General features: G+C 69.6%; 54 protein-coding genes and 1 pseudogene (2 of these 55 cut by a window edge). 26 read left to right on the top strand and 29 right to left on the bottom strand.

Annotated features, from left to right (window positions below; translation table 11 throughout):
• The 5 genes from ABT061_RS30130 to ABT061_RS30110 all read right to left on the bottom strand — a co-directional run.
• Positions 1 to 530, bottom strand: the 5' end (the start) of a protein-coding gene (locus ABT061_RS30130) for a carbohydrate binding domain-containing protein (protein ID WP_350924272.1). It extends 1,138 nt beyond the left edge of the window; the window shows 530 of its 1,668 coding nt (coding positions 1–530); its start codon is at positions 528 to 530; its stop codon lies beyond the left edge, outside the window.
• 218 nt (positions 531 to 748) lie between these two features.
• On the bottom strand, positions 749 to 2,308 hold the full coding sequence (locus ABT061_RS30125; protein ID WP_350924269.1) for a cellulose binding domain-containing protein: 1,560 nt from the start codon (positions 2,306 to 2,308) through the stop codon (positions 749 to 751).
• Positions 2,309 to 2,341: 33 nt separating this feature from the next.
• Positions 2,342 to 4,174 carry a cellulose binding domain-containing protein gene (locus ABT061_RS30120; protein ID WP_350924267.1) on the bottom strand — a complete coding sequence of 611 codons (1,833 nt, stop codon included), beginning with the start codon at positions 4,172 to 4,174 and terminating at the stop codon, positions 2,342 to 2,344.
• A 690-nt stretch (positions 4,175 to 4,864) separates the two neighbouring features.
• On the bottom strand, positions 4,865 to 6,007 hold the full coding sequence (locus ABT061_RS30115) for a YeiH family protein (RefSeq protein WP_350924265.1): 1,143 nt from the start codon (positions 6,005 to 6,007) through the stop codon (positions 4,865 to 4,867).
• Positions 6,007 to 6,141, bottom strand: a complete 135-nt coding sequence (locus ABT061_RS30110; RefSeq protein ID WP_350924263.1) for a hypothetical protein — start codon at positions 6,139 to 6,141, stop codon at positions 6,007 to 6,009. Before ABT061_RS30110 ends, ABT061_RS30115 begins: the two co-directional genes overlap by 1 nt.
• Positions 6,142 to 6,317: 176 nt before the next feature.
• Here ABT061_RS30110 and leuE point away from each other — a divergent pair, with 176 nt between their 5' ends.
• Complete coding sequence (gene leuE, locus ABT061_RS30105; RefSeq protein WP_350924261.1) at positions 6,318 to 6,971, top strand: leucine efflux protein LeuE; 654 nt, start codon at positions 6,318 to 6,320, stop codon at positions 6,969 to 6,971.
• Here the strand turns inward: leuE and ABT061_RS30100 are convergent.
• On the bottom strand, positions 6,952 to 7,299 hold the full coding sequence (locus ABT061_RS30100) for a luciferase domain-containing protein (RefSeq protein ID WP_350924259.1): 348 nt from the start codon (positions 7,297 to 7,299) through the stop codon (positions 6,952 to 6,954). The genes leuE and ABT061_RS30100 overlap by 20 nt on opposite strands.
• Positions 7,300 to 7,592: 293 nt before the next feature.
• Here ABT061_RS30100 and ABT061_RS30095 point away from each other — a divergent pair, with 293 nt between their 5' ends.
• The 3 genes from ABT061_RS30095 to ABT061_RS30085 all read left to right on the top strand — a co-directional run bounded on the left by ABT061_RS30095 (position 7,593) and on the right by ABT061_RS30085 (position 9,632).
• Complete coding sequence (locus ABT061_RS30095) at positions 7,593 to 8,237, top strand: VC0807 family protein (protein ID WP_350924257.1); 645 nt, start codon at positions 7,593 to 7,595, stop codon at positions 8,235 to 8,237.
• A 65-nt stretch (positions 8,238 to 8,302) separates the two neighbouring features.
• Positions 8,303 to 8,761, top strand: a complete 459-nt coding sequence (locus ABT061_RS30090; protein ID WP_350924255.1) for a TspO/MBR family protein — start codon at positions 8,303 to 8,305, stop codon at positions 8,759 to 8,761.
• Positions 8,762 to 9,002: 241 nt separating this feature from the next.
• Positions 9,003 to 9,632, top strand: coding sequence for a DedA family protein (locus tag ABT061_RS30085; protein ID WP_350924253.1), 630 nt, complete (start codon positions 9,003 to 9,005; stop codon positions 9,630 to 9,632).
• A gap of 48 nt (positions 9,633 to 9,680) precedes the next feature.
• Here the strand turns inward: ABT061_RS30085 and ABT061_RS30080 are convergent, their stop codons facing one another.
• Positions 9,681 to 10,082, bottom strand: a complete 402-nt coding sequence (locus ABT061_RS30080; protein ID WP_350924251.1) for a lipocalin-like domain-containing protein — start codon at positions 10,080 to 10,082, stop codon at positions 9,681 to 9,683.
• Positions 10,083 to 10,292: 210 nt separating this feature from the next.
• On the opposite strand from ABT061_RS30080, the gene ABT061_RS30075 reads away from it, so the two are divergent.
• The 4 genes from ABT061_RS30075 (at position 10,293) to ABT061_RS30060 (ending at position 14,319) form a co-directional block, all read left to right on the top strand.
• Entirely contained in the window at positions 10,293 to 11,123 is an 831-nt protein-coding gene (locus ABT061_RS30075) for a DMT family transporter (protein ID WP_350924249.1), read from the top strand.
• 8 nt (positions 11,124 to 11,131) lie between these two features.
• Positions 11,132 to 12,370 (top strand): glycosyltransferase, encoded by a 1,239-nt coding sequence (locus tag ABT061_RS30070; protein ID WP_350924247.1) that lies wholly within the window; start codon positions 11,132 to 11,134, stop codon positions 12,368 to 12,370.
• Positions 12,371 to 12,538: 168 nt separating this feature from the next.
• On the top strand, positions 12,539 to 13,264 hold the full coding sequence (locus ABT061_RS30065) for a DUF998 domain-containing protein (protein ID WP_350924245.1): 726 nt from the start codon (positions 12,539 to 12,541) through the stop codon (positions 13,262 to 13,264).
• A gap of 122 nt (positions 13,265 to 13,386) precedes the next feature.
• Positions 13,387 to 14,319 (top strand): acyl-ACP desaturase, encoded by a 933-nt coding sequence (locus ABT061_RS30060; RefSeq protein WP_350924243.1) that lies wholly within the window; start codon positions 13,387 to 13,389, stop codon positions 14,317 to 14,319.
• A 49-nt stretch (positions 14,320 to 14,368) separates the two neighbouring features.
• Here the strand turns inward: ABT061_RS30060 and ABT061_RS30055 are convergent, their stop codons facing one another.
• Together ABT061_RS30055 and ABT061_RS30050 are read right to left on the bottom strand one after the other, a co-directional pair.
• Positions 14,369 to 15,640: an ATP-binding protein gene (locus ABT061_RS30055; protein WP_350924241.1), complete on the bottom strand. Its 1,272-nt coding sequence runs from the start codon at positions 15,638 to 15,640 to the stop codon at positions 14,369 to 14,371.
• Between the two features lie 480 nt (positions 15,641 to 16,120).
• Positions 16,121 to 16,975, bottom strand: a complete 855-nt coding sequence (locus tag ABT061_RS30050) for a helix-turn-helix domain-containing protein (protein WP_350924239.1) — start codon at positions 16,973 to 16,975, stop codon at positions 16,121 to 16,123.
• Between the two features lie 151 nt (positions 16,976 to 17,126).
• Here ABT061_RS30050 and ABT061_RS30045 point away from each other — a divergent pair, with 151 nt between their 5' ends.
• Entirely contained in the window at positions 17,127 to 17,732 is a 606-nt protein-coding gene (locus ABT061_RS30045; protein ID WP_350924237.1) for an NADPH-dependent FMN reductase, read from the top strand.
• Between the two features lie 80 nt (positions 17,733 to 17,812).
• On the opposite strand, the gene ABT061_RS30040 is transcribed toward ABT061_RS30045, so the two are convergent.
• Together ABT061_RS30040 and ABT061_RS30035 are read right to left on the bottom strand one after the other, a co-directional pair.
• Positions 17,813 to 19,030, bottom strand: a complete 1,218-nt coding sequence (locus tag ABT061_RS30040) for an MFS transporter (protein ID WP_350924235.1) — start codon at positions 19,028 to 19,030, stop codon at positions 17,813 to 17,815.
• Between the two features lie 238 nt (positions 19,031 to 19,268).
• Positions 19,269 to 20,114 (bottom strand): helix-turn-helix transcriptional regulator, encoded by an 846-nt coding sequence (locus tag ABT061_RS30035; RefSeq protein ID WP_350924233.1) that lies wholly within the window; start codon positions 20,112 to 20,114, stop codon positions 19,269 to 19,271.
• 133 nt (positions 20,115 to 20,247) lie between these two features.
• Between ABT061_RS30035 and ABT061_RS30030 the strand changes: the two genes are divergently transcribed.
• Together ABT061_RS30030 and ABT061_RS30025 are read left to right on the top strand one after the other, a co-directional pair.
• Entirely contained in the window at positions 20,248 to 20,508 is a 261-nt protein-coding gene (locus ABT061_RS30030; protein ID WP_350924231.1) for an Atu4866 domain-containing protein, read from the top strand.
• Positions 20,505 to 21,239, top strand: coding sequence for an SDR family oxidoreductase (locus tag ABT061_RS30025; protein ID WP_350924229.1), 735 nt, complete (start codon positions 20,505 to 20,507; stop codon positions 21,237 to 21,239). Before ABT061_RS30030 ends, ABT061_RS30025 begins: the two co-directional genes overlap by 4 nt.
• A 265-nt stretch (positions 21,240 to 21,504) precedes the next feature.
• Here ABT061_RS30025 and ABT061_RS30020 read toward each other — a convergent pair whose 3' ends face one another.
• Positions 21,505 to 22,968, bottom strand: a complete 1,464-nt coding sequence (locus tag ABT061_RS30020) for an MFS transporter (RefSeq protein ID WP_350924227.1) — start codon at positions 22,966 to 22,968, stop codon at positions 21,505 to 21,507.
• Positions 22,969 to 23,112: 144 nt separating this feature from the next.
• Here ABT061_RS30020 and ABT061_RS30015 point away from each other — a divergent pair, with 144 nt between their 5' ends.
• Complete coding sequence (locus tag ABT061_RS30015) at positions 23,113 to 23,622, top strand: MarR family winged helix-turn-helix transcriptional regulator (protein ID WP_350924225.1); 510 nt, start codon at positions 23,113 to 23,115, stop codon at positions 23,620 to 23,622.
• 213 nt (positions 23,623 to 23,835) lie between these two features.
• Entirely contained in the window at positions 23,836 to 25,005 is a 1,170-nt protein-coding gene (locus ABT061_RS30010) for an ATP-binding protein (protein ID WP_350924223.1), read from the top strand.
• 106 nt (positions 25,006 to 25,111) lie between these two features.
• On the opposite strand, the gene ABT061_RS30005 is transcribed toward ABT061_RS30010, so the two are convergent.
• Positions 25,112 to 26,359, bottom strand: coding sequence for an MFS transporter (locus ABT061_RS30005; RefSeq protein ID WP_350924221.1), 1,248 nt, complete (start codon positions 26,357 to 26,359; stop codon positions 25,112 to 25,114).
• A gap of 54 nt (positions 26,360 to 26,413) precedes the next feature.
• Between ABT061_RS30005 and ABT061_RS30000 the strand changes: the two genes are divergently transcribed.
• A complete protein-coding gene (locus ABT061_RS30000) occupies positions 26,414 to 27,634 on the top strand; it encodes a LacI family DNA-binding transcriptional regulator (protein ID WP_350924219.1) in 1,221 nt (406 codons plus the stop codon).
• Between the two features lie 19 nt (positions 27,635 to 27,653).
• Here the strand turns inward: ABT061_RS30000 and ABT061_RS29995 are convergent, their stop codons facing one another.
• A complete protein-coding gene (locus tag ABT061_RS29995; protein WP_350924217.1) occupies positions 27,654 to 28,763 on the bottom strand; it encodes an acyltransferase family protein in 1,110 nt (369 codons plus the stop codon).
• Between the two features lie 689 nt (positions 28,764 to 29,452).
• Between ABT061_RS29995 and ABT061_RS29990 the strand changes: the two genes are divergently transcribed.
• Both ABT061_RS29990 and ABT061_RS29985 read left to right on the top strand, forming a co-directional pair.
• Complete coding sequence (locus tag ABT061_RS29990; RefSeq protein WP_350924215.1) at positions 29,453 to 29,599, top strand: hypothetical protein; 147 nt, start codon at positions 29,453 to 29,455, stop codon at positions 29,597 to 29,599.
• Positions 29,600 to 29,715: 116 nt separating this feature from the next.
• On the top strand, positions 29,716 to 30,438 hold the full coding sequence (locus tag ABT061_RS29985; RefSeq protein WP_350924212.1) for a helix-turn-helix domain-containing protein: 723 nt from the start codon (positions 29,716 to 29,718) through the stop codon (positions 30,436 to 30,438).
• On the opposite strand, the pseudogene ABT061_RS29980 reads toward ABT061_RS29985, so the two are convergent.
• The 3 genes and pseudogenes from ABT061_RS29980 to ABT061_RS29970 form a co-directional block, all read right to left on the bottom strand.
• Positions 30,429 to 30,576, bottom strand: a pseudogene (locus ABT061_RS29980) (IS256 family transposase); the annotation flags it as partial. The gene ABT061_RS29985 and the pseudogene ABT061_RS29980 sit on opposite strands and share 10 nt — an antisense overlap.
• A 164-nt stretch (positions 30,577 to 30,740) precedes the next feature.
• A complete protein-coding gene (locus tag ABT061_RS29975) occupies positions 30,741 to 31,445 on the bottom strand; it encodes a CPBP family intramembrane glutamic endopeptidase (RefSeq protein ID WP_350924210.1) in 705 nt (234 codons plus the stop codon).
• Positions 31,446 to 31,840: 395 nt separating this feature from the next.
• Positions 31,841 to 32,284, bottom strand: coding sequence for a winged helix-turn-helix transcriptional regulator (locus tag ABT061_RS29970; protein WP_350924208.1), 444 nt, complete (start codon positions 32,282 to 32,284; stop codon positions 31,841 to 31,843).
• Positions 32,285 to 32,363: 79 nt separating this feature from the next.
• On the opposite strand from ABT061_RS29970, the gene ABT061_RS29965 reads away from it, so the two are divergent.
• The 3 genes from ABT061_RS29965 to ABT061_RS29955 all read left to right on the top strand — a co-directional run bounded on the left by ABT061_RS29965 (position 32,364) and on the right by ABT061_RS29955 (position 34,849).
• On the top strand, positions 32,364 to 33,287 hold the full coding sequence (locus ABT061_RS29965; protein WP_502991497.1) for an aldo/keto reductase family oxidoreductase: 924 nt from the start codon (positions 32,364 to 32,366) through the stop codon (positions 33,285 to 33,287).
• A gap of 169 nt (positions 33,288 to 33,456) precedes the next feature.
• Entirely contained in the window at positions 33,457 to 34,293 is an 837-nt protein-coding gene (locus tag ABT061_RS29960) for an alpha/beta fold hydrolase (RefSeq protein ID WP_350924206.1), read from the top strand.
• A complete protein-coding gene (locus ABT061_RS29955) occupies positions 34,286 to 34,849 on the top strand; it encodes a TetR/AcrR family transcriptional regulator (protein WP_350924204.1) in 564 nt (187 codons plus the stop codon). The genes ABT061_RS29960 and ABT061_RS29955 overlap by 8 nt, the downstream gene beginning before the upstream one ends.
• A gap of 19 nt (positions 34,850 to 34,868) precedes the next feature.
• Here the strand turns inward: ABT061_RS29955 and ABT061_RS29950 are convergent, their stop codons facing one another.
• Positions 34,869 to 35,231, bottom strand: coding sequence for a hypothetical protein (locus ABT061_RS29950; RefSeq protein ID WP_350924202.1), 363 nt, complete (start codon positions 35,229 to 35,231; stop codon positions 34,869 to 34,871).
• 102 nt (positions 35,232 to 35,333) lie between these two features.
• On the opposite strand from ABT061_RS29950, the gene sigJ reads away from it, so the two are divergent.
• Together sigJ and ABT061_RS29940 are read left to right on the top strand one after the other, a co-directional pair.
• The gene (sigJ, locus tag ABT061_RS29945; protein WP_350924199.1) at positions 35,334 to 36,266 is read left to right on the top strand and encodes an RNA polymerase sigma factor SigJ; all 933 of its coding nucleotides are present in this window, start codon (positions 35,334 to 35,336) and stop codon (positions 36,264 to 36,266) included.
• Between the two features lie 143 nt (positions 36,267 to 36,409).
• On the top strand, positions 36,410 to 36,961 hold the full coding sequence (locus ABT061_RS29940; RefSeq protein ID WP_350924197.1) for a hypothetical protein: 552 nt from the start codon (positions 36,410 to 36,412) through the stop codon (positions 36,959 to 36,961).
• Between the two features lie 241 nt (positions 36,962 to 37,202).
• On the opposite strand, the gene ABT061_RS29935 is transcribed toward ABT061_RS29940, so the two are convergent.
• From ABT061_RS29935 to ABT061_RS29920, 4 genes are all read right to left on the bottom strand, one after another.
• Positions 37,203 to 37,532, bottom strand: a complete 330-nt coding sequence (locus ABT061_RS29935; RefSeq protein WP_350924195.1) for a hypothetical protein — start codon at positions 37,530 to 37,532, stop codon at positions 37,203 to 37,205.
• Between the two features lie 294 nt (positions 37,533 to 37,826).
• A complete protein-coding gene (locus ABT061_RS29930; protein WP_350924295.1) occupies positions 37,827 to 38,042 on the bottom strand; it encodes a PIN domain-containing protein in 216 nt (71 codons plus the stop codon).
• Positions 37,954 to 38,139, bottom strand: a complete 186-nt coding sequence (locus tag ABT061_RS29925) for a type II toxin-antitoxin system Phd/YefM family antitoxin (RefSeq protein WP_350924193.1) — start codon at positions 38,137 to 38,139, stop codon at positions 37,954 to 37,956. Before ABT061_RS29925 ends, ABT061_RS29930 begins: the two co-directional genes overlap by 89 nt.
• 398 nt (positions 38,140 to 38,537) lie before the next feature.
• Positions 38,538 to 39,140 (bottom strand): ATP-binding protein, encoded by a 603-nt coding sequence (locus tag ABT061_RS29920; RefSeq protein ID WP_350924191.1) that lies wholly within the window; start codon positions 39,138 to 39,140, stop codon positions 38,538 to 38,540.
• Between the two features lie 325 nt (positions 39,141 to 39,465).
• Between ABT061_RS29920 and ABT061_RS29915 the strand changes: the two genes are divergently transcribed.
• Positions 39,466 to 41,076 carry an NsdA family TPR-like regulatory protein gene (locus ABT061_RS29915; RefSeq protein ID WP_350924189.1) on the top strand — a complete coding sequence of 537 codons (1,611 nt, stop codon included), beginning with the start codon at positions 39,466 to 39,468 and terminating at the stop codon, positions 41,074 to 41,076.
• Between the two features lie 45 nt (positions 41,077 to 41,121).
• Here the strand turns inward: ABT061_RS29915 and ABT061_RS29910 are convergent, their stop codons facing one another.
• Both ABT061_RS29910 and ABT061_RS29905 read right to left on the bottom strand, forming a co-directional pair.
• Positions 41,122 to 41,697: a GNAT family N-acetyltransferase gene (locus tag ABT061_RS29910; RefSeq protein ID WP_350924187.1), complete on the bottom strand. Its 576-nt coding sequence runs from the start codon at positions 41,695 to 41,697 to the stop codon at positions 41,122 to 41,124.
• Positions 41,698 to 41,789: 92 nt separating this feature from the next.
• The gene (locus ABT061_RS29905) at positions 41,790 to 43,025 is read right to left on the bottom strand and encodes an NAD(P)/FAD-dependent oxidoreductase (RefSeq protein WP_350924185.1); all 1,236 of its coding nucleotides are present in this window, start codon (positions 43,023 to 43,025) and stop codon (positions 41,790 to 41,792) included.
• Positions 43,026 to 43,545: 520 nt separating this feature from the next.
• On the opposite strand from ABT061_RS29905, the gene ABT061_RS29900 reads away from it, so the two are divergent.
• Together ABT061_RS29900 and ABT061_RS29895 are read left to right on the top strand one after the other, a co-directional pair.
• Positions 43,546 to 44,202, top strand: a complete 657-nt coding sequence (locus ABT061_RS29900; RefSeq protein WP_350924183.1) for a hypothetical protein — start codon at positions 43,546 to 43,548, stop codon at positions 44,200 to 44,202.
• Between the two features lie 217 nt (positions 44,203 to 44,419).
• Positions 44,420 to 47,206: a PEP/pyruvate-binding domain-containing protein gene (locus ABT061_RS29895; RefSeq protein WP_350924181.1), complete on the top strand. Its 2,787-nt coding sequence runs from the start codon at positions 44,420 to 44,422 to the stop codon at positions 47,204 to 47,206.
• 28 nt (positions 47,207 to 47,234) lie between these two features.
• Here ABT061_RS29895 and ABT061_RS29890 read toward each other — a convergent pair whose 3' ends face one another.
• A complete protein-coding gene (locus ABT061_RS29890) occupies positions 47,235 to 48,836 on the bottom strand; it encodes a CocE/NonD family hydrolase (protein ID WP_350924179.1) in 1,602 nt (533 codons plus the stop codon).
• A gap of 91 nt (positions 48,837 to 48,927) precedes the next feature.
• Positions 48,928 to 50,634, bottom strand: a complete 1,707-nt coding sequence (locus ABT061_RS29885; protein WP_350924177.1) for an amidohydrolase — start codon at positions 50,632 to 50,634, stop codon at positions 48,928 to 48,930.
• A 110-nt stretch (positions 50,635 to 50,744) separates the two neighbouring features.
• Between ABT061_RS29885 and ABT061_RS29880 the strand changes: the two genes are divergently transcribed.
• Both ABT061_RS29880 and ABT061_RS29875 read left to right on the top strand, forming a co-directional pair.
• A complete protein-coding gene (locus ABT061_RS29880; protein ID WP_350924175.1) occupies positions 50,745 to 51,434 on the top strand; it encodes a TetR/AcrR family transcriptional regulator in 690 nt (229 codons plus the stop codon).
• A complete protein-coding gene (locus ABT061_RS29875; protein ID WP_350924174.1) occupies positions 51,431 to 52,084 on the top strand; it encodes a phosphotransferase in 654 nt (217 codons plus the stop codon). The genes ABT061_RS29880 and ABT061_RS29875 overlap by 4 nt, the downstream gene beginning before the upstream one ends.
• A 437-nt stretch (positions 52,085 to 52,521) precedes the next feature.
• On the opposite strand, the gene ABT061_RS29870 is transcribed toward ABT061_RS29875, so the two are convergent.
• The 3 genes in view from ABT061_RS29870 to ABT061_RS29860 are tightly spaced (at most 59 nt apart) and all read right to left on the bottom strand, a layout consistent with a single transcriptional unit that may run on beyond the window.
• Entirely contained in the window at positions 52,522 to 53,625 is a 1,104-nt protein-coding gene (locus ABT061_RS29870; protein ID WP_350924172.1) for a serine hydrolase domain-containing protein, read from the bottom strand.
• Between the two features lie 3 nt (positions 53,626 to 53,628).
• Entirely contained in the window at positions 53,629 to 54,939 is a 1,311-nt protein-coding gene (locus ABT061_RS29865; RefSeq protein WP_350924170.1) for an amino acid permease, read from the bottom strand.
• Between the two features lie 59 nt (positions 54,940 to 54,998).
• A protein-coding gene (locus ABT061_RS29860; RefSeq protein ID WP_350924168.1) for an enoyl-CoA hydratase/isomerase family protein crosses the window boundary here: on the bottom strand, positions 54,999 to 55,583 show its 3' portion. Its footprint extends 198 nt past the window's final position; only the last 585 of its 783 coding nucleotides appear in the window; its start codon lies beyond the right edge, outside the window; the stop codon is at positions 54,999 to 55,001.

Here is a 55,583-nt window from a genome sequence, read left to right as displayed (position 1 = left end):
TTCCCCGGCACGGTCGGCGGGGTGGTGTCGTTGGGCGTGCCGGTTCCCGGCGGGCCGTCGAGGACCACGTCGTCGGCCTGGTAGGCGCCCTGGCCGTACCAGCCGCTGGTGTAGATCGTCACCGAGGTGGTCGAGGCGCCCGTGGTGAAGGTGCGCGCGAGCTGGGTGTATGCCGACGGGGAGGAGGCCCAGGTGCTGGTGTCGGTCGTTCCGGTGCCGCTCACCCCCAGGAAGACGTAGCCGCCGCGCACCCAGGCCGACAGCGAGTAGGACGAGGACGGTTTGACACTGACCGTCTGCTGGCAGCGGGCCTGATCCGAGCCCTGGGGTGTGGCCTGCAGGGCCTTGGTCCCGCCGTGTACCGGCGAGGAGACGGTCGTCGCGCCCGAGGAGGCCGAGCAGGTCCAGCCGCTCAGCCCGTTCTCGAAGCCCGGGTTCGTCGCGATGTTGGCCGCGTGGGCCGGTGTCGCGGCGAGCATCGTCCCGCCGAGCGCCAGCACGGCGGCCGCGGCGAGTTTCCTGAGGTGCATCCGATGTACCCCGCAAAGATCTTTAGGAGGGTGTCGTGGGGGTACGGCCCGCACCCCGGGCGGGGTGCGGGCCGTACGAGTCGTGTCGGCCGTACGGATCGTGCGCGGCGTGTTTCCGCCCCGGGCGTTCTCGCTCGGGGCGCTTTCGCTCCGCGTTTTCGCCCTGGGCGGGCCCGCGTCAGACGTTTTCGTGCTGGGCGGGCCCGCTCCGTGCGGTTTTAGAAGCCGGCGGTGACGCGGGTGAAGTCCCAGTCGGACTGGGCGATGCCACTGCAGTTGGAGACCACGCCGCCACCGGGGCAGGGACGGTCGCGGTTGACCGCCCAGTAGGCGAGACGGGTCAGGCCCTTGGACTTGGCCCAGTCGCGGATCTGGGTCCAGGCCGCCACCGTGGTCAGCTCCTGCTGGTCGGACAGGCCGTTCATGCCGGAGATGCCCATCCGGGCGTACGCCTGCGCGTCGGTCCAGCCGTTGGCCGCCTTCAGCGCGTTCTTCAGGCCCTCGGAGGCGTTGACGGTGTCGGTGTAGATGTTCGAGGCGCCGAAGTCGAACGGCATGATCGTGTAGTTGTCGATCGGCACGGCCAGCGCCTTGGCCTGGTTGATCAGGCGGATGCCGTGGGAGTTCGGGCCGGTGGTGGTGGTGCCGAAGGTGACGGCGATCTTGACGTTGGGGTTGTTCTGCTTGACGATCTTCAGGCCGTTGAGGATGCGGTCCTGGACGGTGTAGTTCTCGAACTCGTCGGTGTTCTCGATGTCGAAGTCGACGACCGCCGGGCCGACCGCGTTGATGACCTGCTGCACCGCTCCGGCGAAGGCGGCCGGGGTGGAGCAGTTCGGGCCGAGCTTGTTGCCCGACCAGCCGCCGAAGGAGATCTGGACGCTGCCGCCCGCGGCCTTGATCTGGTTGATCGCGGTCTGGTCGGCGCCGCCGGTCAGCGGCCGGTTACCGTCCCAGGCGGGGGTGCAGCCGCCGCTGGACAGGATGAACGCCATGGTGAAGGACTTCACGCCGGTGGCGCTCATGACCGTCGCGGGGTTCGGCGGGTTGCCCCAGCCCATGTAGAGGTACGGGGCTCCGGGCATCTTGCCGACCGGGTCGGGGTTGGTGCAGCCGGTGGTGGTGGCGCTCACCGCGCCGCTGGCGGCCGACTCGCCCTGGGCGTTGTAGGCCTTGACGGTGTAGGTGTGCGAGGTACAGGTGCCGAGCGAGCCGATGGTGGCGCTGGTCCCGGTGACCTGGGCCCGCTGGGTGCCGCCCTCGTAGACGCGGTAGCCGGTGACGGTGCCGCTGGAGGCGCCCCAGGACAGGGAGATCGAGGAGTTGGTGGTGGCGGTGACCGACGGGGTACCGGGCGCGCCCGGGGTGCCGGGAGTGCTGCCGCCGCCGCAGGCCGCGCCGTTGAGCGTGCAGTTGGACGGGGTGACGCCGCCGGGGCTGCCGTTGAAGCCGAAGCTCGCGGTCGCGCCGGGCGCCAGGGTGCCGTTCCAGCCGACGTTGGTGAAGGTGAAGCGCTGCCCGCTCCGGCTCAGCGACGCGTCCCAGAAGGAGCCGATGTTGGCACCGGAGGGCAGGTCGAAGGCGACCGACCAGCCGTTGATCGTGGTGGTGCCGCCGTTGGTGATCGTGTACTTGCCCTCGAAGCCGGTCCCCCAGTCGGAGACCTTGGTGAAGACGGCGGTGGGGGATGCCGCGAAGGCCGGGGTCGCGACCGTTGACAGGCCGAGTGACATGCCGAGCGCGGCCAGAACCGCGGTCAGCGTTCGTCGAATTCTCATGCTTCTTCCTCGGTTGGGGGGATGTTCGGAGGCTTAGGGCAGAGTCGCGAGGTGCGGCTTGACGGTCCTGGAGAAGTTCCAGCCGTTACTGGCGTCCCAGTTGATGGACCAGGTCATCGCGCCGCGGATCCCGGGGTAGGCGCGCGGCGGCACGAAGCCACCGCAGTTGGTCCTGGTGGCCAGGCAGGTCAGGGCCTGGTTGACCAGTGCGGGGGCGACGATCCCGCCGCCCGCCGCGCCCGGTCCCGCGGGCAGGCCGAGCGCCACCTGGTCGGGGCGCAGGCCGTTCTCCAGCTGGATGCAGGCCAGCGCGGTCATGAAGTTGACGGTGCCCTGCGAGTAGGCGGCCATCTGGTCGCAGCCGAGCATGGAGCCGGAGTTGTAGTACTGGGTGTGGACGACGGTGAGGATGTCCTTGATGTTCAGCGCCAGCTTGAAGTACTCGGCGCCGGTGGACTGCATGTCGATGGTCTGCGGCGCCATCGTGATGATCAGGTTCGCGCCGGCCTTGGCCCGCAGCGCACGCAGCGCCTGGCCCATGTAGGTGGCGTTGAGGCCGTTCTCCAGGTCGATGTCGACGCCGTCGAAGCCGTAGTTCTGCATCAGGGCGTAGACGGTGTCGGCGAACTTGGTCGCGGCGGCGGCGCTCGCCACCTGTACCCGACCGGCCTCGCCGCCGACCGAGAGGATGACCTTCTTGCCGCGGGAGTGGAGGGTCTGCACGTCGGCCTTGAACTGGGCGTCGGTGTAGCCGCCGAGGGAGGCCGACAGGCCCGGGTCCACCCCGAAGACGACCTCGCCCGGGGTGGCGGTGGCCTCACCGAAGGAGACCGCGACCAGGTCGTACTCGTTGGGCACCGCCGACAGCCGCAGCTCGACCGCCGCGTTGTCGAAGTTGTGCCAGTACCCGGTGAGGAAGTGCTTGGGCAGCGGGCCTGTGGTGCAGCCGGTGGTGGTGGCACTGGCCGGGTCGCTCTTCGGACCCTCACCCGCGGAGTTGTACGCCGCCACCGTGTAGGTGTGCGCCTCGCACACCCCCAACCCCGACACCGTCGCACTCGTCCCGGTCACCGTCGCCTTGACAGCCGAACCCTCGTACACCCGGTAGCCGGTCACCGAACCCGACGACGCACCCCACGACAACGCCACACTGTTCGCACCACCCGTCGCCGACACCGCACCCGGCTTACCCGGGGTGCCTGTGGTGCAGCCGGTGGTGGTGGCACTGGCCGGGTCGCTCTTCGGACCCTCACCCGCGGAGTTGTACGCCGCCACCGTGTAGGTGTGCGCCTCGCACACCCCCAACCCCGACACCGTCGCACTCGTCCCGGTCACCGTCGCCTTGACAGCCGAACCCTCGTACACCCGGTAGCCGGTCACCGAACCCGACGACGCACCCCACGACAACGCCACACTGTTCGCACCACCCGTCGCCGACACCGCACCCGGCTTACCGGGAACGGTGGTACCGGTGCCGCCGCAGGCCGCGCCGTTGAGCGTGCAGTTGGACGGGGTGACGCCGCCGGGGCTGCCGTTGAAGCCGAAGCTCGCGGTCGCGCCGGGCGCCAGGGTGCCGTTCCAGCCGACGTTGGTGAAGGTGAAGCGCTGCCCGCTCCGGCTCAGCGACGCGTCCCAGAAGGAGCCGATGTTGGCACCGGAGGGCAGGTCGAAGGCGACCGACCAGCCGTTGATCGTGGTGGTGCCGCCGTTGGTGATCGTGTACTTGCCCTCGAAGCCGGTCCCCCAGTCGGAGACCTTGGTGAAGACGGCGGTGGCCGAGGCTGCCTGGGCGGGTAGTGCGACCGTCATCGCCAGGACGAGGGCCGCCAGGGCGACGAGAGAACGAGCGATGGCGCGTAATTTCACGTTAACCTCATGCGTTCTGTGGGGGGTGGTGACCGTACGGCCCGCGCCACGCGGGGAGGTGCGCGGGCGCGAACGTGGGCGCGAGCCGTACGGCGAGGTGGGTGCGGTCTCGCCGTGGTGAGACCGTTCCGTTGATCAGCGCGGTACGCCGGGGACCGCCGGGCTCATCGGGTCGCGGGTGCCTCCGCCGTCGCATGCTCCGGGCATCGTCGATCGGCGGGTGAGAGTGCGGCGACGGCGGCGCCGAGAGCGGCCGGGACGGGGGCGCCGGGCAGGGCCGGGGCGAGGGCACCGGGCGCGGGCAGGGCGCGACCAGGGTTTGCAACCGCAGTCAGGACGAGGAGGGGAAAGGTGCGCCGCATGATCGCTCCCATGGACGTGGAACCTGGGGGGTGAGGCGTCCGGACGGTCGGGCCTTCGGTTGCGGCGGCTCGCGCCGCCGAGTTTTCGCAGCTCATGATCTGGTCACAGGGGGCGCACGAGCCAAGTGCACCCCCATTCGGCACTTCTTTTAGGAAAGTTTCCTAAGAGTTGTCGTGATCGTAGCCTTGACAGAGTCCTGCCACAAGGCCCAAAAACGTCAGCCGCCGCCCTATCGGATAGGAACGTTCCAAACCTTGTCGGCCGTTCCCCGAAATGACTTGGGCGCCCGGTGCGGCGAACCGCACCGGACGCCCGCTCACCCGACTCTCACCCGATGTCGAAACCACTGAAGAGCAGAAGCGCCAACCCGAGGGCGACCACCACGTTGACCAGGGTCGCGGCGGCGAAGACCCCTACCGGACGCCAGCCGGCCTCCCTGAGCGAGGCCACCCGGAACTCCAGGCCGATGCTGACGAAGGCCAGGATCAGGAACCAGACCCGCAGGTCGTTGACCACCCCGATGGTCGCCTTGCCGTCCGCAGCGGTCACCGTGGACAGCCACCAGGTGGCGATCACGGAGGCCGCGACGAAGCCGAGCACGAACTTCGGGAAACGCCGCCAGAACTCTCCCGGCCCTGGGCGTGCCGCGTCGGCGCGGCGCTCGATCCGGAAGGCGAAGTAGGCGGTCAGCGCGATGGTCACCACGCCGATCAACGCGTTCTGGGTGACCTTCACGATGCTCGCCACCGCGAGCGCGTCGTCCCCGACGATCGCGCCGGCGGCGGTCACCGCGGCGGTGGTGTCGATGTTGCCGCCGATCCACGCCCCCGCCACCTCCGGGCTGAGCCCGAAGACCCCGGCCAGCCAGGGCAGGATGAAGATGGACGGCAGGGCGAAGGCGATCACCAGGCTGGCGCTGTAGGCGAGCTGCTCGCGCCTGGCCTGGACGGCGCCCGCCGCCGCGATGGCCGCGCTCACCCCGCAGATCGACACCGCGGCCGACAGCAGCGCGCGGAGCCTGTCGTCCAGGCCGAGCCTGCCACCGAGCCACCAGGTGAACAGGAAAACCGCGGTGATCAGCACGATCGCCTGGATGATCGCGGGACCGGCGGCCGTGACGATCACCTTGAGGTTGATCGAGGCACCCAGCAGGACGAGGCCGGTCTTGATGAAGAACTCGGTGCGGAAACCTCCGGCGAGGCGGTCGCGCAGCCCGATCGCGGTCAGGACCGCGTTTCCCGCCAGTCCCAGGATGATCGCGTACACCGGATACTCGACGGCGGCCCCGACGTCCCCGAGCGCGGTGCCCTCAAGCAGGTCCGGCACGTTCCTGTCCAGGTAACGGGTGGCCACGGCCAGCAGCAGGACGACCAGGACGCCGAGCAGCGCCCACCCCAGGCCGCTCCCGGAGGCGGCCGCGGGACCGCCGGCCGCGCCGATCTCTACCTTCTCTCGCTTCCCGGTGCTCATCAGGGCACCAGCCCGACGGGGATGACGCCGACGAGCACCAGCGCCAGGAGCACGAGCCCGACGACCGTCGCCGCCCAGTCCTCGTTGATCGCCGTCCGGCCGTCGTCCGCGGTAGGGGGATCTGTCTCGCTCATCTCACGACCTCACTCGTTGTTTCGCGGTACACCCCCGAGTGATTTCATGTTAAGCCGATAGGGATTAAAGGTAAACCGGTCGAGCTCACCCGTTGACCATCGGACCCGCGGGTCGGCGAGCACACTTCCGGCGGTACGGTAGCGATGCATCCCGTAACGCCCCCTGGAGCACCACCATGTTCTTTGGCATCACCGACATCTGGACCTACGTGGTCGGCGCCTTCTTCATCATCCTGCTGCCCGGCCCGAACTCGCTGTACGTGCTGAGCACCGCCGCCCAGCGCGGGGTACGCCAGGGGTACCGAGGGGTCATGGGGGTCTTCCTCGGCGACACCGTCCTGATGGTGCTCGCCGCGGCGGGGGTCGCGTCGCTGCTGAAGTCGACGCCGATCCTGTTCAACGTCGTCAAGTACGCCGGGGCGGGTTACCTGGCCTGGATCGGGTTCCAGATGCTGCGGGGGGCCTGGCGCTCACGGCGCTCTCCCGAGGCCGCGCAGGCGACGGCCCCGGAACCGGAGCGGATCGCGGAGAGCCCCTTCCGCAAGGCCCTGGTCATCAGCCTGATGAACCCGAAGGCGATCCTGTTCTTCATCTCGTTCTTCATCCAGTTCGTGGACCCCGCCTACGGCACCCCCGCGCTGTCGTTTCTGATCCTGGGTGCGATCTGCCAGTTGTTCAGCGTGCTCTACCTGTCGGCGCTGATCTTCGGTGGCGCGTTCCTGGCCGGCCAGTTCCGGGCCCGCCGCGGCATGTCGACGGCGCTGCGGACGGGCGTGGGCGCGCTCTTCATCGGCTTCGGCGTGCGACTGGCTACCGCGACCCTTGGTTGACCTTGATCGCGACGCTGACCAGCGAGAGGAACAACTCGGCGTCGGCCCGCCCCTCGATGGTCATGGCCACCCACCCGGCGTCCGCGCCGGGAGTGACCCGCCGGCAGTCGGTGAGCACCCGGGCCCACCGGTCGATCACGTCGGTGGTGAGGAGCAGTTCCGCGGTGTGATCGCCGGACATTCTGACGATCTCCCGGCCGCCGGAGCGAAATCCCAGCCCCCTGCGGGTGCGTTTCAGCGCCAGGTCGGGCCAGCCGATGAGCTGGGCCGCCACATTCGCAACGCCCTCGGTGGAACGGCTGGACGCGCGCGTGCTCAGCACTGCCATGTCTCCCATGGTCGCGGACCGGACCCAATCGGGAAAGCTTCCGTTTCTCAACCGTTACCGGGCAAGTGATCCTCTTCATTAATCGTAATAATTCACACCTCCCTCGCACCCGATTGAGATGGTAATAAGCGGTTTTCACGAGATGCTGGACCTCGGTCAGATACGGTGAGTGGCCGGTGAACAGCCGGAGACGGCAGTCTCCGCGATCGCCCTCGACATGGCCGGCATGCATACGGCGTGCCGGGGTAGGCGCGACATCCAGCGCCCACCACCGCACCAGCCCGTGGAGCGTCATGAGCCATCAGCCCATCGTCCTCCCCCGCCTCGCCGCCCTGGCCAGACAGGCGGCGCCGCGACTGCTTGAGGGCGTCGTCGCCCCCCTGGCCGTCTTCTACGCCGCGCTGGCCGTCCTCGGCCTGCGGGGCGCGCTGGTCGCGGCGGTCACCTGGGTGTACGCGGGAGTGGGGTGGCGGCTGGTCCGGCGGATCCCGGTGCCCGGGACGATGATCCTCGCCGTCATCGCGATCACCGTCCGGGCGCTGCTGGGGTTCTGGACCGGGAGCGCGGTGCTCTACTTCCTCCAGCCCGAACTGGGGACGATCTGCATCAGCATGGTCTTCCTCGCCTCGGTCCGGCTCAACCGCCCACTGGTGCAGCGGCTGACCCTCGACTACATCCACCTGCCGTCGGCGGTGCTGAAACACGAGCGGGTCCGCCGGTTCTTCGCCCGTATCACCCTGCTGTGGGCCTTCGTGCTGCTGGCCAACTCCGCGGTGAGCATCTGGCTGCTGCTTCACGAGTCGATCGGCACCTACCTGCTGGTTCGTACCTCGACCGTGGCCGTGATCAGCGGCCTGGCCGTGGCCTTCTCGCTGTACGCCTTCCGCCGGGTGTTACGCCGCCTGCACTACGACCCCCTCGCCACCCCGCCCGCCTAGCGGGCAACCGCCGTGCGGTGGACGCGCGAAAAGAGGGCGGGGAGGTTCGCATGGTCATGGGTCGGATGCCAAAACGCTGGGCCGGGCTTCCGGTGTTCGTCATCGCGCTCGTGCTGGTGGCGGTGGTGGGGTCACTGGCGGCGGTCGACGCCGGCGGCGAGTATCTGTCGCTGGAGCGCCCGCCGTGGGCACCGCCGCAGTGGCTGTTCGGCCCGGCCTGGACGGTGCTGTACATCATGATCGCCCTGTCCGGCTGGCTCGCCTGGTCGGCGCGCGGCCTGACCCCGGCGCTCGGTGTCTACGCGGTCCAACTGGTCCTCAACGCGGCCTGGACACCGCTGTTCTTCGGTGCCGGGCAGTACGGCCTGGCGTTCGCGGAGATCGTCGTCCTCTGGTCGGCCATCGTGCTCAACATCGCGCTGTTCTGGCGGATCAGCCGCCCCGCCGCCTGGCTCCTGGCCCCCTACCTGCTCTGGGTGACCTACGCGTCCTCGCTGAATCTCGCCATCTGGCGGCTCAACTGAGCATCCCCGCTCCGTACGCGGGGACCCCGAGCCCGGTCACTCCCCGACGAAAGTCGGAGGTGGTGGGGGCCATTCGGAGGATGTGGCGGGCCCCGCCCGGTTCCTAGGGTCGGTGGGACGGATCTCGTGGTGATCTCAGGGACATGACCGGAGACCCCGGGGGTTCTCCCGGATACCCGGGGATCGCCAGGGGTGTCAGCGTTCCGTGCGAGACATCCCCGCCCCCTGACTGGAGCCCGGTGTGACACAGGCAATCCTTGACACCCTGCACGATGCGATGGCATCTCCCTGGATCTATCTGGCGCTGTTCGCGCTGGCGTTACTCGACGGGTTCTTCCCCGTGGTGCCGGCGGAGACGTCGGTCATCACCGCCGGGGTGTTCGCCGCCGCCACCGGCGCGCCCGACCTGCCGCTGGTCATCGCGGCGGCCGCGCTGGGCGCGTTCGCGGGCGACCACGTCTCGTACGCCATCGGGCGCGGCGCCAACAACCGGCTGCGCAACGGCAGGCGCAGCCGCAAGACGTTCGCCTGGGCGGAGCGGGCGCTGGCGGAGCGGGGCGGGCTGATCCTCGTGGTGGCCCGCTACATCCCGGGTGGCCGGACCGCCTGCACCCTCACGATGGGCGCGGTCGCCTACCCGCGGCGCTCGTTCGCCCTCTTCGACGCGGTGGCCGCGCTGTCCTGGGCGCTCTACTCGGGACTGATCGGCTACGTGGGCGGCGCGGCCTTCGAGAACGACCCGGTCAAGGGCCTGCTGCTCGGTCTTGGGATCGCCGTGACGATCACCGCCGTGGTCGAGGCCGTCCGCTACCTGCGCCGGCGCCGGGTCCCGGCGGAACCGCAGGCAAGCCTGGTCACCTCCGGTGACTGACGGCGAAGGGAGCCCCCGGACGCCGAAGCACTCCACCGGCGGCGACGTTCATGATCGCTTCCAGATCAGGGTGTGCCACCGGCCGTCCTCCTCCGCCGCCAGCACCAGACGGTCGCCGTCGGCGTTCAGCTCGCGGATCTGGACGGTGCCGGCGAAGGCCGGGTTGAGCGACAGCTCGACGTCGTGGGCGACGTGCCCGTCGCGGATCTCGTAGCGGCCCGCGTAGGCGAAGAACGAGGTGAACGCCTCGGCCAGCGCCTCCGGGGGCGCCTTCCGCGGGCTGGCACCGGGTAGCGGGGATCGCCCGGCGCGCGCGATGGTCGCGCTCATGTGGCCGTCGGGGGTGTAGCAGAGCAGCCCCACCGCGTCGGTGCCGAAGGGGTGCGAAACCCTTCCCCCGGCACTGACGATCCGCCACTCGACCAGGCGCCAGGCGCCCACGAGATCCATGCCCGCGAAACTATGATAAGAGAAGCCAGCTGGTCAACAGCCCCGATGCGAATCTCGGGGAATTCCCTGCGAAGTCAGGGTTAACCCCGATGGCTCCGGCACCTCCCGCCAGGGGACGCTTCCACTGTTCATCGCGAGACCCCCACCGGACGCCTTCCCGAGGCGATCCGGTCATCTCGCCGTGGCTTCATCTGGTTGGGAGGAGTGCGCATGACCGTGCTGGCGGCAGGCCTGGCGTTGCTGGGTTCCCTGTTCTTCGCACTCGGCGCCGCGCTGCAGCAGTTCGAGGCGTCGAGCACCTCCCGCGCCTTGCTGAGGCACCTTGTCCGGCGCCCCAGGTGGCTGCTCGGCGGCCTGGCCATCGCGGCGGGCACGGCCCTGCACGTCGTCGCGCTGAAGTACGGCCCGCTCACCGTGGTACAGCCGATGGGCGTGGCCAGCCTGCTGTTCGCCCTGCCCTGCGCCGCCGCGCTGCGACGTCGCAGACCGCGGCCGGGCGAGCTGGCCGCCGCCGCGGTGATCTCGATCGGGCTGATCGGCCTGGTGCTGGTCGTGCCCGACCAGAGCGGCGACCCACACCTTGGCACCGGGGAGGCGGTGGCCCTGCTCGCGGGGGCGGCCACCGCCTCCCTGGCACTGTGGGCCGCCGCCAGGCACGCCTCCCCCGCCGCGAGAGCCTGCCTGCTCGCCATGGGCGCGGGCGTGCTGTACGGCGCGACCGCCACGCTCACCCGGGTCCTGGTCGACGGGAACGGGGAGTTCTGGTTCCTGCTCGCCGTCCCGATGCCCGCTCTGATCGCACTGGCCCTGCTCCAGCGCGCCTACGCCGTCGGCCACTTCGGCGTCGCCTTCGCCGCCCTCCAGGTGTCCGACCCCCTCACCGCCGTCGTCTTCGGCGCCCTCCTGCTCGGTGAACCACTGCCGACCGGCGTGGCGGCGGTGCTCACCGCACTGGCGGCGGCGGCGCTCACCGCCGCCGGAACCGTCTCACTGGCCCGTACCACCCCGATGTCCCCGTCGCCCGACGCGACAGCACGATGAACAGCACGATGAACGGAGTCCTGATGGCCATGCCGTCCGCCACCGCCCTGCCGATCCCCGCGCGGGCCCCCGCCATCCTTCCCACCCGGCCTCGCCGGGTGCTGATCGCCACCGACACCTACCCGCCGGACGTGAACGGCGCCGCCTACTTCACGCACCGGCTGGCCCGGGGCCTGGCCGAGCGGGACAACGAGGTCCACGTGGTGTGCGCCTCGGACACCGGCCCGGCCAGGACCGAGCGGGTGGAGGGAGTGACCGTGCACCGGCTGCGCTCGGCGCCGGTGCTGGTCCACCCGACCATGCGCGTCTCGGTGCCGACCCGGCTGGACCGGCTCATCGACGAGATCTCCCCTGACGTGGTCCACACCCAGGGGCACTTCATCGTCGGCCGCGCGGCGATCTCCGCCTCCCGGCGTGCCGGCATCCCCGTCGTGGCGACCAACCACTTCATGCCGGACAACCTCTTCCAGTTCGCGCACATCCCCGAACGGCTCCGCACCAGGGCGGGCGCGCTGGCCTGGAAGGACTTCAACCGGGTCTTCTCCCGGGCGGACCGGGTCACCACGCCCACCAGGATCGCGGCGGGACTGCTCACCGCGAAGGGCTTCGGCCCGCCGGTGGAGCCCGTCTCCTGCGGCATCGACCTGGCGAGGTTCCAGCCGCGCGCCGAGCCGAAGGCGTGGGCGCGCGGGGCCTTCGGCCTGCCCGACCGGGACACGATCCTGTTCGTCGGCCGGCTGGACGAGGAGAAGCGGCTGGACGAGCTCATCCGCGCCCTGCCGCACGTGCTCAACAACGCCGACGCGCAGATCGCGCTGGTCGGCACCGGCGGGCAACGGGCCGCACTGGCCAGGCTGGCCGACCGGATCGGAGTCGGCGACCGGGTGACCTTCCTCGGATTCGTACCGGACGAGGCGCTGCCCCAGGCGTACGCCGCCGCCGACGTCTTCGCCATGCCGGGTGTCGCGGAGCTGCAGAGCATCGCCACGCTGGAGGCCATGGCCACCGGCCTGCCGGTCGTCGCCGCCGACGCGATGGCCCTGCCGCACCTGGTACGGCCCGGCGAGAACGGCGCCCTGTTCTCACCGGGTGATGTCCAGGAGCTGGCGCGGCACCTGAGTGCCCTGCTCGCCTCACCCGGGCTGCGTGCCTCGATGGGCACCGCGAGCCGCGCCATCGCGCTGACCCACGACCACCAGGCCTCCCTGGCCAGGTTCGAGGCGATCTACCGGGAAGTGGCGCGGTGATCCCGTGGAGCGCGCTCCGGGGCGGAGCGCCCGAGCGCACGGTGATCTACCAGGACATGGCGCGGTGAACTCCGAGGCGAAGCACCGGAGGCGATGCAATGAACCCCGAGACGATTCACCGGGAGGCGGGGCGATGAACTCCACAGCGATTCACCGGAAGGCTGCGCGATGAACAAGGACCTGCCGTCCCGGCTGCCGGGGATGGCCGGGCCGCTGCTCGCCCTGGCCGCGATGGGCTACGCGCACCTGACCTCGGCGGGCGCGGTGAGCCCCTTGCACGGCCTGGTCAGCGAGTACGCGCTGCGCGACGACAGCGCCTGGGCGATGACCGGCGGCACGATCGCCCTGGCCATGGGCTGCCTCTGGGTCGCGTACCTGCTGGCCAGGGTGGACCCGGTGCGCGGCGCCGCGGCGCGCGCGCTGTTCGTCGCCTCGGCACTTGGACTCCTGCTCACCGCCACGTTCCCCACCGACGCGGCGCCCGGTGTCACCTCGATCGGCGGGGAGATCCACCGCTGGTCGGCGGCCGTTGTCTTCACCGCGCTGCCCTGCGCGGGGTGGATGCTCGGCCGCCGGTCCGGGAGCCGGGCACTGGCGGGGTCGGCCGTCCTGTCCGTGGCGCTGCTGGCCTGGTTCCTGGCCGCCCACCCGGGCTCGCTGATCTCGGACCTGATCGGCGGCCCCGACCACTACGGCCTGGCGCAGCGTCTGCTGCTGCTCTCCGAGATGACACTGGTCTTCCTCGCCGCCCTGCGGTCAGGCCACCTGGACGGCGACGGCGCGGCCGGTCGCCTCGGCCACCGGCGGCCCGGGAGCGACCGGGGTGTGACGGTCCCCATCCAGCCCGGCCCGGACGACGCCCGGCGCCCTCACCAGCCGATAGGTCTCGGCTGACGACAAAGTCATCCCCTCCGCTCGCTTACCGGCGAGCAAATGAGACGTGTCGCACGTACCCGGCAAGGTGTTACCTACGCTAACGTAGGTTACGGTTGCGTAGTCTTTGAGGGAGAGGCCTGATGCGAAAGTTCAGTGAGACCGAGCTGCTGCTCGAGCTTGAGCCCGTCGTCGCGGGGGAGCTGGACCGACACCACAAGGTGGCCAAGGAGTGGTTCCCACACGAGTACATTCCCTGGGCGGAAGGCCGGAACTATGACGGCCTCTTCGACGGGGACGCCTGGGACGAGTCCGACACCAAGATCCCCGAAGAGGCCCGCGTCTCCCTCATCGTCAACCTGCTGACCGAGGACAACCTCCCCAGCTACCACCACGAGATCGCCACGACCCTGGGTCGCGACGCGGCGTGGGGCACCTGGGTGCACCGCTGGACCGCCGAGGAGGGCCGCCACGGCACCGCCATCCGCGACTACCTGACGGTCACCCGCGCGGTCGACCCGGTCGCGCTGGAGCGGGCCCGGATGGTGCACATGAGCGAGGGCTTCAGCAACTCCTACGAGGGCGTGCTCGCCTCGGTCGCCTACGTCTCCTTCCAGGAACTGGCCACCCGCATCTCGCACCGCAACACCGGCAAGGCATCCCAGGACCCGAACTGCGAGCGCCTGCTCGCCAGGATCGCCGCCGACGAGAACCTGCACATGCTCTTCTACCGGAACCTGCTCAACGCGGCCTTCCAGCTCGCCCCCGACCAGACCATGCGCGCCGTGACCGACGTCGTCACCACCTTCCAGATGCCCGGCACCGGCATAGAGGGCTTCACCCGCAAGGCCATGACCATCGCCAACGCCGGGATCTACGACCTGCGCCTGCACATGGACGACGTGCTGCAGCCGGTCCTGCGCCAGTGGGACGTGTTCAACATGAAGGACCTCGGCCCCGAGGGCGAGAAGGCCCGCGAGGAGCTCGCCGAGTTCCTCGACCGCCTGGAGACCACCGCCTCCCGCTTCGTCGAGCGCCGCGAGGCCCGCCGCGCCCGCCAGGCCGCAGGCGCCTGAACCACCTCCTCATCGGAAGGGACCGCCACACCGCGGTCCCTCTCCCCCGTCAGAGCCGCAGCCGCCAGAGCGCACTGACCGGCAACGCCTTCAGCCTGGGACCGAAGCTCAGAGACTGATCGCCGGTGTAGAGGACCACTCCCGCCGCGAACGCGTCGCCTGTCTGACGTTCCAGTAGGCGAAGGCCGCGAAAATCGTCGCTCCTGACCGTGGCGCTCGCCTTGACCTCGACACCGGCGACGCGTCCGTCGGCTGTCTCAAGCACGGCGTCGACCTCCACTTGGTCCTTGGTGCGGTAGTGGAAAAGCCGGACGTCTTCTTCGGCCCAGCTGAGCTGCCGCGCCAGCTCCATCAGGACGAAGCCCTCCAGGAGCGGCCCGAAGAGATCCCCTCCGGTTGCCAGCCTGTTTTCATCCAGCCCCAGCAGATACGCGGCGATCCCCGAGTCGACACACGCGACTTTCGATGTCGCGATCGCTCTGGTCGCCAGGTTGCTCGACCAGGCGGGGACCCGCTTGATGAGGAAAATCTCCTCACAGAGGTCCAGATATCGTTGCACCGTTTTGGCCGAGACACTCAGATCAGAGGCCAGATTCGCCGCCACCAACAACTGCCCTGTCCGGGCCGCCACAAGCTGGAGCAACCGACGTAGATCTGCGGGCTTTGAGATATCGGACAGGTCCCGGATGTCTCGCTCGATCAACGTATTGACATAGGAGGCGAGAAAACGACGTCTGCGCCGAGGGTCAGGACGAGCGACCGCCTCGGGAAACCCGCCTCTCGCGATACGCAGGGCCAAGGCACGCCGACTGTCACCGGACAGGATTGGAAGCGGGCCATCCGCCAGGCGAAAGACGGAGTCGACGAAATCGTCCGCTCCGCCATCGATCTCTCCCTGGGAAAAGGGCCAGAGTTCGATCGTCTCCATTCGCCCGGGGAGTGCATCGGGGAGAGATTTCAGGCCGAGCACCCGCGCCGACCCGGTCAGCAGGAACCGACCCGGGCGGGAGTCGGTGTCCACCTGATACTTGATGGAGCGCAAAAGTTCCGGAGCGTGCTGAATCTCATCGATGACCAGCAGACCCGAATGCTCCACGAAGGTGTTCGGATCCTCTTGCGCGGCAGCGAGGATCTCTGGACGGTCCAGACTCCGGGTGAGGGGGCTCTCCCCAGTGCTCGCGACGAGAGTGGTCAGGGTGCTCTTTCCGGACTGCCGCGCACCGTTGATCAGCACCACGCGGGTGTCAGCAAGCGCCTCACGAACCAGGCTCTCGGCGTTGCGACGAACCACCCTTCCGAGTGGAGTGACCTGCTCAGACATGCTTCAATCATGCCACTAAATGACTGACTGGACGAGCATTTCATGTCCGATCAGCCGCATGATAGGTGTCCCAGTAGACGTAGGGATCGTGTCCGATCAGCCGCATGATCAACGTCCCAGTAGACGTAGGAGTCGTGTCCATTCGGACATGCTTATCCGTGCGCTGAGACAGCGGATTTCCCTCGCCTGCCGCGTGCCTCGTCAGCAGATGAGGAGCCAGGCACGACTCAGTGAGCATCCGGAAACTCGGGAGTCCTCTGGTTCATCGTGACCTTCACGCGCGTCAGGCACGACTCATGGAATCCCGGCAGAGCGTAGTAGGAGATGGACACGGCGCGGTGTCCCAGCCCTCGATTGGATAACCCCAGCAGATGCGCCTCGGCCCCTTCGGGTTGAACGCGGTGGAGCCGATGAGCGCGTGGTTCGACTTCGGGGGCAGTGCACGAGCATCCGCGTCCCCGGCGGGCGACGTGTCCCGCGTCAGCCGGACACCGCGCGCAGCGCGCCCGGGCGGCGGCCGGTGAGGCGGTCGAGTGCGGCGGCGGTGGCGTCATCGGCGGGGAGATGGACGATGAGGCGCTGGTCGTCGTCGGCGGGCAGTTCGAGGGTCTCGTACGCCAGGCGCAGCTCACCCGCGTCGGGGTGGACCAGCCGCGTGACGCCGCTGGACTTCGGGAGGCCGGGCAGGGTGTCCACCCGCCCGGCGAAATCCGCCCCGGCGGTGACGGCCAGTTCGTCGGCCAACGTGGCGATGTGCCAGTCCGCCCTGAACGGCCCCTGCTTGAGGGCGGCGACCTGCTCGTCGGCGACATGGCCCCAGTCGGGGTAGGCGGTCCGCGCCCGGCTGTCGGTGAACACGAAGCGGGCGAGGTTCGGCGGGCTGTCGTCCAGCAGGCCGATCGGGCGCGCCAGCCGTTCGTACCCCGTCGTCCAGGCGAGGATCTCGCTCAGCCGGTTGACCAGCAGGGCGGGGGCGGGCTCCAGCCGGTCGAGCAGTGCCCGTACGGTGGGGCGGACCGCGCGGGCCGGCATCGTGGCGCCCGTGCAGGTGAAACCGCCGTCGGCCGACTTGGAGAGCCGATGCAGGTGGACGCGTTCGCTCGTGGTCAGCCGTAGCGCGACGGCCAGCGCGGAGAGCACGGGGGCGGACGGGCGACGGTCTCGTCCCTGTTCGAGCCGGGTCAGGTATTCGACGCTGACTCCGGCGAGCGTGGCCAGCTCGGCCCTGCGCAGGCCCGGCGTGCGGCGGCGTGGGCCGGTGGGCAGCCCCACCTCGGCGGGGGTGACGGCTTCACGGCGGATGCGCAGGAACATGCCCAGCTCGTTGTCGCTCACGTTTCGAACGTAACAGCCGTGACCGCCGGGGTCGTGGCCCTGTCACTACCAGCCTTGGCCCGGTCTTCCTGGTCTCCGTACCGCCCGGCAGGTTGGGGGGCGTGACCTTCCGGTCACTTCGGAACCCGTATCTCCAGCAGGGAGCACAGCCATGCCCAGTGAGACCCTCAACCTCGCGGTGATCATCGGTAGCGTCAGGGAGGGACGGTTCGGCCCGGTGGTCGCGAACTGGTTCACCGAGCAGGCCGAGCGGCACGGCCGGTTCGCGGTGGACCTCATCGATCTGGCGGACACGCCCCTGCCGCTCGAACTGCCGCCCCTGCCGCCGGTGCTCGAACCCAACATGGCCCGTCCTGCGGAGATGGCGGACCTCACCCGGCGGATCGACGCGGCCGACGCGATCGTCGTGGTGACGCCGGACTACAACCGCAGCTTTCCGGCCTCGCTGAAGGCCGCGATCGACTGGCACTACGCCGAGTGGGAGGCCAAGGCGATCGGCTTCGTCGGCTACAGCGGGGGGAGTGGCGGCCTCCTGGCGGTGGAGCAGTTGCGCCAGGTCTTCGGCGAGTTGCACGCTCACACGGTCCGCGACTACGTCAGCTTCCCCCGGTACTACGAGCTGTTCGGTCCCGACGGCGTCCTCAAGGACCCCGAGAGGCCCAACGGAGCCGCGAAGGTGATGCTCGACCAGCTTCTCTGGTGGGGCTCGATCCTCCACGACGCCCGGCGCGACCGCCCGTACGCCACGAGGCCATGATTCACATCGCCATGATCATGAACATGTCACGCCGGCTCGCCCGCACCGGCGACCGGTGACCCGGGTTTCCGGACGCTCACTCAGACGGCGGCGGCCAGTTCGCGAGGCCGGGAGCGGTGGGCGGCGGGCCGCAGGGTGCGGAGGAAGACCAGGACCAGCACGGCCGCCAGGCCGGTGGTGATCGGCGGGACCAGGAAGGCCAGGGTCTCGCCGAAGCGGTCCACGAGCTGACCGGCCACGGCGGCGCCGGTCGCGATGCCCAGGCCGATCGCGCCGGTGAGCCAGGTGAACGCCTCGGTCCTGACCTCGCCGGGCACCAGGGTCTCGACCAGCGTGTAGCCGGTGATCACCGCGGGGGCGATGACGAACCCGGCCAGGGCCGCCCCGCCGTACAGCATGGGGATGGACGTGGCGAACATCAGGACGGCCGTGGCGGCGGAGAGCAGTCCGACGCCCGCCACGAGGCGGATCGGGGCACCCACCCGCCAGCGGACGACGCCGTAGAGGATGCCGCCGACGAAGCTGGCCCCCGAGAAGGTCGCGTAGATCGCCCCCGCCGTTCCGGCCTGGCCGAGTGCGGCGGTGTAGGAGGTGATGCCGACCTGGAGGCTGCCGAAGACGGTACCGATGGCGACAAAGGCACCCGCGAGCACGGCCACCCCCCGCAGCCGGAGCACCCCGCGCCGGGCACGGACCCGGACCGGGATCGGCTCGGGAGCGCCCTTGCCGACCAGGGCGAACAACAGCGTTCCGGCCACGATCATGACCAGCGCCAGCAGCAGTGCCCAGACCGGTGAGAACCCGGTCGAGATGGCCACCAGCAGCACCGGGGCGAGGGTGAAGGTCAGCTCGTCGGTGATGGACTCCAGGGCGAAGGCCACGTCGAGCCTGCCGGAGCCGCCGAGCAGGTGCGCCCAGCGGGCCCGGACCATCGAACCGATCTGCGGCACCGTGGCACCGGCCAGGGCCGCGACGACCACCAGCGCCGGGGCCGGGGCACCGGCGGAGGCGAGCACGAGCAGCGTGCCCAGCACGGCCGCATGCAGGGCGACCTGCGGGAACAGCACCTTCGGCTGACCGTACCTGTCGGCCAGCCGCCCGGTCTGCGGGCCGGCCAGCGCTGCCGCCACCGCGGCGGCGGCAGCGGCGACACCCGCCACGCCGTACGAACCGGTGGACCACTGCACGAGCAGCAGGACGCCGAGCTGGAGCATCGCGTACGGCAGGCGCGCGGCGAACGCGGGGACGAGGAACCGCCAGGCTCCGGGCGTACCGAGCACGGCGAGGTACGACTTCAACAGATCTCCGTCCAACATCCAGACGGAGACTCCGCCCGGCTCGGGAGCCCACCGGGGGTGGTGGGCTTCGACCGGGGTGATACCGCTCTCGCGGCCGCCGAGCGGTCATTGCATGCGCCCCTGTGGAACGCAACAGCCATCTAGCTTATGCCACGAACCACCCTTCTCCCGCTCGGCCGAGCACCACGAGCCCTCGCCGCCCCCTCCAGTCCGTCTCTTCAGACGAGGTCACGGGCACTCAATCGGCCGAACGGTCCAGGGGCTGTCGCCGGGTGGCGCCTATGCTGCCGAGCAGGGTGAGTGCCTGGGCACTGGGGCTGCCGGGTTCGGCGTGGTAGATGATCAGTTGCTGGCCGGGCGCGTCGCGCACGTCGAAGGCCTGATAGGTAAGGGCCAGGGGGCCGACGTCCGGGTGCATGAGTTGTTTGGCGTCCCGGGTCTTGCCCCGCACGCTGTGGGCGCTCCACAGGGCCGCGAACTCCCTGCTCTGCTCGGTCAGGGTCCGTACGAGTTCGCGGAGCCGGGGATGCTCGGGGTCGAACCCGGCCGCCTGCCGCAGGTTGGCCACGGTGGCCTGGGCGGCCCAGTTCCAGCGGGTGTAGAAGTGCCGTCCCGCGGGGTCGAGGAAGGCCATCCGGGCGAGGTTGTCGGCGGGCTCGAAGGGCGAGAACAGGGCCTCGGCCAGGGCGTTGGCGGCGAGAATGTCCAGGGTGCGGTTGATGACGAACGCGGGGGTGTTCGGGTAGCCGTCCATCAGCTGGCGCAGTGCGGGACCGACCGTGTCCCGGGTCTGGTCCGGCCGCTCGTTCGGCGCGGTGCCCGCCAGCCGGTACAGGTGCGCGCGAGCGTCGGCGTCCAGGTGCAGGGCACGGCTGAGGGCGTCGAGCACCTGAGGTGAGGGGTGGCGTTCGCGCCCCTGTTCCAGGCGGGTGTAGTAGTCGGCGTTCATACCGGCCAGAACGGCGACCTCCTCGCGGCGCAGTCCGGCGACCCTGCGTACCCCATAGGTCGCCATGCCGACGTCCTTTGGCAGCAGGCCCGAGCGGCGTGCGCGCAGAAAGTCTCCCAGCTCGTTATCAGCCATACCCCCAGGTTAGACAGGCAGACGGCGGCCTGCCCGGGTGTGTCACACCCAGGCGGTGAGCGTCCTGGTTGGCGGCCCGCGACCCGCCCAGACTCGGTGACGAAGGACAGATCACCAGGTAAGGGAGAAGACCATGGCGAGGACCACCGATGACAGCAAGGTGGATGTGGTCGGCATGTGGGTGACCGCGGACGGCCATATCCGCCAGGAGCTGCGAGCGGACGGCCGGTACGACGAGGCGCGCGGCGACCGGCGCAGCGCGTACACGGGCCGGTACACGGTGACCGGCGGTCATCTGGACTACGTCGACGACACCGGATTCACCGCCACGGGCGACATCCGCGACGGCGTGCTCTACCACGAGCACCTCGTGCTGTACCGGGAGCGGGCATGAGGGCATCGGCCAAGGTGGTCGCGATCACGGGGGCGAGCAGCGGGATCGGCGAGGCGACAGCGCTCCGCCTGGCCGCCGACGGCCATCACCTCCTCCTCGGCGCGCGGCGCACGGACCGGCTGGAACAGCTGACGGCAAAGATCACCGCCGACGGCGGCAGCGCCTCGTTCCGGCGGCTGGACGTCACCGACGCCGCCGACGTGCGGGCCTTCGTGGCCACCGCGCTGGAGCGGTACGGGCGGCTGGACGTGATGGTCAACAACGCCGGCGTGATGCCGCTGTCACCGCTCGCGGAACTGAGGGTCGACGAGTGGGACCGGATGATCGACGTGAACGTCCGCGGGGTACTCCACGGCATCGCCGCCGCCCTGCCGGTCATGCGGGAGCAGGGCGGCGGGCAGTTCGTGAACATCGCCTCGGTCGGTGCCTACGAGGTGTCGCCGACCGCCGCGGTGTACTGCGCCACCAAGTTCGCGGTGCGCGCGATCTCCGAAGGGCTGCGTCAGGAGTCCGCCGGCGACATCCGGGTGAGCGTCGTCTCCCCCGGCGTCACCGAGTCCGAGCTGGCCGACTCCATCTCGGACCCGCTTGCCCGCGAGGCCATGAAGACCTACCGGTCGGTGGCCATCCCGGCTCGGGCAGTCGCGGACGCCATCGCCTTCGCGATCAGCCGGCCCGCCGAGGTCGACGTCAACGAGATCGTGATACGCCCGGCCGCCGGCGCCCAGTGACAGCGTCGTGCCGGATGCCGCAGGCCGTCAGCCCCGTAGTCTCACCGGGAGAGCGGTCAAGCGGCTCCCTTGTATGCCGCCGAGGTCGGTCTGCTGGAGTTCAGCGAAGGGCACCGCGAGGCGCGCATCTGGTGACGGCGAACGGGTCGACGGTGACATGGGGCGTGTCGGTCATCAGGGCTCCCGGGAAGCTGTCTGGATCGGGGTGGCGCGGACGGTATCGATCGTGCACAGACGGACGAGAAGCGATATCACGGCCTCGCGGTCACTCATGAGAGGCGTTCGCGCGCCTGGGCAGCAGGAACATGAGTGCGGCGGCGGCAATGTAGCAGGCGATCTGCCAGGGCAGGATCGTGGTGAAGGCGTCGCCGTAGGCGCCGAGGCCGGTGCCCCCATCGGCGAACGCGCTTTCCAGCCGGGTGAAGAACACGACCCCGAGCACGGCGACACCGAGCGCGTTGCCGACCTGGCCGACGGTGGTGAGGACACCGCCGGCGGCACCGGCGTCTTTGGCAGGTACGCCGGCCAGAACGACGTTGACCAGGGACGGTGCGGTGAGTCCCAGTCCCAGACCTCCCAGGAACAGCGGCGCGGCGAGTGCCCAGTAAGCGGGTTCGGCGCCGTCGCGGACGATGAGGAGCAGGATGATCTGGGAGGCGGCCAGGACCAGCGCGCCCGACACGAGGAGGGCGCGGTGGGCGAACTGGACACCAATGCCGGAGGTGATGATCGAGCCGATGGCATAGGGCAGGATCACCAGACCGGTTTCAAGCGCGGTGCGTCCAGTGCCCAGTTGGAGGTAGAGCGACAGCAAGAGGAAGAAGGAACCGAGAGCTCCGAAGAACAACAGGGAAGCGGACAGGCCACCGGCGAAGGCCCGCACCCGGAGGAGAGCGGGATCGAGGATCGGCTGCCCGCCGCGTACGACCAGATGCCGTTCCCTGATGAGGAACAAGGCCACCGCCGGCACCGAGAGCGCCAGGATGAGGAAGCTCCACCAAGGCCAGCCCCAGTCGCGTCCTTGCATGAGGGGCAGGAGCAGGAGCACCACGGCGGCGGAGGCGAGGGCCGCGCCCGGCAGGTCCAGCCGGGCGTTGCCCGGCACACGGGATTCGGGCATGAATCGGGCTCCCACGATCAGCCCGATGATCGCGATCGGAACGTTCACCCAGAAAATCGCCCGCCAGCCCAGACCGAAGAGGTCGGCTTCGACCAAGACTCCACCGAGCAGCGGACCGGCCACCGAGGCCAGGCCGAGCACGGCCCCGTAGGCGCCAAGCGCCTTCGCGCGTGCGCCGGGCTCGAACGAGGCGCGGATGATGCCGAACACCTGCGGGATCATCAGTCCGGCGGCCAGGCCTTGCGCGACCCGCATGCCGATCAGCACACCAGGACTCGGCGCCAGCCCACAGCCGGCCGAGGCCAGCATGAAGGCGGCCAGTCCAAGGAGGAACACGCGGCGGCGTCCGAACTGGTCGCCGATGCGGCCACCGGTGATCAGGCCTGCTCCGGCGGAGAGCGTGTACCCGGCCAGCATCCACTGCAGTGCGGCCTCACCGGCGCCCAGGTCCTCGGCGATCGCCGGGGCCGCAACGCTGACGATCGTGGCATCAAGGAGCTCCATGAAGTCCGCGATGAGGATCACGGCTAGAACGACGAACGCCGTGCGCCCGGACAGGATGGCGGGAGGCGCCGCGCCACCACTATGGGGGCGGGTGGATGTGGTCATACTGCGCTGTGCTCCTTGGTAAGAGGGCGATGAGATAATGTAGCTGCATCACACAGTAGTTGCGCTACACAGTAGCTGTGTTGCGCAGCTAAAATACATGATTACTGCGCGACGCAGCAATATTGGAAGGGAGCAGGTGTCACGATGACGAAGCCGAACCCGGACAGGGAAGCGCTGCTTGCCGAGCTCATCGGCGACGCGGTGCCCCGCTGGGCGATCCTGGTCGTGCAGCTCAACAACGTTGTCGCCAACCGATTGGGGGTCATCGACACCGATGTGCAATGCCTACACGTGCTGGGCCATCACGGCCCCGCGACACCGAGCGTTCTGGCCAAGCACGTGAATCTCACCACCGGATCGGCCTCACGCATGATCGACCGGCTCGTCGCCGCGGGTTGCGTCCGGCGGGTGGCCGACCCCGACGACCGCAGGCGGGTCCTCATCGAACCCACCCAGGACGGCCTCGACCGAGTCACTGCCGCCTACGCGGGATTGATCGCACGCACCCGGGACGACCTCGGTGCTTTCGACGACGAAGAGCTCAGCACCGTCCTCCGCTTCATGAGAACGGCCGAGCGCAGCACCGCCGCCGAAATCAACCGACTTCAATCCACGCCCGACGATAAGGAAAGCCCCACAGGAACTCACGTGTAACCCGTCGATCACCGACCAACCACCTCGAAATCTCGGCAGATCGAAAGTCGATCCTTCGGCAGATTGAAAGTCCGACGTTCGGCAGATTGAAAGGCAACCCTTCGGCAGATCGAAAGTCAGTGTTACTGTCTCCCCATGCGACAGGGGATCGAATACACACCGAGACGCGCGACGGAGCTGGTCTGTGACGCGCTCCAGGACACTCGTGTCATCGTGATCAACGGTGCCCGCCAGGTAGGAAAAAGCACTCTTGCCGAGCGAGTCCTCAGCCAGATCCCCAACAGCGTCGCACGCTTTCTCGACGATCCGGCCGTCCGCGCGGCGGCGATCGACGACCCCGTCCGCTTCATCCGTCACGACGGTCTGATGCTCATCGACGAAGTGCAACGCGTTCCAGACCTCTGGCTTGCCATCAAGCATCTGGTCGACCGAGACCCTCGCCCCGGCCGGTTCCTGCTCACCGGTTCCGCACGCCTGCTCGCATTGCGGAGCATCCCGGACGCGCTGCCAGGACGATCGGAGACGATCGAACTATGGCCGCTCTCCCAGGGAGAAATCGACGACGAGCCCGACGGATTCGTTGACGCGGCGTTCGGCCTCGGCTCCGACCTCCGGGCCGAGCCGCGCGGGTTCCGTCGCAAGGACTATCTGTCACGGGCGATCAGGGGCGGCTATCCGGAAGCCGTCAGGAGAGACGCGCCACGCCGTCGCCACAGGTTCTTCGAAGGCTACCTCGCCGACATGATCAGCAGAGATGTCAAGCAGGTGGCCGACATCGAGCGCACCAGCGACATGCGGAGACTCCTCGCACTCCTCGCGGCGCAGACCGGAGGGCTACTCAATCTCAGCCGACTCGGGTCCGAGCTGAGCATCTCCACACCTACTGTCCGCAACTACGTGGAGATCCTGGAAACCATCTATCTGATCCGCATCATCCCTGCCTGGTCGGCCAACACGACCACGCGCGCGGTCGCCACACCGAAGATGGTCTTCGTCGACACAGGTCTCGCCGGATATCTGAGCACCGGGGCCGTCAGTGACTCTCTCACCGGAGGACTGCTGGAGAATTTCGTCCTCGGCGAGATCTCGCGGCAGTTGACCTGGTCTCAGACGTCCGCACGGCTTTATCACTATCGGGACCGAGATCAGTACGAGGTCGACGGCGTCATCGAGAACAACGCGGGCGAGATCATCGGCATTGAGGTCAAGGCCTCGGAGACCGTACGTTCCGACGACTTTCGGGGGCTGCGCCTCCTGCAGCGCAGGCTCGGATCCCGGCTGCGCGCGGGGTTCGTTCTCTACTGTGGCCAGGATTCCCTGAGCTTCGGCGACGGGCTCTCCTGCCTGCCAATCTCCGCATTATGGACGGCGGGCAGTAAATGATCTTTTTCCGCCAAGCAGGTGCAACCGGCCCGAATACCGGGGAAACCCGGTACGCGAGCCCGACAGAGGTGGCCAGGCCGGTCATGGCTGGAAGCAGGCCGGGCTGTCATGAGATGCGGCCGCTGATCTTCTTCGCATGGTGGAGGTCACCGGGGTCCCACCAAGAGCCGGTGCGGACGGCCGAGCGCAGGGCGGGCCAGGACAGGGCCGCGAGGGTGGCGGCCAGGGCGGCGACGGCCGTCATCGCCCCCGACAGGCCGGTGGCCTCGGCCCAGCGCCCGACGTAGACGGGACCGGCGAGGAAGCCCAGGTAGGCCACGGTGGCCACCACGGATGTCGCCCTCCCCCTGGCGGCCTCGCCGACCTGGGCGGCGACGACGCCCATCAGGGTGGGGAAGAGCACCGCCGTACCGGCCGCGGCCAGGGCCAGCCCGAGCAGGACCACCGGGACGGACTGCGCACCGGACACCAGCAGGGTTCCGGCGGCGGCCGTCACGGCGCCGGAGACCAGCACGGTCGTGGCGTACCTGGAGCCGAACGCGCCGGCGGCGAAACGGGTGAGGGCGACGACGGCGGCGAAGACCGCCGGACCGGCCGAGGCGAGCGCGGGACCGGCGTCGGCCACGTCCGCCAGGTAGACCGCGCCCCAGCTCTGGTGGGCGTTCTCCACCGCGAAGGCCAGCGCGCCCAGCCCGCCGACCACGAGCAGCGGGAACAGACGCACCCCTCTCCCGCCCGCTCGGCTTACCTCGTCCCCGTGCCGCCCGCCGCCCCGGGCGGCCCCCGCCGCGACCGGGGCGACCCGTGCATCGGCGACGACACTGAGCGCCGCACCGGTCGTGGCGACCGCGACCAGCAGGAACGGTACGACGACCGGCACTCCCAGGGCGCCGAGCAGCCCGGCGGAGAGGCTGCCGACCACCACCAGGGCGGAGAAGGTGCCGTGCGCGCGGGTGATGACCGGCCTGCCGGAGGCCCGTTCCGCCGAGCCCGCCGCGGAGTTGATCGCGACGTCCGCCGCGCCCGAGGAGGCGCCGAGCAGGGCCAGACCCGCCGACAGACTCCAGAAGTCGCGTCCGGCCACGGCCACCAGCGTCCCCGCTGCGCCGAGCGTCACCAGCAGCAGCGCGGCGACCCGGAGCCCCCAGCGATCGACCGCCCTGCCGGTGACCAGCATCGCGGGCAGCGCCCCCGCCCCGATGAAGAGCAGCGCCGTACCGAGTTCCCCGTCACCGAGCCCCGCCTGGGCACGGATAGCGGGCACCGAGGCACCCCACACTCCCCAGAAAGCACCGAACGCGGCAAAACCCGCATAGGCCGTACGCGCCCGGGTACCACCCTTCTCCACTGACACGCGTGTAACGATACACAAACTCCTTGTGTATCGATACACAGATATCCTCGGCCCATGAGCGGACGGGCGGCACGACGCCGGGTGACCATGGCCGAGGTCGCCCGCGCGGCAGGGGTGTCCGTGATGACCGTCTCGTACGCCTATGGCCAGCCGGGACGGGTCTCCGACGAGGCACGGGCCAGGGTCCGCGAGGCCGCCGAACGCCTCGGCTACCCGGGACCACACCCCGGCGCGCGGTCACTGCGCCGGGGTCACACCGGCACCCTGGGCGTCGTCCTCGGCGAGCACCTCACCTACGCCTTCGACGACCCCCAGGCGACCCGCTTCCTGTCCGGCGTCGCCCAGGTCTGCGCCGACCACGGCATGGCGCTGACGCTCGTCCCGGTCACCGGAGCCCCCTCCGACGTCGACCGGGTCACCGAGGCCGCCGTCGACGCCTTCGTGGTCTGGACGACGGCCGACGACGACCCCGTCATCGACGCCATCACCGCCACCGGCCTGCCAGCCGTGATCCACGGCGGCCCCCACCGCGACGGTCTGTTCTTCGTGGCCGCGGACGACCGCGCCGCCGCCGCTGCCGTGGGCCGCGAGGTCTTCGCAGGGGCACGGCGCCCGGGAGTGCTGAGTTTCCCCCTCGACCGCGACCGGATCTCCCAGGTCGCCTTCGGTGCGGCCGGTCCCGGCCCGCTCCCCGATCTCGGGCGTACTCCCACTCCAGATCGCGTTCCCGCTACCGCGCCCTCCGCCCCTGTCCGTGCTTCCGTCCCCACGGCCCTCGACCCGAACGCCGAGCCTCCCGGTACCACTCCGGGCAGCGCGTCTCCGGGAATCGACCCCGACGCCTCGACCTTCCGGGTCACCCGGCAGCGCCTGCGCGGCTACCGCGACGCCTGGGCCTCCACCGGCGGCGACTGGTCACAGGTCCTGGTCGCCGTCTGCTCCACCAACAGCGCGCGCGAGGCCGAAGTCCTCGCGGCCGAACTGCTCACCGGCCCGTACGCCTGCGACGCGATCGCCGCGATGAGCGACGAGTTGGCCCTCGGCGCGCTGCGCACCGCCGCCCGGCTGGGCCTGAGCGTCCCCGGCGACCTCACCCTCAGCGGCTGGGACGACTCCGACGCGGCCACCCCCGCCGGGCTCACCACGATCGCCCAGTCCCTCCGCGACCAGGGCGCCCACTGCGCCCGCACCGCCCTTGGCCACCCCGCCCCCGCCGGTCAGAGCGCCGACGTCTCCTGGCACCTGATCAGCCGCACCTCCACCCGGCGGCCCTGAAAGACGGACACGCACGGCGTCACCGAGCCACCGGGGTGAGGAGCCGTTTCAACCGGGGTGCCAGCGGGCGTTCGACCGCGACGTTGACGGCGTAGGCCGCCAGGCACATCAGCATCACCGTGCCGACCAGCAGCACGTGCTGCTGCACGACGTCGCCGAGCCGGTCGAAGACGATGAAGCCGACGTGCGCGTGGATCAGGTACAGCGGGTAGGTCAGGGCTCCGGCGACGGCGAACCAGGGGCGGCCGAGCCGTTGGGTGACGCGGAGCGAGACGAGGAACATCACGATGAAGATCGCGACGATGACGGCGACGACGACGGCGCTCTCGATCTCGGTGTGGTAGCGGGTGCCCACCTTGCCGGCGAACTCGATACCCCGGTAGACGGCGTTGCCGAAAGAGATCAGCACGATCGCGGCGAGCTGCGCCGACAGGCCGAACCGGTAGACCATGCACAGGGCCATGCCCGCGATGAAGTAGTGCGAGAACTGCGACTGCACCACCAGGTCGGCCACCGAGTGAACCGAGGAGGGAAGCACTCCGCTCTGCAGCAGGAAGGTCAGGGCCAACCAGCCCCACAGCACTCCGATGACCCGGTTCCGGGTGATGCCGATCCAGGCGAGCACGAAGATGAGCGCGTAGAACCTGATCTCGGCCCACAGCGTCCAGTAGACGACGTCGACATTGGGAATGTCGGGCAACGAATTGAACATCGTCAGATTGGCCAGATACTGCCCAAACGTGATGGGATATTTTCCCATACCCAGCGTGACCGAGACCACCGTCGTGATCGTGACCGCGACCCAGAAGGCCGGATAGAGGCGGACGATTCGCGAGACCAGAAAGGCTCCCGGGCGACGGTTCCAGGCACTGAGCAGCACGACGAAACCGCTGATCAAGAAGAACATGTCCACGCCCAGGTAACCGAACCTGGCGATCTCACTCCCTGCGGGAAAACCGACCTGGATCGCACCGCCCGCGTACCCGGAAAAGACGTAGTGGTATATCGCCACGGCGACAGCCGCGGCGATACGGAGCGCATCGATTTCGTGGAGCCGGTCGCGATTCGGGGCACGATTCCGTCCGGCCCCTGACACCAGGCCAGGAGACCTGTCACGTTCCGCGACCATACTCCGAGAGGGGGAAAGATTCACTTGACCTCGGCCATCAAACGCTAGCTCTTCGTACGGACAGGCGAAGGGCAGTCTCAGCGCCGATATCCCTCGGACGGTCCACCCTTACTTATCGATATCGGTTGGACACTTTGCCATATCAGCCAGGGATGCGCCGATAAACAGCAGATTCCGATGATGCCGCTGCCATTCGGAGTAACCATCGAATCAGCATCCGGCCCCGAATATCGACGAACCGTTCGAGATCTTTGACGACCCCTCTCCGGCCTATCGGACAAATCAGACCATAAAGATTACCGAACCCGAATATTGTTCTCAGAATCTCTGCCGGCCATACTTCCCATAATTAAAAGTGAAAGATCTTACATAATTGCCCGTCGACACAATGCTGTTGCCTTCCAGCGCCATGCACCGACGAAAGAGACCGGACGCCACGGCTGCCGGAGGCGTTCGTCACCGCCTGGGCATCACGCCGCCGTCATTTCATGGGGTGGGTGCCGTAGCGGCGAGGGTCAGGGCTCCCACAAGGGCGGCGCGGGGGCCCAGGGTGATCGTCCACCCGGCTGTCGATATCGCTGGGCGCCGCCGGCGGCCAGGCGGTCAGGATCAGGCCCGCGACCGCCGAAGACCTCGGCGGCCTCTCCTGGTACACCACGCCCCGTGCCGGTTACGGCACCCCCGAAGCCGTGCTGGACCCGGCCACCCAGCAGCTCACCGTGAAGGCCCAGCTCACCAACACCGGCAGCACCGTGGCAGAGTTCCAGACCCAGGTGTTCATCGCAGAGAAGATGGATCTGGCCGAGCGTGGGCATCCGTGTCTTCGACGAGCATGATGATGGTCGTCTGCTCTTACAACGAGGATCGAGGGCCCGGCGGTTGAGCGTGTCCCTGGGCATGGGCTGTGCTCGATCCAGGACGATCCGGCGCGACATCAGAGGAGGACCCGGGCATGGCCTGGAGCACGCGACAGCTCGCCGACCTCGCCGGCACCACCATCAAGACGGTGCGGCACTACCACCAAATGGGGCTGCTCGAGTTGCCCGGCCGAGCGCCCAACGGGTACAAGCAATACCAGACGACGCACCTCGTCCGGCTGCTTCAGATCAAGCGGCTGACCGAGCTCGGCCTGTCGCTCGCCCAGATCCGGGCGATGGGGAGTGCGGACGAGGAGCCCGACGAAGCCATCCGCGTGCTCGATGCCGAGCTGGCACGCACAATCGAGCGCCTGCAACGGATTCGCGCGGAACTGGCTGTCATCCTCAAGTACCGGGCCCCCTTGGACACCCCACTGCCGTTCGGTCCGGTCGCCGAAGGATTGTCGGAGCGGGACCGGGCCTTGCTGACCGTGTTCTCGGGGGTGCTCAAGGACAGCGCTCTCGACGACCTCCGTCAGCTCATGACAGAGGCCACCGAGGGCGAGGCCGACGAAGAGTTCTACTACCTCCCAGAGGACGCCGACGACGCGACGATCGAGACCATCGCGCGCCATCTGGCCGAGTCGATCCAGCGGAGCCAGGCCCGGTTCCCCTGGATGGCGGACCCCGGCTCCGCGGCGACGCGCGGCCCTGGGTTCGCCGAGGCCGCGATCGCGTCCGCTTTCGCCGAGCTGTTCAACGCCGCCCAGCTGAAGGTACTCGCTCGCGCCCAGGCGCTGGCAGGCGAGGCGAGTTGATCGAGGGCTCGTATCCAGCTGGTGGTGACGGCGCTTCGACGAGCCGGCCGGAGGCATTGCGCTTCTCGGCTGGCAAGCCCGCGCTCTTTCTCACGATCACGGGCACGTTTGTCCTCCGATGTTGCAGATCGCCAACCACGGCGTACCTCTCGCGGAGCGGAAAGGCCAGCGCCTCCTGTTTGGTCCCAGAGCATCCACGCGCACCAGGTCCACGTACAACCACGCAGCGGTAAGAGACGATCGACCCCGCCCTCGCGGCAATCATGCGTGAGTCTCGATCGCGGGGAAGCTCGTCGAGTAGCTCAGTAGCCGATGCCGTGGTACAGCAGGCCCGCACTGTTGTAGACGACGTGGACGACCACGGCCGGCCAGATCGAGCCGGAGAGTCGGAGCAGCAGCCCGGTGCCGAGCCCGACAACGAACGCGATCGGCATGACGCTGTTGATGCCGTGCGCGACGGCGAAGACCGCCGCGCTCACGATCACGCCGATCCAGGTGCCCCAGCGGAACAGGAAGCTCGCGAACACACCGCGGAACAGGACCTCCTCACCGATGGGCGTCAGCAGGCCGCCGAGCACGATCGTCACCACGAGGGAGAGCACGCCCGAGCGCGCAGCGTCGCGATAGCCCTCCTGGACGCTCTCTGACCCGGGGAAGAACGGGTCGAAGATCGCCGAGACCGGCCAGCTGAGCGCGAAGCACGCGAGGGCGACCGCGATGGCCGCGAGCAGCCAACCGGGATGCACGCGCCGCATCCCGAAGGGGCGGACGTCGCGGATGCGGATGAGCACGGCGACGACGAACGCTCCGAGCGGCGCGAGGCCCGAGACGAGGAAGTTCGCCTGGCCAGGCGAGACCGGGGAGCCGGCCGGCAGCAGGTAGGCGATCGTCGACCCGACTGCGTACAGGATCGCGGCCGCGAGCACAGCGACGCCGAGCTCGGGCCAGCCGGGCCGGACGGGCGTGCGGCGGCTCTGGTTCATGGGAACTTCATCCACAGTGTTCATGGCAGCGAGTCTCATCCGTGCCCTAAGGGCATGGTCAACTGACGACCCCCATCATGGAAGTGAAGCGCCATCAGCGGCCGGGCGGAGGGGCTGCGCTCCGGTCTTCGCCTGGAGCCGGGGTCGGGGTCGAGACCGGAAACGGGGCCAGACTACGAGCTGCGCCAGGTGGGCGAGCTGAGGTTTGTCCGCCGTACGGAGCGCGTACCCGGAAAATCGTCCGTCAGCGAGAGCGACCGGTGGCAGGCCCCCGAGGCGGACGCGATGTGGATCGCGCTGTTGTACGGACTCGTGCGACAGCGACGGGAGGTGATCTGCGCACCACCTCACCCGCGACGCCCGGACCTCGACGTCGGCGAGTTGAAGCAGCGGATGGAGGTGAAGATCCGCTGCTTGGTTCAGGTGGTGCGGGTGTCGTACGTCGCGCGGTTGGCGAGCACGTCGTCCATGTGCGTCTCGGCCCAGGTCTTGAGGCCGCGCATCATGTGGTGCAGTGAGAGACCGAGGTCGGTCAGCTCGTAGGTGACCGTGACGGGCACGGTCGGCGTCGCGGTGCGGGTGATCAGGCCGTCACGCTCCAAGGAGCGCAGCGTCTGGGTGAGCATCTTCTGACTGACGCCGGCCAGCAGTCGGGCCAGCTCCGAGTAGCGCATCGACCGGGGCTCACCGGCGCAGTCGGCGCCGAACTGATGCGAGCCGTCGCTGCCCAGCGCGGCCAGGACCAGCGCGACCCATTTGTCGGAGATCCGGTCGAGCAGCTTGCGGCTAGGACATACCGCCAGGAAAGCGTCATATTCCGCCTTGGCCTGTGCCCTCTTCTGGGCCGCCGTCGTCGTTGCCATCGACCGCTCCTCTCACCCGTGGGTGTCTTACGCACTCCAAAGTGCCTACTTCCCGTCAGAAAGTTACCTCTCCAAACTGATGCAGCGAACCGTTATGCACCACCACCAGCTCAACACGAGAGACAGAGGCATGAGCACGCTCTCCACTTCGCTTCCCGGCGGCACCTGGACCCTGGGCGACCTGACCGTCACCCGATTCGGCTACGGCGCCATGCAGCTCGCCGGCCCCGGGGTCATGGGCCCGCCCACCGACCACGACAGCGCACTCGCCGTCCTCCGCGAGGTCGTCGGCCTCGGAATCACCCACATCGACACCGCCCACGCCTACGGACCGCGCGTCACCAACCAGCTGATCCATGAGGCACTGCACCCATACCCGGAATCGCTGCACATCGTGACCAAGGTCGGCGCGACCCGCGACGAGCACGGCGGCTGGCCCGCGGCCCGGCGGCCCGAAGACCTGCGCCGTGCCGTCCACGAGAACCTGGAAACCCTCGGCCTCGAGGTGCTCGACCTGGTCAACCTCCGGCTCGGCGATGCTCAGGGACCCCAGCCCGGCTCGCTCGCCGAGCCCTTCGAGACGCTCGTCGAACTCCAGCGGCAGGGGCTGATCCGCCACCTCGGAGTCAGCAACGCGACGGCGGCACAGATCGCCGAGGCACGGGCGATCGCGCCGATCGTGTGCGTGCAGAACATGTACAACCTCGCCTACCGCCACGACGACAAGCTGATCGACGAGCTCGCCGAAGAGGGCATCGCCTACGTGCCCTTCTTCCCGCTCGGCGGCTTCAGCCCACTGCAGTCCTCGGCGCTGTCGGCCGTGGCCGCCCGGTTGGATGCGACGCCGATGTCTGTCGCCCTGGCCTGGTTGCTGCAGCGGTCGCCGAACATCCTGCTGATTCCTGGCACCTCGTCGGTGGCGCACCTGCGCGAGAACGTCGCCGGCGCCGGACTCTCGCTCTCCGACGGGGAACTCGCCGAGCTGGACAAGATCGGCCTCTAGCGGGGTATCCGCGGCCCCACTCCTGGTGACAGGCGTACGGCCTCGTCTTCGAGGTCTTCGCCGGCGTTGCTTTGAGCGTCAGTGGCCGTGCCGGGGGTTTCGTCGTTGACAGGTTTGGCTAATTACATTAGCTTTTAGCTAACAGAGTTAGCCAGATCTGGAGGATGTCGTGACCGAGTACCTTGCCGTCGACGGCGGCACGATCGCTTACGAGGTGGCGGGGTCCGGCCCGCTGATCGTCCTCGCCCACGGCATGGGCGACAGCAGCGCCGCGTACCGTGCGGTGATCCCGCCGCTGGTGGCGGCGGGCTATCGGGTCGCCGCGGTCGATCTGCGCGGCTGCGGCGAGTCCAGCGTCGACTGGCCGTCCTGGAGCCGCACCGACATCGCCGACGACCTGCTCGCCGTGATCCGCCACCTGGGCGGCCCGGCCGTGCTCGTCGGCCACTCGATCTCCGGCGGCGCCGCCACCATCGCCGCGGCGCGGGAGCCCTCGCTGATCACCGCGGTCGTCGAGTTGGCGCCGTTCACCCGCAAGCAGTCGATCAGCCTCGGCGACCTGCGGGTGAGGCGCTTCCGGCAGGGCATGCTGCGGCTGCTCGGCACGGCCGCGTTCGGCAGCGTGCCGCTCTGGCGCTCGTACCTCGATGTGGCCTACCCCGGTGTGAAACCGGCCGACTGGGCCGAGCGGCTCGGCCGCGTCGACTCCCTGCTGCGCGAGCCGGGCCGGATGAAGGCCATGCAGGGCATGGGCCGCAGCGCCCCGACCGACGCCGGCGCGCAGCTCGGCAACGTCCGCTGCCCGGTCCTGGTCGTGATGGGCACGCTCGACCCCGACTGGGCCGACCCGCACGCCGAGGGTTCGGCGATCGTCGATGCCCTGCCGTCCGGTCTCGGTCGCCTTGAGATGATCGAGGGCGCCGGGCACTACCCGCACGACCAGTTCCCCGACCAGGTGGTTTCGCTCATGCTCGCCTTCCTTCGCTCGGACGCCGCTCGTGCCTAGGGCCGGCCTGGACCCTGCGGCCGTGGTCGCGGCCGGTGCCGCCCTCGCCGACGAGGTGGGCCTCGCCAACCTGACGATGGGTTTGCTGGCCGAGCGGGTGGGCGTGCGGACCCCGTCCCTGTACAAGCACGTGAGCGGCCAGGAAGACCTCAACCGGCGTATCGCGGTCTTGGCGCTGAACGAGGCCGCCGACGCCGTCGGCGGCGCGATCCAGGGGTACGCGGGCCGCGACGCCCTGGCGGCCGCGGCGCGCGCCTTCCGCACCTTCGTCTTGGAGCACCCCGGCCGGTACGCCGCGACGATCGGCACCGAACCGTCCGGCCCGGACGATCCGCTGGCCACCGCGGGCCGGCGGCTGCTCGACGCGTTCACGGCGGTCCTGCGCGGCTACGAGATCGGAGAGTCCGGCATGGACCACGCCCTGCGCATGCTCCGCAGCCTCTGGCACGGCTTCGCCACGTTGCAGGTGGCCAACGGCTTCCAGTGGAGCGCCGACATCGACGAGAGCTTCGAGTGGCTGATCGCCTTCGCCGACCGGGGCCTGCGCGCTATTTGAGAATGCCCCGTATCGGACTTCAGCGCCGCGCCAGCGCCAGCACGCTCAGTCCGAACATCAGGACGCCCAGGGGGAGATGGACCGACGGTATGTGCGCGATGCCGAGCACGACCTGGACCGAGGCGAGGACAAGGAAGCCGGACGCGTGCCAGACGGGCCGGGGCGAGCCGCCGCCCGGCTTCCACGCCAGCACCGCCGCGAGTACGTACAGCATCGACGCCCCGTACATCACGCGGGCTCCGGCACTGTGCAGCGTCTCTCCGTAGGGCGAGGTCAGCAGCAGTCCGGCGGAGACCGCCTGAAGGAAGATGGTCAGGGTCTGCAGGGTGATCGCGATCTGCAGAAACGAGAAGCGGCGCTGTGCCGTCGCCTGGGTTGCCATGCCACGGTCCCCTTTTCCGCCCCGGGGGCAGTAGGTCGATAAGGTCTCACCAGCCCGACGACGCGGGCCTGCGAAAGGTAAGGCGAGGAGGCTGTCGGGAGCATGGGGGCGGCTGGGGCGAGCATCGATGAGATGGCCGGTGAGCGACGCCAACTGATCAATGTCGCCTACCGGTTGCTCGGTTCACTGACCGAGTCCGAGGACGCCGTACAGGAGGCCTACGCGCGCTGGTACGCGCTGCCACGAAGTCGACAGGACGAGATCGTGTCCCCCGGCGCCTGGCTGACGACGGTGACCGGCCGCATCTGCCTGGACGTGCTCGGCTCGGCGCGGGCCCGGCGTGAACGCTATGTCGGCGCGTGGTTGCCCGATCCGCTGCCCGACCACACCGAGTGGGACCGCGGCCATGGCACCGACCCCGCCGACCAGATGGTCCTGGACGAATCGGTGACCATGGCCTTCCTCGTCGTCCTGGAGTCGATGACACCCGCCGAGCGGGTGGCGTTCGTCCTGCACGACGTCTTCCGGTACCCCTTCGCCGAGATCGCCGGCATCCTCGGCCGGACCTCCGCGGCCTGCAAGCAGCTCGCGGCCTCCGCCCGGCGGCGGGTGCGCGTCGCGCGGGCTCCGGTGACGGCGGCCCAGCAGGCCGACGCGGTGCGGCATGTCAAAGAGGCATGGGAGGCCAAGGACATCGCGGCCCTCGTCGAGCTCCTCGACCCGGCCGCCGTGATGACCGCCGACGGCGGCGGCATGGTCGGTACCGTCCTGCGCCCGATCGAAGGCGGTGTGCGCATCGCCCAGTACATGGTCGCCATCGCCGACAAGGCTCCGGGGTTCGAACTCCTGGAGCGGTCGGTCAACGGTGTGCCGGGCCTGGTGGCCCAGCGTGCCGGCACCGTCATGACCGTAGCCTCGTTCGATGTCACCGACGGCCGCGTCACCCGGATCTGGGCGGTCCGCAATCCGGAAAAGCTGCGGCCGTGGGTGCGGGCGAGTTCATGGCCGTCCCTCCCAGAGGCCGGCCTTCGCTGACCGGACCCGGGCGGCCAGGGAAGGACAAGATTCCCAACATTCCAGACCTTCCCGCCCCGGGATCTTGTTCGCTGAAACGTGCCTTGTGAGGGTCGTTTCGTGGCGAGATCCGCCACTGGTACGACCTTGGAAAGGGAAGGTCCATGAAGGCGACGCTCATCAAGCGGGTAACCGCCGTGGCCGCACTTGTCGCGGTGGGACTGCTGTCAACGGGGACCACCACCAACGCCGCGACGCTGGACGACGTTCCGCTCCGCACCGATGTCATCCACGTCGCATCGGGGACCGACGACACTCCGGCTGCTACGCCGCGAGCATCGTCCGATGCGTCGAACGAGACCACAGAGGCTGGGGCGGCCGGCGCCCTGGTGACCGTGAGCCCCCGCGCCGAGTACACGGAGGACCCGCTCCGCATTGGGCGCGTCGCCTGGACACAGCGCTGCCCAGCGTCCAGATTCTGCACCACCCAGGTGGGGAGCGGTGGTCAGAATATTGGATTTCAATTCTACAAGTGCACTGAGTACGCCCTGACCAATTGGGGCGTCAATGGCGACCGCAACAGTTTGGTGTACAACAATCAGAACGTCACCGTGAAGTTCCTCGACCAGCGACACGCTGAGATTCAGTCAACCCCCCCGGGCTATTTCGAAATAATAGATTTCAAGCCGGTATGGTACATCAGTCTCTGCAACTGACCTCGATCTTCTTGTTCTCGGCGCGTGCGCGTTCCCGCTCGTGGTCGATCGCGTCGGGGAACGCCGTCAGGAACGCGAAGGGTAAGCGCCCATGTGATTACCTGTTGTTCCGCCGTGCTGGTTGGATTAAGCGAAAGCAAGGACCGCGACAGACCCGAAACACTTCATCGTGGATCTCGTCGTTCTTCGCGCTCGGACCGGATGACTCCTGTCGATCCATCGATTTGCGTTCAGGCATCCACTACGAACGGTCGCGCGCAGCCATCGCCAGGGCGATGAATTCACGGAAACGCTCGAACTCCTCCGCGTCCATGTTCAGCGGCACCCCGTTGGTAATCCGGTCGTCGCCGCCCCTGCTGCCGAGTACGACCTTGAACCCGTTGCCGCGCGGTTTCGCATCCACTCCGAGAAACGTCACGTGGTAGCGCCTGACACTTGACAAAGTGCGGTGGAAAATCTCAAGAACCCTGCCGTCTTGCACCAGGATGTAGTCGCCGAGCTCGAACTCCGCCGCCATGGTTCCCGCTTTCGGACCGCCCACCGGCCCAATGCCGGCAGCGCGCTTCGACATTCGCCGGTTCGGAGACTACATCCTGGAACCGGCACGGGTGAAGCCGAACCGTGCTGGGATCGATGGAGGCTCTGATGTACCCCGCGTAGGGCGCCCGCTCATAGAGGCGACAACGTTCGTGAACCGTACCCGCCAGGCCCGAGTCACTTCCGAGCTGTCGCAACCCGACGGGCGCGGCCCCGGAACATCAGGCGTAGCGGGCGCGGTAGCGGAGGTGGGTGCCGCCGGTGCCTTCGATGACCGAGGTCGGACATTCCAGATCGCCCGAAGGACTTTTGGGTGCTCGAAAGGGCGTCACACCGGCACTATGGTCACCACGTTTTCGAGTCCTTTGAAGTCGGCGTCGTTACGTGTGTAGAGCGGTAGGCCCCGGGTGGAGGCCACCGCTGCGATCATCAGATCCATTCTGCGGGGGCGGGGATCACGATTGGCGGCGATGGTGAGGGCCACCAGGGTTCCGTAGCGGGCGGCGGCGTCGGCGAGGCAGCGGCCGTAGCTCGGCGACCGCAATGCCGTCGCGAGTGATCTGGTAGGTCTCGCCCGCCTCCACCGCATCCATGACGGCTGCGGAGTTGTTGCGAAACTCGCGCTGCGTAATCGTCTTCATGGGCCCACTGTGTCCTAGCGACGTGCCGGACCTGGCCTCTTCGTCGGTGGAGCCGATGTCGTTGACCGTTCACCACTCCGCGGCGACCAGGACACCGTCATCTCCGGCTCCCGCCACCGGCTGGTTGCCATCGTGCTCCCCGCAGTCTCGGCGCCCGATCGTCGGTGGTCGAACGGCCGTGTCACGAAAGCCGTTCGGCTCTCTTTCGCAGGCATGGGCCGGCACCCGTCATAACGGCCCTTGCCTGTCGACACCGGCTCGGTGGATTCATCGCCTACCGAGCAGACCTTAGTAAAACGGACCGACAAAACAGGCTGGAATCAACGGCGTCCAGCCGACTGCCGGGGAAGCAGGGCAATACCTCGCCACAAAGTCCCATCTCGTCGCAGAGCAAAGGATCACGTACGTGCCGTACGGATCCGGGAGTACGCGGCCGGCTGCCGGGGCACCACGTCCAGACCGTGCCGGGCGAACGGCAGAGCCCAGCGGCCGAAGACGACCTTCCCCCTGGCCGGTGACCGGTAGTGGCCCCACTCGTCGGTGCAGACGCCGACGAGCTGCAGGCCCCGGCCGCTCTCGTCGTCCTCCCCCGCCTCGGTGATCTGGGGCTCGCCGTCGCTGCTGTCCCAGACCTCCGCGAACAGGCCCACGGTGGTGAGGCGCAGCCGCAGCACGATCGGGTACGGGCCGGCGACCTGCGAGCAGGCACAGGGGGCCGAAGGGTGCGGGCAGGCGTAGCCGTCCGGGGTGTGCGGGACGGCGGTGGCCTTGATGGCGTTGGTGGTCATCTCCGAGACGACCAGCACGCAGACATCGGAAAGCTCCCGCAGGCCCCACCTGCGCAGTTGCGTACGGGTGAAGTCGCGGGCCTGGGAGGCGGCGGTCGGCTGCGCCGCCAGCCGCAGCTCGGCCGCGTCCAGGGACAGTTCGTCGGGGGCGCCCAGATCGGGGTGAAACGGTGAGTGCATCGGTCCCGGCCGTTCGACGGGGAGCACGGTCATGTGATGGCTCCAGGGAGGTTCAACGGAGATTCGGTCGCACGTCCCCGGCGCAGATAGGGACGCCCCGCCCGAGCCACGAGATCACGCGAATCCGGCGGCTCCGGCGGTGTCTCAACCCTCCTGTGCGGAGCGTGCCGGAAACAGGCGACGAGACCACGTCTGTTGGTCGCTGTCGGATGTCGATTCGCCCCGCACGACGATGACGCGGCAGGGATCGGCGATCTGGTCGCTGATTTCTGCACTCTGCCGTCACCGAACGTGATCGACCAGTAACGTTCGGCCCGAAGAATCACCACCGGAGGACCCGCCGGGAGAGGCCGAGCCGATGCCACGTGCACCGCGCAGCGTCAAGCAGCAGATGGACATCTTCAGCGCTGAACTCCGCGAGCGTGGTTGCACGTGGGCGGAGGTCGCAGCGGAGTTCCAGCGACGTTGGCACCTGAACTCCCGCCAGGGCTTCCGGGAGGCGCATCGACTCACACAAGCCAAGGTCTGCCATCTATGGAACGAGTACTGGCCGAACGAGCCACTGACGACCCGCAAGCTCGGGTCGTGGGAGGCTTGGCCTGGCCCCACCGGCAACGAGCCGCCGATCGCCGGTCTGAACCGGCTGGCCCGTATCTATCACTGCCGCACCGCCGATCTGGTCGACGGTGAAGACCACCGCGATGCCGACGAGCACAACGCCCCGGCCGCCCGACTCCGAGGACGAGAACTGGTGGCCGCGGGAGCCGCGGGCAGCCTCTGCCACGAGGATATCCAGGGGGTGCTGGCGACCCTGCCGGCCCTGCCCGCCGGACCCGCGCCGGTCGGGTCGACCCGCGAGGAGGAGTACGACGCCCTCGTACGGGCTCTCGCCCAGTGGGCGGCGTCCATGAACCGGCGCGACGTGCTGGCCCTGGTCAGGGCCGCGGCGGCCGCGGCTGCGGCCTCTCCGCTACTGGACCGGCTCAACGACGACGAGCTCGACCGGCTCGCCCTGATCGCCGCCGAGCCGTCCCGGGTGGACCAGGCGACGGTCGACCACATCGACGCGGTGCTGCATCACTGCATGCGCCAGGAGGACAGTCTCGGCCCCCAGTCGGTGCTGGGGACCGTGCTGGCCCAGCAGCACCTGGTGCGGTCGCTGATCCCGGCCGCGTCGACGGACGAGGTGCGCGAGAGGTTGCTGTACCTGCTGGCCAACATCTGCAGGTTCACCGCCTGGGTGCTGTTCAACCTCAACGACTTCAACGGGGCGAACTACTACTACGAGCAGGCCAAGTCGGCCGCGCACCGGGCCGACAACGACGCGATGAACAGCTTCGTCCTGGCCAACTGGTCGCAGCTGGCGACCTGGCAGGGCGATCCCCGCCAGGGTGTCGAGCACGCTCTGGGGGCGCTGGCCTGGGGGCAGCGGGCCGGTAGCAAGCTACTGGTGTCGTACGCGTGCGACGTCGGCGCCCGCGCCTACTCCGCGGTGTTGCGCCGCTCGGCCAAGACCGCTCGCCACAAGGACCACGCCCGGTGCATGAGGAGCCTGGACCGGGCCCTCCGCGAGCTCGGCCACGCGGGCACGGAGGACGTGGGCGGTAAGCTGCTCTACTTCTACGGCGACGGGCAGTATCTGTCGACCAAGACCAAGTGTCTGCTGGACATGGGCGACGCCCAGGCCGCCGTCGAGATGGCCGCCCGATCCCTGGCCCGGATCGACCCGACGTTCGTCCGCAACCTGGCGTTCAGCCGGCTGGACTTGGCGCGCGCGCATCTGCGGCTGCGCGCCATCGACGAGGCGTGCGAGCATATCGGCGAGGCCGCCCGCCTCACCTGCCGGAACACCTCGCCGCGGCTGGCCCGCTCGGTGGTGGAGATCCGCGAGGCGCTGAACCCGTGGGCGAGAACCCGCCAGGTGGCCGCTCTGGACGAGAAGCTGCATGCCCTCCAGCTCATCGCCTGACGAATCACCTGGCGAATCACCTCGCGAATCGTCTGACGAGCCGGCTCACCGGCGGCGTGCCGTGGGTATTTTCTCCAGCACCAGGATGTCGAAGACCGGGGCGGGGATCGGCGGGTCCAGCAGCTTGTGGGACACCTTCCGCCACCCCCACCGCCGGTAGATCGCCCGGGTCCGCGCGGCCCTGGGCTGTACCGACAGTGTCGCCCGCTCGGCACCGGATCCGGCGATCAGCTCGTCGTGGATCCGGTGCCCGACCCCGAGGCCACGCCAGCCGGGCAGCACCCCGTAGTCGATGATGGCGAACGTCCTGGTCCCGGTCTCGGCCGCGAACTCCTCGTCGACCGGTTCGGCCAGCCCGGTCCACCAGCCGGCGTCGGCGGGCAGCAGGTACCCGTACCCGAAGCCGACGAACTCGGGGCCGGAGCGCGCGGTGGTCAGCCGGAATCCGGGCCGGTCCATCAGGCGGGGAAGGTAGGAGCGCTGGTTGGCGAACTCCGCGCGGTTCCCGTTGAAGGGAGGCAACGAGAACACCGCCTGGTAGAGGTCGCAGACCGTCCCGGTCAGCGCGAGCGACTCCCGGTGGCCTCGTGTCTCTATGGTCACGTTCTCGGTGGGGGTCATGCTCGCCTCCTACGGCCCCTCTTCCCATGGCTCCTTACCCGTGGACGGGCGAGCGGCCGCTCCGGTTCCCGTGCCGGGGGCGAGGCCGTGCGTCAGCCTTTCGTGACGTCGCTCAGCGGTACGGAGAGGTCGGCGAGCCGCTCTGGGCGGACGGTCGCACCGCTGCGGATCAGATCCTGGGCCGGTGCGATGCCCTCGTCCCACTGGTTGACGTGCATCCCCGCCACGACGCGCCCGCCGGTGAGCCAGAAGGCGTGGAAGGCGCCCGACCTCAGATCTCCGCGGATGACCACGGAGTCGTACCCGCCGGGCGCGAACCAGCCGGAGAACTCCATGCCGACGTCGTACTGGTCGGTAAAGAAGTAGGGCGGCCGGTCGTAGACGACCGGCCGGCCGAGCATGGCCTTACCCGCGGTCAGCCCCCCGTTGAGTGCGTTGGCCCAGTGCTCGACGCGGATGCGGGTGCCGTACAGGAGGTTGAACGCGTTCGCCACGTCACCGGCGGCGTAGACGTCGGGGTCGTCGGTGCGGAGCGACTCGTCGACGACGATCCCGTTCTCCACCGCCAGGCCGGCCCGCTCGGCGAGTTCGGTGTTGGGGTTCACGCCGATACCGACGATCACCACGTCGGCCGCGACCTCCTGCCCGTCGTCGGTGGCGACCGCGTGGACGCGCCCGGAGCCCAGCAGCCCGGTCACCTCGCGGCCGAGCCGCAGGTCGACGCCGTGCCGCCGGTGCACGTCGGCGAAGAAGGCGCCCAGTTCGGGGCCGAGCGCGGTGTGCAGCGGCACCGCCCTCGGCCCGATGACCGTCACCTCGCAGCCGTACTCCCTGGCGGCCGCGGCGGTCTCCAGCCCGATCCAGCCCGCGCCCACGACGGCCACCCTGCCCCCGCCGCGGAGCGCCTCGCGCAGCCGCTCGGAGTCGTCGAGGCTGCGGAGGTAGTGCACGCCGTCCAGGTCGGCGCCGGGCACGCCGAGGCGGCGCGGTGAGGCGCCGGGCACGAGGAGCAGCTTGTCGTACCGGATGCGCCGCCCGTCGTGCAGTTCCACCTGGTGCGCGGCCCGGTCGAGGTCCGTCACGCGGCGCCCGAGCAGCGGTTCCACGGAGTTGTCCGCGTACCAGCCCTCGTCGTGGACGTAGACCTTGGCCTTCTCCTCCTTGCCGAGCAGGTAGGCCTTCGAGAGCGGAGGCCGCTCGTACGGGAGTTCGGTCTCGGCGCCGATCAGCGTGATCCGGCCTGAGAAGCCCTCCTCGCGCAGGGACTCCGCCGCCTTGGCCCCGGCCAGGCCCGCTCCGACGATGACGAACGTCTGCTCGGTAGTCATGCTCTCCTTCCTATCCGATTCCCACGCCGGTTCCAACGATCGCGAGAGGCCCGGATCCGGGGCGCCGGAGTGACGGGCACCGGGCGATCCTCCCGGGAAACGAACGCCGCGCCCGGCCCCGGTACCGGATTGAGCACGCTTGTCGGAACACGTCCCCCAAACGGGCGGTAAATCAGCGAAAGAAGTCCGGCCGGGGCACGATCCGCTTACTCTCGGGAATTCCCAGGAAAGGCGCCCGAGCCGCCCGCCGGAAAAACACGCCGGTCCTTCGTAATCCCTTTCGTACACGTCGCACCGGGTTCTCTGCACCCTGGTCAGGCCCGTGAAATCACAGGCAGCGAGGTCACGCAAGACCTCCTGCCGATTACCCGGGGAAATTTTCGTTTACCCTGCCGGAAACCAGATTCCGCACTCCAGGAAAGGCGGGCTTATATATTTCCTACGCCATCAAGCTCGCCCCGTGGACGGGGATGCCTACGCCCCTGCCCACGGCGCGCCGTTTTGATAAGGAGCATGCCGCATGCCATTGAATCGACGATTCGCCCGAGTCACGGTCAGCTGCGCGTTCGCGGCGATCGCCGTCCTGAGCCTCGGAGCCTTCTCACCCGCCCCGCCGGCCTCCCCGGGCGGCTCGCCGGCCGCCCCGGTCCAGCGGGTCGACCCGCCCCCCAGGCCCACGGCGCGCGCCCTGACCGCCGACGAGATCCGCAGGAGGGGGCTGGACAAGTACATCGACATGTCCCGCCAGCAGGAAACCCCTCCCAGGATCATCGACACCAACCAGGGCAAGTTCGCCAGCGGCATCCAGTCGCCCGCCAGGCAGTTCTCCAACACCTCCGGTAACTTCACGTCGGGCTGCTGGTATCTGACGACCGCGTACGGGGCTCCGGGCCTCAGCGGGTTCGGCTACCACACGTGGTGCGGCAACGGCACCCAGGTCACGTACACCTCGGCGAGCTGCACGGGAAGCACCAACCTGCCCACCTACATGTACGAGGGCTGCCAGAACATCCAGGCGTACGGGGTCGGCTGGAACGTCTGGGACGTCACGGACGGATGGCGTTTCTGCACCTCCTACAACCCCTACACGGGCGTGTGCTCCTCCCGGGCATACCCGTGGCAGAAGAACCGCTACGGGGCAGGCGGCCAGGTCTGGCTCCTCGGCTGGGGCAACTAGACACTGCCCCCGGGCTCGCGTTTCGCGGCGGCGGCACCGGCCTCACCAGGCCGGCGCCGTCGCCGTTCCGTTTCCCGGCCCCCGAGCGGTGGCGGGACAGGCGTGACGAGCCCTGGCCGGGTGGGCGCGGCAGATAATTCATCACTTGTTGATTTATTGGCCTCTCCGGCCTAACGTTGCAGTACGCATCAGATGCAGCGGCACAGGGAGCGGCCCGATGGACGGCGTGGAGCGTGACCGGCTGGCCGGCGACATCCCATCCCCGACGCCTCCTGCGGGGTCTCGGCAGGAGGCGCCGCTGCCTCTCATCCTGAGATTCGAGGACATCGGGGCGGAGATGCTGCCCCTGGTCGGCGGCAAGGCGGCCAATCTCGGCGTGCTCACCACCGCCGGGCTCCCCGTTCCCCCGGGCCTGTGCGTCACCACCGAGGCCTACCGCAGGGTCACCGAACGGACCGCGCTGAAGGATCTGCTCACCGCGCTCGCCACCACGCCCGCCGAGGACGTCGCCGCCCTGAACGCGCTGGCCGCCAAGGCCCGCGAGACCGTGCTCACCGCACCGGTCCCCGATGACATCGCGGACGTCGCGAGGAGCGGCGCGAACGGCCCCGTCGCGGTCCGCTCCTCCGCGACCGCCGAGGACCTGCCGCACGCCAGTTTCGCCGGGCAGCAGGACACCTATCTCAACGTGATCGGCGCCGACGCCGTGCTGGACGCGGTCCGGCGGTGCTGGGCCTCGCTCTGGACCGACCGGGCCGTCGCCTACCGGGCCGCGAACGGCATCGACCACGGCACCGTGCGCCTGGCGGTCGTCATCCAGGAGATGGTCCAGTCCGAGGTGGCCGGGGTGATGTTCACCGCCAACCCGGTCACCGGGCGGCGGCGCGAGGCGGTGATCGACGCCAGTCCCGGTCTCGGCGAGGCCGTGGTCTCCGGCGCGGTCAATCCCGACCATTTCGTGCTCGACACCGCCACCGGCCGGATCACCGAGCGCCGCCTGGGAGACAAGCAGGTGGCCGTACGGTCGCTGGCGGGCGGCGGCGTCGAGCACGTCGAGACCCCCGCGGACCCCGTGGAGAGTGCCTGCGTCACCGACACGCAGCTGGCGGCGCTGGCCGAGCTCGGCGACCGGGTCGAGCGGCACTACGGGGCGCCCCAGGACATCGAGTGGGCCATCGACGCCGCCGGTGTTCTCTGGCTGACCCAGGCGCGTCCCATCACCACCCTCTACCCGATCCCCCACCACGCGGAGCCGGCCGCGAGCCCGGCGGGCGGTGCTCCCGCCGTGACGGGCGACACCCGGATCTACTTCTGCTTCAGCCTGGCCCAGGGTCTCCACCGGCCGATCACCCCCATGGGCATGTCGGCCTTCAGGCTGCTCTCGTCATCGGTGTCCGAGATACTGGGGATGCCGGTGGCCGACCGGCCGGCCGGGGCCCCGCCCGTCGCCGAGGCGGGCGGGCGGCTGTTCTTCGACGTCACCGGCCTCATTCGCAGCCGGGTGGGCCGGGTGCTCTTCCCGAAGGTGCTCGACGTGATGGAGGCCAGGTCCGCGAGGGTGCTGCGCGGACTGTTCGACGACCCCCGGTTCGGCGTCACCCAGCCCTCGCTCCGGCCGCCGCTGCGCCGGGCGATGCGGATCGCGGCCCGCTTCCACATCCCGCGCCGCTTCGTACGGGCCCTGCGCGACCCCGCCTCGGCGCATCGGGACGTGGAGCTGCTCCGGGAGCGCCTGCGGGGACGGCTCCCGGCACCGCGGGGCGCCACCCCGGCCGAGCGTCTCGACCATGTCGAGCGGATGCTGGGCGGCCAGATCTTCCCGCTGCTGCCGACCATCGCCCCGGCCGCGGCGGCCGGGTTCGCGATGCTCGGCCTGGCCGCCCTGGTGCTGGGCGACCGGGCCCGGCCCGGTGAGCTGGAGACGGTGCTGCGCGGGCTCCCGCACAACGTGACCACCGAGATGGACCTGGCGCTGTGGCGGCTGGCCGCCCGCATCCGCGAGGACGGCGAGGCCGCCTCCCTGCTGCTCGGCACCCCCGCCGCCGAGCTGGCCGAACGCTTCCACGCCGGGACGCTGCCCGGCGTGCTGGGAGACGGCCTGGCGGACTTCCTCTCCGGCTACGGCGTCAGGGCGGTCGCCGAGATCGACCTCGGGCTGCCGCGCTGGTCGGAGGAGCCGACCCACATCCTCGGCGTCCTCGCCAACTACCTGCGGCTGGAGGACCCGGCCCTGGCCCCCGACGCGCTGTTCGCCAGGGGCGCCACCGAGGCCACTGTCATGATCAAGACTTTGAGCGGGCGTGCCGGAGGGCCGCGCGGGCGCCTCGTCCGCTTCGCGCTCGGCCGGACCCGCGCGCTGGCGGGCCTGCGTGAGATGCCCAAGTACGTCGTGGTGACCGCCCTGGCCGCGATGCGGGCCGAGCTACTGGCCGTCGGTGCCGAGCTGGCCTCCCGTGGCCTGCTCTCCCGCGCCGACGACGTCTTCTTCCTGACCTTCCACGAGGCCAGGGCGGCCCTTGGCAGCCCGGCCTCGCCAAGGGCCATCGCGCCGACGGAGGCCACACTGGGAGATCTCGTGGCGCGGCGGCGTGCGGAGGCCGCCCGCGAACTGCGCCGCAGGCACGTCCCCCGCGTCCTGCTGTCCGACGGCACCGAACCGGAGGCCACCGCCGTACGGGCGCCGGTGGACGGCGCGCTGACCGGCACCCCGGCCTCGGCGGGCACCGTCACCGGTGCCGCCAGGGTCGTCCTCGACCCGGTCGGCGCGCACCTGGAACCCGGGGAGATCCTGGTCTGCCCCTCCACCGACCCCGGCTGGACCCCGCTGTTCCTGACGGCGGGCGGCCTGGTGATGGAGATGGGCGGCGCCAACTCCCACGGCGCCGTGGTGGCCCGCGAGTACGGCATCCCGGCCGTGGTGGGCGTGAGCGGGGCGACCGAGCACATCGTCACCGGCCAGGAGATCACCGTCGACGGCGCCTCCGGCGTCGTCACCGCCACCTGACCACAGGCGCGGGATGTCGGTCAGGGGCTCACGGGGTGACGGTGAGGGAGAGGAAGGTGGCCGCCGGGCGCAGGGTCTGGACCGAGGGGCGCGTGGCGATCGCCGACCACGGGTCCTCGGCGGTGCCGGGGTGCGGGGCGAACAGCGGGTAGTCGCTGCAGGAGAGCACGAGCCGCAGCCGGTGGCCTGACCGCAGCCGGTAGCCGGTGTGGCCGAGATCGACCTGGACGCCCGCCGGCCCGGTGATCAGCGCCTGCCCGCGGGAGATCATGTGGGCGGAGCCGTCGGGGGCCACGTCGTGGAGCTTGACGAACAGGTGCATGCTCGGCGCGTCGGTCTCGACCGCGACCAGGGCGTTGACCGGCCCGGTCAGGTCCAGCGGGCGCCCGGCGGGCTCGCCGGTGAAGACCACCACGTCGGGCCGGTCGTGCAGCGGGCTCTCGTCCGGGTACTCGTGCAGGAAGACCCACGGGTCCTTCACGATCGACGGGACCGGATCGGCCGGGTCGTGCGTCCACCTGACGACGCGCGCACCCGTCCCCGGCGTGGTGGCCAGCGCGTTCCCCGACGGGTGCAGGAGCAGTTCCACCGCGTCCCGCGGCGGCCACTCGCCCGCCGTGCGCTCGCCGTCGTGCCCCTGGAACCACGTCGCCCGCGACAGCGAGGTGACCGGCCGCAGCCCTCGTACGAACACGTCGAAGAAGTCCAGCGTCCGGCCGAGGTAGCGGGGCAGGATCCGGTCCAGCAGGGCGGCGTCGAGCGCGTGGTCGTCCGCGGGGGCGACGGGGGCCTGGGCGAGATGGTAGGTGTGGTGGTCACAGGCGTCGGCGTCGAGGTAGGCGAGGTCCCGCCAGGCCGGTACGGCGAGTTGCGCCGAGTGGTCGCGCATGGACAGGTCGATGAGGTTGTCGAACCAGCCGACCCGGTGCAGCACCGGGACGGGGCGTGCGGTGAACGGGTGCCGGGAGGCGAACGGGTTGACCGGCGGCCAACCGGCCAGCATCGCGTCCACGGCCGCGGAGCGGGCTCCGATCGCGGAGAAGGCGGGTTCGAAGACCTCCCTCAGCGGCCGGACCGACCAGTCTGTCTCGTAGTAGTGGACGTCCCTGTCCACCCACATGTGCGCGAAGTAGGCGGCCTGGTACAGGCAGCTCACCCGGCCGGCGAGGAGCATGTCCGAGATGCCGGTACCGGTCACCCGGGGCGCGACGGCCCGCAGCGCCGGGTGGCCGCCGGCGACTCCCGCCCACTGCGTGTAGCCGTGGTAGGAGTCGCCGGTCATCGCGACCGCCCCGTCCGACCAGGGCTGCCCCACCACCCAGTCGAGCGTGTCGTAGGTGTCCTCGACCTCGTGGACGAACGGCATGGTCTCGCCTTCCGAGCGGAACTTGCCGCGTACGTCCTGGGCGACGAAGACGTAGCCGCGTTCCAGATAGCGCGGCGCGATCCTGTCGACGGCCATCCACGCGCTCGCCTTGTCGTACGGCATGCGCGAGACGACGACCGGGTGCCTGCCGGGTGCGGGCGGCAGGTAGACGTCGGTGGCCAGCCGGGTGCCGTCGCGCATGGGCACCATGAACTGTTCGGCTCCCGGGTGGAGAGGGGCCGGGCCGATCCTGAGGGTTTCCATCAGGGATCCTCTCTTGAGGTTGATCCGGTGGTCTTCGGCGAGGTCGTCGCCGGGAGGGCGCTCGGGGTCGCCCGCCCGGCCCCGGTCGTGGTCATCGGGAGGTCCGCTCGTGAACCAGGACGCCCTCGACGAAGGTGAGGTCCACCCTCGCGTCCGCGACCTCGTGGGCCGGTTCCTCGAACGGGTCGCGGTCCAGCACGGCCAGGTCCGCGTACTTTCCGACGGCGATCGTGCCGGTGAGGTGGTCGAGGTGGTTGATCCACGCTCCCCCCGCGGTGTAGGCGCTCAGCGCGTCGGCCAGCGCCAGCCGCTGCTCGGGCAGGAAGGGCTCGCCCTCGCGGTCGCCGGGGACGAGCCGGTTGACCGCACCGTGTATCCCCCACAGGGGGTTGGCGCTGGAGACGGGCCAGTCGCTGCCCGCCACCATCGTGACCCCCGCCTCCCGCAGCGCGCCGAAGGCGTACTGCCGCCGTGACCGCTCCTCGCCCAGGAACGGGATCGTCAGTTCGGCCATCTGCTCGTCGCGAACCGCCCAGAGCGCCTGCATGTTGGCCGCGACCCGCAGCCGCCGCAGGCGTGGCACGTCATCGGGGTGGACCAGTTGCAGATGGGCCAGGTGGTGACGGTTGTCCCCCCGGTGACCACGCCCCCGCGACGGCTCCGGATCGGCGGTCCTGCCCCGTGCGCCCTCGATCGCGTCGAGGGCCTCGCGCACCGCGCGGTCGCCGATCGTGTGGAAGTGGATCTGGAAGCCCTCGGCGTCCAGCAGGCGTACCGCCTCGCCCAGCGCCCCCAGGTCGAGGTAGCTGTGCCCCCGCCTCTCCCCTCCCCCGCCCGGCGACCGGTACGGCTCCAGCAACGCGGCGGTGAAGTTCTCGCACACGCCGTCCTGCATGATCTTCACCGAGGTGGCGGCGAACCGGCCGACCGTGCTCGTGGCTCGGCGCCTGACCAGGTCGTCGAGCTGTGCCACGCCCGCGTCCCTGTCCCACCACAGCGCACCCACCACCCGGGCCGTCAGCCGCCCGTCGGCCGCGGCCGCGCGATAGGTCTCCAGCGCGTCGGGGTAGCTCAGGTAGTCGCCGACCAGGGCGTCCTGCCAGCCGGTGACGCCGAGGGAGTGCAGATGGCGCTGGCCTTCCATGAGCGCCTGCGCGTACTCCTCGGGCGAGACGGCGGGCAGCAGCCGGGAGACCAGCTCGGCCGCGTTCTCGTGCAGCGTCCCGGCCGGGGTGCCGTCGGGGTCGCGCTCGATCCGGCCGTCCGGCGGGTCGGAGGTGTGCCGGTCGACACCGGCCAGCTCCAGTGCCCTGCTGTTGACCCACGCGCCGTGCCCGTCGCGGTTGAGCAGGAACACCGGCCGGTCGGGCACGACGCGATCCAGGTCCTCCCTGCGCGGCGTGCCGCCGGGGAAGTGGTCCATCGACCAGCCGCCGCCGACGACCCAGGGGCGGCCGGGGTGCGCGGCGGCGTAGGCGGCGACACGGGCCAGCGTTTCGGCCGCGCCCACCGAAGCCGGGGCGGCCAGCTCCCCCTCTCCCGCGAGCAGGTCGCACCTGGCACGTCCCAGGCCCCCGAAGACCGGATGCGCGTGGGCGTCCACGAATCCGGGGATCGCCAGGGTGCCCGCCAGGTCGACCACCTCGGTGGTGCGGCCGATCAGCTCCCTGACGGCCGGCGCTCCCAGCGCCACGATCCGTCCCTGGCGTACGGCGACCGCGTCGGTCCACGACCTGACGGCATCGGCGGTGAAGACCGGGCCGTCGATGAGAACCAGGTCCGCCGGCTTCTCGTTCATGGCCCCTGAGCAAACACCCGGGACACAGCGATGTCAATGCCTTGGACTATAGTTTGGTCCATGGCTTTGAATTCCGGCCGGACGCGGAGGCGACCTGAGATGATGACCCGGTGAGCAATCCTCAGCGACGTCCCCGCCTGCCCCGCGGGGCACTCACCCCCGACCTCATCGTGAGCACGGCGCTGCGCCTGCTCGACGAGGACGGGGCGGCCGCCTTCAGCATGCCCCGGCTGGGCAGGGCGCTCGGCGCCGACCAGACCGCCGTCTACCGGCACTTCAACGGCCGTGACGACCTGCTGCTCGCCGTCGCCGACCGGCTGCTGCAGGAGGCGTTCGAGGGTTTCACCGCGGCCCCGTACTGGGCGGACACCCTCGCCGAGCTCTGCCGCAGGGTCCGCGCGACCTACCTCGCCCACCCCGCGGCCGCGGCCCTGTCCGGGCCGCGCACGACCAGGGGAACCGCGGAGATGCGCGCGGCGGACACCATGATCGGCGCACTGATCGGCGCCGGTTTCGACGGCACCCGGGCGGCGATGCTCTACCGGGTCGTCGCCGACTTCGCGCTCCTGTGGTCGGGTGGGGAGGCCGCCTTCCACAGCCTCGCCCCCGAGACCAAGGCGGCCGAGGTCGCCGGGACGAGCCTTGCCTACCGCGCGGCCGACCCCGACTCCCACCCCCACATCCACGCGATCCGCGACCATCTCCCCAAGGTCGATCCGGACGAACTGTTCGAGACCGCGCTCGGGCTCCTGCTCGACTCCATCGTCAGGGAATCCGGTGATGACGGGAAACGGCCGTGAAGCTGATCGCCAGGGGCAGGACCGCGGACGTGTACGCGCTCGGCGACGATCGGGTGCTGCGCCGGTACCGCCAGGATGGGCCGACCCACCAGGAGGCGCGCCTGATGACCTACCTCTCGGCTCAGGGATACCCGGTTCCGCGGGTGCACGACGTCACCGACACCGATCTGGTGCTCCAACGGCTGCACGGGCCGACGATGCTGGAGGCCCTGCGGCGGCGGCCCTGGCGGACGACGGCGTACGGCCGGCTGCTCGGCGAGCTGCACGACACGTTGCACGCGGTCACCGCGCCCGACTGGCTCCCGCGCCGGTTCGCCGGCGAGTCGGACCACCGGGTGCTGCACCTGGATCTCCACCCGGCCAACGTCATCCTCACCGACCGCGGGCCGAGTGTCATCGACTGGTGCAACGCCGCCGCCGGGGATCCCGCGGCGGACGTGGCCCAGACCCTCGTGCTGGTGCGGAACGGCGACGTCTCGGGGTTCGCCGCCCGGCTTCGCAGGCGTGCCCTGCTATGGGCGTTCCAGCGGGAATGCCGTACCGATCCGGCGTCGCGCACCGCCGAGGTCGTCACGGCGCGCCTGGCGGACCCGAACGTCACCGCGACCGAGGCGGCACGACTGCGCGCCCTGCGACCGGCGGACTCGTGATCCGTGGGTCGTGGGTCGTGGGTTCAAGTCCCACCCGCCCTACTCCGTCGCACCCCATCCGACCTGGGGTTTCTCGGTTCTCCTCGGCCTTGCGCCGAGAACCCGAAGGCCGACGCCGACCAGTTCGCCGCTGATGCGCTGATGACGAGCGGGGAAGCAGTCGCGACAAGGCCGCGAGCACGGCCCGATCTCCAGGCTGGAGATCGGGCCGGTTCACCTGACGGCGCAGCACAGCGACCTGATGGCGAAGCACCACGATCTCGATCGCTTTGGCCCGATCACCGCGACCCAGCACCAGAAGCTGAAAGACACGCCCGAGAATGAGATGGAGGCAGGACCACAACACCGTCAGCAGGATGCCCGAGACCTCATCATGCTCGAGCCACACACACCCAGGTCAACCTCGGCGGCTGAGTTTCCGCACCCCACCGGGCGCGTCAGGTCGCTGGGCAGGTCACCGGCTTGCCGAAGGCGTGGGTGAAGGTGCTGTGGACGAGCTTCTTCCAGGGGCCGAAGGCGACGGCGACCGACTGGGTGATGGTGCCCGTGACCGAGACGCGGTGCTTGGGCGAGTAGTAGTTGAAGGAGCCGAAGAACCCTCCGTGTCCGTAGATCGTCTCGCCGGCGACGGTCTCGGTCTCGATGCCCATGCCGTACGGCGTGCCCGCCTTCTCGCTCTGCGGGGTGATGGTGAGCATGGTCTTCAGGGTCCGTGGGTCCTTGAAGACCTTGCCCTCGAACAGGCCGCGTATGAACGTCGTCAGGTCACCGGCGGTGCTGACGAGGCCGCCGCCGCCGAAGGTGTCGAAGGTGGGGTTGAAGCCGTGGGTGTCGAGGTCGCCGAGGTAGGGGTGGGCCATCGGGCCAAGGGGCCGCTCCCAGTACTCCAGGTAGGTGTGCTTCATGCCGAGCGGCTCCAGGAGCAGCTCGCGGTAGAGGCGGTGCAGCGGCATCCCCGCCGCATCCTGGGCGACGAGCGCGGCCAGGACGTAGCCGCTGTCGGAGTAGCGGTAGACCTCGCCGGGCTTGCCGTAAGGGGTGCCGTGCTCGATGGCCCAGGTGACGAGCTCGGTGGGGCTCCACGTCTTCTGGGGGTGCGCCAAGACGTAGTCGTACCAGGAGGCGTCTTTCACGTAGTCGAAGACGCCGGAGGTGTGGGTGAGGAGCTGCCTGACGGTGATCTCGGAGCCGTACGGCAGTCGCGCGATCAGCTTGGGGTCCAGATACTTCAAGATGAGGTCGTCGAGCCCGAGCTTGCCCTGCTCCACCAGCTTCAGCACGACGGCCGCCGTCATCGTCTTCGTGCTGCTGGCCGTACGGAAGCCATCGGAAACCCGCAGATCACGCCCGCCGCGCTGGAACTTGCCGCTCGCGTCGGTGAAGCGCCCACCGGGCCCGTCGACCTGGAGGATCGCGCCGGGGACCGGCGATCGGACCGCCTCGTCGATGAGGCACTGATACATGCGCGGGGACGCCTGGGCGGGGCTCGTACCAATAATGAGGACCAGAGCCGCGCAGAGCGCGGCGATCAGCGTTCGCAAGGGTCACAACTCCTGTTGACGGAAGCGGGAAATGAGCAGGTGGACCAGTAGGAGACCGCCGAGGACCGCGGCGACGCCCACGACCACGGGGAGCGCGCCTGGCGAGGTGGCCACGGCCACGAACGCCAGCACCAGCGCGACGATCACGGTCCAGGTCAGCCACGGATGGCCCCACATCCGCAGCGGCAGCGGCTCCAGCGCCTGGCGGCGAAGTCTGAGCTGGCTGAACGCGATGAGGACGTACAGGACCAGGACGAGCTGCCCGGCGGTGTTGATCAGCAGGCCGAACACGGCCTGCGGGTCCACCGCGTAGGCGGCGAACATGATCACGAGGGCCAGGCCCGAGCCGAGGAGCAGCGCCCGCGCGGGCACCCCTCTGGCGTTGACGAGGGCTATCGCGGCGGGCGCGTCGGCGCGGGAGGCCATCGCGGTCAGGATGCGCGAGGCACCGTACATCGCCGCGTTCGCCACCGACAGGACCGCGACCAGGATCACCACGGTCATGGCCGGGCCCGCGCCGGGGATGCCGAGCCGGTCGATGGCGGTGACGAAGGGGCTGTCCTCGCCGTTGGCAGGGACCTGGTTCCAGGGCACGATCGCGAGGATCACGAAGACCGAACCGACGTAGAAGATCAGCACTCGCCAGACCACCCGGATGGTCGCCCTGGCGATCTCCTTGGCGGGCTCCTGCGACTCGGCGGCCGCGATGGTGACGATCTCCGCGCCGAAGTAGGAGAACAGCACGGTGACCAGGGCCGTGGCGACGGCGCCCCAGCCATTGGGGACGAACCCGCCGTACTCCGTCAGGTTCGACAGCCCGACGCCGCCGCCGGGCCACAGCCCGACGATGAACAGCAGCCCGGCCGCGATGAAGGCGACGATGACGACGACCTTGATCGTGGCCAGCCAGAACTCGGTCTCGCCGAACAGCTTCACCGAGACCAGGTTCGCCGCGGTGACCGCCACGACCAGCGCGACCGCCACCGGAAGCACCGGCAGCGACGGGAGCAGCGAGTGCAGCAGCTGGGCTCCCGCCACCCCCTCGAACGCGACCACCGCGATCGCGAAGAGCCAGTAGCTCCACCCGGCCAGGAAACCAGCGCGCTCCCCCAGGGCGAGGCGCGCGTAGTCGGCGAAGGACCCCGAAGTGGGGCGGGCCGCGGCCATCTCACCGAGCATCCGCATCACCAGGACGACGATGACGCCGCCGAGTACGTACGCGATCAGCGCGGCGGGCCCGGTGTCGGCGATCACCTTGCCGCTGCTGACGAACAGCCCGGCGCTGATGATGCCGCCCAGGCCGATCATCGTCATGTGGCGTGACTTGAGCCCGCGCCATAACGCTGGAGGGTGGTCGAGTTCGGTCATGGCGTTCAGTTCCCCTGGAACGTGGCGGCACGCTTCTGGGCGAAGGCGTTGACGCCCTCGATCATGTCGGTGCTGTTGAGGCAGGCGAACAGGCCCTCGATCTCCACGGCGAGGACTTCCGGCAGGTCCAGCTCCCACACCTGGGTCATGGCCTGCTTGATGAGCCGTACGGGTGTGGGCGCGGCGGCGGCCACCTGCTCGGCCATGGCGAGCGTGGTGCCTGGCAGTTCGGCGTCGGGGACGAGCCTGCTGACCAGCCCGGTCGCGTACGCCTGGGCCGCGTCGATGCGCTCGCCGGTCAGCAGCAGGTCGACGGCGCGGCCGTGCCCGACCAGCCGGGGTAGGAAATACAGCACGCCGTTGCTGGGGAAGAAGCCTCGGTGCACCTCCTTGAGCGCGAACGTGGCGCTTTCGCCGGCGATCCGGATGTCGCTGGCCAGCGCCAGTTCCACGCCGATGCCCACCGAGAGTCCGTTCACCGCGCAGATGATCACCTTGGGGTGCTCGGTGAGGAGCATGGTCAGCTCCTGCAGCGCCTTGGTGCGTTCCTTGAGGAGCTCCGACTCCTCCCCCAGGTGCCCGGCCAGTTC

Origin of the sequence: Streptosporangium sp. NPDC002544 (assembly GCF_040295965.1) — a bacterium.
Lineage (GTDB): Bacteria > Actinomycetota > Actinomycetes > Streptosporangiales > Streptosporangiaceae > Streptosporangium.
Note: the sequence above shows the minus strand (reverse complement) of the source record. Positions and strands in the feature narration are given on the sequence as shown.

What these genes read in the sequence shown, in the direction of transcription:
- ABT061_RS30075 (WP_350924249.1), top strand. Translation starts at nt 10,293, where the DNA reads ATGACCGTGCTGGCGGCAGGCCTGGCGTTGCTGGGTTCCCTGTTCTTC.
- ABT061_RS29895 (WP_350924181.1), top strand. Translation starts at nt 44,420, where the DNA reads ATGGACGGCGTGGAGCGTGACCGGCTGGCCGGCGACATCCCATCCCCG.
- ABT061_RS29900 (WP_350924183.1), top strand. Translation starts at nt 43,546, where the DNA reads ATGCCATTGAATCGACGATTCGCCCGAGTCACGGTCAGCTGCGCGTTC.
- ABT061_RS29985 (WP_350924212.1), top strand. Translation starts at nt 29,716, where the DNA reads ATGGCCTGGAGCACGCGACAGCTCGCCGACCTCGCCGGCACCACCATC.
- ABT061_RS30065 (WP_350924245.1), top strand. Translation starts at nt 12,539, where the DNA reads ATGAACAAGGACCTGCCGTCCCGGCTGCCGGGGATGGCCGGGCCGCTG.
- ABT061_RS30000 (WP_350924219.1), top strand. Translation starts at nt 26,414, where the DNA reads ATGAGCGGACGGGCGGCACGACGCCGGGTGACCATGGCCGAGGTCGCC.
- ABT061_RS29890 (WP_350924179.1), bottom strand. Translation starts at nt 48,836, where the DNA reads ATGGAAACCCTCAGGATCGGCCCGGCCCCTCTCCACCCGGGAGCCGAA.
- ABT061_RS29935 (WP_350924195.1), bottom strand. Translation starts at nt 37,532, where the DNA reads ATGTCGAAGCGCGCTGCCGGCATTGGGCCGGTGGGCGGTCCGAAAGCG.
- ABT061_RS29865 (WP_350924170.1), bottom strand. Translation starts at nt 54,939, where the DNA reads ATGACGATGATCGGCCTGGGCGGCATCATCAGCGCCGGGCTGTTCGTC.
- ABT061_RS29950 (WP_350924202.1), bottom strand. Translation starts at nt 35,231, where the DNA reads ATGGCAACCCAGGCGACGGCACAGCGCCGCTTCTCGTTTCTGCAGATC.
- ABT061_RS29905 (WP_350924185.1), bottom strand. Translation starts at nt 43,025, where the DNA reads ATGACTACCGAGCAGACGTTCGTCATCGTCGGAGCGGGCCTGGCCGGG.
- ABT061_RS29920 (WP_350924191.1), bottom strand. Translation starts at nt 39,140, where the DNA reads ATGACCGTGCTCCCCGTCGAACGGCCGGGACCGATGCACTCACCGTTT.
- sigJ (WP_350924199.1), top strand. Translation starts at nt 35,334, where the DNA reads ATGGGGGCGGCTGGGGCGAGCATCGATGAGATGGCCGGTGAGCGACGC.
- ABT061_RS30100 (WP_350924259.1), bottom strand. Translation starts at nt 7,299, where the DNA reads ATGGCAGTGCTGAGCACGCGCGCGTCCAGCCGTTCCACCGAGGGCGTT.
- ABT061_RS29995 (WP_350924217.1), bottom strand. Translation starts at nt 28,763, where the DNA reads ATGGTCGCGGAACGTGACAGGTCTCCTGGCCTGGTGTCAGGGGCCGGA.
- ABT061_RS30125 (WP_350924269.1), bottom strand. Translation starts at nt 2,308, where the DNA reads ATGAGAATTCGACGAACGCTGACCGCGGTTCTGGCCGCGCTCGGCATG.
- ABT061_RS29965 (WP_502991497.1), top strand. Translation starts at nt 32,364, where the DNA reads ATGCAGCGAACCGTTATGCACCACCACCAGCTCAACACGAGAGACAGA.
- ABT061_RS29885 (WP_350924177.1), bottom strand. Translation starts at nt 50,634, where the DNA reads ATGAACGAGAAGCCGGCGGACCTGGTTCTCATCGACGGCCCGGTCTTC.
- ABT061_RS30095 (WP_350924257.1), top strand. Translation starts at nt 7,593, where the DNA reads ATGAGCCATCAGCCCATCGTCCTCCCCCGCCTCGCCGCCCTGGCCAGA.
- ABT061_RS30015 (WP_350924225.1), top strand. Translation starts at nt 23,113, where the DNA reads ATGACGAAGCCGAACCCGGACAGGGAAGCGCTGCTTGCCGAGCTCATC.
- ABT061_RS30090 (WP_350924255.1), top strand. Translation starts at nt 8,303, where the DNA reads ATGCCAAAACGCTGGGCCGGGCTTCCGGTGTTCGTCATCGCGCTCGTG.
- ABT061_RS30025 (WP_350924229.1), top strand. Translation starts at nt 20,505, where the DNA reads ATGAGGGCATCGGCCAAGGTGGTCGCGATCACGGGGGCGAGCAGCGGG.
- ABT061_RS29925 (WP_350924193.1), bottom strand. Translation starts at nt 38,139, where the DNA reads ATGAAGACGATTACGCAGCGCGAGTTTCGCAACAACTCCGCAGCCGTC.
- ABT061_RS30055 (WP_350924241.1), bottom strand. Translation starts at nt 15,640, where the DNA reads ATGTCTGAGCAGGTCACTCCACTCGGAAGGGTGGTTCGTCGCAACGCC.
- ABT061_RS30115 (WP_350924265.1), bottom strand. Translation starts at nt 6,007, where the DNA reads ATGAGCACCGGGAAGCGAGAGAAGGTAGAGATCGGCGCGGCCGGCGGT.
- ABT061_RS30110 (WP_350924263.1), bottom strand. Translation starts at nt 6,141, where the DNA reads ATGAGCGAGACAGATCCCCCTACCGCGGACGACGGCCGGACGGCGATC.
- leuE (WP_350924261.1), top strand. Translation starts at nt 6,318, where the DNA reads ATGTTCTTTGGCATCACCGACATCTGGACCTACGTGGTCGGCGCCTTC.
- ABT061_RS30080 (WP_350924251.1), bottom strand. Translation starts at nt 10,082, where the DNA reads ATGGATCTCGTGGGCGCCTGGCGCCTGGTCGAGTGGCGGATCGTCAGT.
- ABT061_RS29915 (WP_350924189.1), top strand. Translation starts at nt 39,466, where the DNA reads ATGCCACGTGCACCGCGCAGCGTCAAGCAGCAGATGGACATCTTCAGC.
- ABT061_RS30070 (WP_350924247.1), top strand. Translation starts at nt 11,132, where the DNA reads ATGAACGGAGTCCTGATGGCCATGCCGTCCGCCACCGCCCTGCCGATC.
- ABT061_RS29975 (WP_350924210.1), bottom strand. Translation starts at nt 31,445, where the DNA reads ATGAACACTGTGGATGAAGTTCCCATGAACCAGAGCCGCCGCACGCCC.
- ABT061_RS30020 (WP_350924227.1), bottom strand. Translation starts at nt 22,968, where the DNA reads ATGACCACATCCACCCGCCCCCATAGTGGTGGCGCGGCGCCTCCCGCC.
- ABT061_RS29940 (WP_350924197.1), top strand. Translation starts at nt 36,410, where the DNA reads ATGAAGGCGACGCTCATCAAGCGGGTAACCGCCGTGGCCGCACTTGTC.
- ABT061_RS30045 (WP_350924237.1), top strand. Translation starts at nt 17,127, where the DNA reads ATGCCCAGTGAGACCCTCAACCTCGCGGTGATCATCGGTAGCGTCAGG.
- ABT061_RS29910 (WP_350924187.1), bottom strand. Translation starts at nt 41,697, where the DNA reads ATGACCCCCACCGAGAACGTGACCATAGAGACACGAGGCCACCGGGAG.
- ABT061_RS30060 (WP_350924243.1), top strand. Translation starts at nt 13,387, where the DNA reads ATGCGAAAGTTCAGTGAGACCGAGCTGCTGCTCGAGCTTGAGCCCGTC.
- ABT061_RS30030 (WP_350924231.1), top strand. Translation starts at nt 20,248, where the DNA reads ATGGCGAGGACCACCGATGACAGCAAGGTGGATGTGGTCGGCATGTGG.
- ABT061_RS30035 (WP_350924233.1), bottom strand. Translation starts at nt 20,114, where the DNA reads ATGGCTGATAACGAGCTGGGAGACTTTCTGCGCGCACGCCGCTCGGGC.
- ABT061_RS29970 (WP_350924208.1), bottom strand. Translation starts at nt 32,284, where the DNA reads ATGGCAACGACGACGGCGGCCCAGAAGAGGGCACAGGCCAAGGCGGAA.